Below are 43,605 nucleotides of genomic sequence, written 5' to 3'. Positions count from 1 at the left end.
GCGATCCACCCCGCCGTCCCTCCGCCCACGATGACGAAATGTGCCGGTTTCCCCATGACTTGTCCTCTTCCCCGTAGGTGAGGCTATGGCGTCGGAAAGGGGCCGGCAAGGGCAGAATTCCTGCCCCACCACCGGCTGTCATCCCGGCGAAAAGCCGGGATCCAGTACACGCCGGAAAAGCGGCTCTCGCACTGTCATTCCACCCCCCACGATGTCACCCTGGCGAAGGCCGGGGCCCATCCTGAGATGCCATCACCGCCGCAAGATGTGTGAACGGGCCAGCACAGGCCTGACCGTCCCTCCAGCGCGATTGATGTGTTCCCCGGCCTTCGCCGGAATGACGTTTAGGCTGCGTGAGGTCGCACTGTTTCGGCGATCTGCGCACCCACCGCGTCGCGGGCGGTCTCAAGATCATAAGTCGCCTGCATGCCCATCCAGAACTCGGCGCTTGTGCCGAAATACTGCGCAAGCCGGAGCGCGGTATCGGGCGAGATCGCACGCTTGCCGTTGACGATTTCGCTGATGCGGATTTGTGGCACCTGTAGGGCCTTGGCCAAAGCGTACTGGCTCAATCCCATCGGCTTGAGGAAATCCTCCAGCAGAACTTCGCCGGGATGTGTCGGAGCAAAATCAGCCATGGATCGCATCTCAATGATAATCCACGATCTCGACGTCGTGGGCATCGCCATTTTGCCATCGGAAGCAGATCCGCCATTGATCGTTGATGCGGATGCTGTGCTGCCCCTTCCTGCTTCCTGCCAGCGCCTCCAGCCGATTGCCAGGCGGCGCCCGCAGGTCGTTGAGGTCGCGAGCATTGTGAAGCTGCGTGAGCTTCCGGTGGGCAACCTTCATGATGTCGTCCGGGACGCCCTTGATGAAGCGGCGTTGCCATGCGGCTTCAGCCGCCGCGTTCCGGAACGACTTGATCATAACGCAATGCTAACGCATCGCGTATGCTGATGCAACGCGATAGTATATCGATACCTCCCCGCAGAGCGGTTATTGCGCCCACCCCACGCCGGCCTCCTCCCCTTGATGGGGAGACCAGGAAGGAGTGACACGATACCCGCGGCTGACCTACGAAGCCTTGCGCGCCGCCGCCACCTCGCGGAGCTCCTCGACGCTCCTCACGCGCTTCCTCGCCGCGCCTTCCCACTCCCGGGTCTTGACCGTCGATTTGGCGATCCGTTCCTTGGCCGCAGGGAGCGCGTCGGCGTACTGCGGCAGCCACTTGGCCTGCGCCACCACCATCTCGTCGACCATCGCCCACACCTCCTCGGGCGTGCAGATGGCGCCGACCAGCGGGTCGTGCAGCACGGCGAGCTTGAGCATGTCGAGGTCTCCGCTGACCGCCGCCTCGACGCTCATGCGCTGCACCGAGACCGAGGCCGAGCAGGTCGCCGCACACGCGATTGGCAGCTCGATGCCTTCCACCATGTTGATGCCGAAGCGGTCGACGAATCCGGGGCTCTCGATGATCGCATCGTCCGGCAGGTTGCGGATGATGCCGTTGTTGGGCACGTTGAAGTGCCCGCGATAGACCCGGCCCGTCTCGATCGCCTCGATGATCCACGAAGCGTGCTCGCTGGTGCGCTTGTGCTCGGAAAGTGGCTTGCCCGCGTCGTTGAGGAACTTCGGGAAGTCCGTCTCGAACCAGTTGCGCTGCTCCGTGGTGTGGCGCAGGTACCCGCCCGTTTCGCCATGGATCCAGTCGGAAAGGTCGATCCAGCGGTCGAGTTCCTCCGGCCGCTTGCGGTACCACGGCAGGTACTCGGAAAGGTGCCCGTTGGACTCGGTCGAATAATAGCCGAAGCGCTTCAGCACATCGATGCGCACCTTCTCCTGGCGCGAATAGACCGGATGCGCCTCGAACCCGGCGATGAGCTCGTCCTTGCCGACCGGCCGGCCCTTGGCCTTGATGTCGATGTACCAGGTCTGGTGGTTGATGCCGGAGCAGATGTAGTCGAGCTCGGAGAGCTCGATGCCCAGCACCTTCGCGATCTGCTCGGCCCCGTGCTGCACGCCGTGGCAGAGGCCGATCGTCTCGACACCGCCGTACTTGTTGGCCGCCCAGGTGTTCATCGCCATGGGGTTGGCGTAGTTGAGGAAGCGCGCACCGGGCTCGGCGACCTCGCGGATGTCCTTGCAGAAGTCGAGGATCACCGGGATGTTCCGCTGGCCGTAGAGGATGCCGCCTGCGCAAATGGTATCGCCCACGCACTGGTCGACGCCGTATTTCAGCGGGATGTTGATGTCGGTGGCGAACGCTTCGACCCCGCCGACCCGCACGCAGCTCATGATGTAGCGCGCGCCCGCCAACGCCGCCCGCCGGTCGGTGGTGGCGGTCACTCTGGCCGGCAGGTTGTTGACCGAGACGATCTTCTCGATGATCTGGCGGATCATGTCGAGGTTGTGCTCGTTGATGTCGGTCAGCGCGATCTCGATGTCGGCGAATTCCGGCACCTTCAACAGATCCGACACCAGCCTTTTGGTGAAGCCGACCGAGCCGGCCCCGATGATGGCGATCTTGAACGACATGGGGTGATTCCTCCTCGAATGAGCCTGACAGGCACTCCCGCCTTCATCTCCGCAGGGTCATCTCCGCGAAAGCGGGACCTCCGGCCATCCGGATGAGCTAGACAGAGGTTCCCGCCCTTGCGGGAATGACCCTGTGGCGGTGGCGCCATGGAGCGGTCACGTTGCATTTCTCTACCCCGCCACCCCCTTCCGGTGTAGAGAAACCTTATGCCAACGCGGGTAGTTTTGTGCTCAAAGACCTGATCGCCTACGGCCATCGCGTGCGCGTGCTGGATCTGCCGCGCGCGCCCGTGCCGCTTCATGCCATGGCCATCAGCGCCGGCTACGAGCAGCGCGCCAACGAAGTCTATTCCTGGGATGGGCTGCAGCGCGGCAACGCGCCGTTCCTCGTCGTCCAGCATACGCTCGCCGGCCGTGGCCGGCTCGACTTCGCCGGCACCGCGCATGTCCTCACCCCCGGCAAGACCATGCTCCTGAGCCTGCCCCACGCCCACCGCTATTGGCTGGAGCGCGGGCAGAGCTGGGAGTATTTCTGGATGGTCCTCAACGGACGCGAGGCCCTGCGCCTCGCCCGCGAAGCGATCGACGCCGCCGGTCCCGTGTTGACGCCCTCGCAGGCCGTCGTCGACCGTCTCGCGGCCGCCTGCCTCACGCTCATCGAGCGTCCCGACATCCAGCCGGGCGAAGCCTCGGCCGCCACCTATGCCGCGCTCGCCGCCCTCTATGACGCTGCGTTCTCGGGTCCCCGCGCCCCGCGTCCGGAGCTGCCGGTCGCCATCGGCCGCGCCATCGCCTATGTCGAGGAAAACCTCGCCCGTCCGGTCAACGTCGAGCGAATGGCCTCGGTGGCGCAGATGAGCCGCGCCCATTTCGTGCGCCAGTTCACCGCCGCCGCCGGCATCGCGCCCTCGGCTTTCCTCTTCGAACGCCGCATCGAACGCGTCGAACGCCTGCTGCTCGCCACCGACATGAGCGTCTCCGCCATCGCCGCCGCCACCGGCTTCGCCAACGCCAACTACCTCGCCAAGGCCTTCCGCCGCGTCCACGGCCTCGCCCCGCTGGAGTACCGCACCCAGGCAAGGAACGCGGTGGGCGCGTAGGGGAGGAAGAAGAGCGTGAGGGAAGGGAGCGTGAGGGGAGGGCAGGGCACCATGTCGCCCCACCCACCACCTGTCATCCGCCGGGGTGACATCGCGGAAAGGGAAGAGCTCGGTGCACCACACCACCCGCCCCACCTTGCCCGCCACCCCCATCCGTGCTTGTATGGTAGCGCGCATTTCAGCGCCCCATTTCCATCAGCGCAATCCCGCTCGCCAACACATCCAAGCTGTGCCGAACTCTCGGCAACGGGCCTTCGGGGATATGCGCCGTTCGCATCGTGAGGGAGAAGACCCATGGAATACCGCAGACTCGGCAACAGCGGCGCGGTGGTCACCGCCTATTGCCTCGGCACCATGACCTTCGGCAACGAGGCCGACGAGGCGACCTCTTTCCAGATCATGGACGACTACGCGGCCGCCGGCGGCAACTTCCTCGATACGGCCAACGTCTATTCGGCCGGCGTCTCCGAGGAGATCGTCGGGCGCTGGCTGAAGGCCCGTCCGACCGAGGCGACGCAGATGATCGTCGCGACCAAGGGGCGCTTTCCCATGGGCAAGGGTCCTAACGACCTCGGCCTTTCCCGCCGCAACCTCACCCATGCGCTGGACGCCTCGCTCAAGCGTCTCGGCGTCGAGCAGATCGACCTCTACCAGATGCACGGCTACGACGCGCTGACGCCGCTCGAGGAAACCATGCGCTTCCTCGACGACAGCGTCAGCAACGGCAAGATCGCCTATTTCGGCTTCTCCAACTTCCTCGGCTGGCACATCGCCAAGGCCGCCGGAATTGCAAGGCTCGAGGGCTACGCCATGCCCGTCACCCTGCAGCCGCAGTACAACCTGCTCGTGCGCGACATCGAGCATGAGATCGTGCTTGCCTGCCAGGATGTCGGCATGGGCCTCTTGCCCTGGTCGCCGCTTGCCGGCGGGTGGCTGTCGGGCAAGTACCAGCGCGACCAGCTGCCGACCGGCGCAACCCGCCTCGGCGAGAACCCCAAGCGCGGCATGGAAGCATGGGAAGCGCGCAACGCCCGCGAGCGTACCTGGGCCGTCATCGACACCGTGCGCGAGATCGCCACGGCCCGCGGCGCCTCGATGGCGCAGGTCGCGCTCGCCTGGGTCGCCGCCCAGCCGGCCGTCACCTCCGTTATCCTGGGCGCGCGCACCCGCGAGCAGCTCGCCGACAACATGGCCGCCGACGGCCTGAAGCTCACCCCCGAGGAAATCGCGCGCCTCGGCGACGTCAGCAAGCCGCAGATGGACGACTACCCCTACGGCGCCGGCGGCATCAACCAGCGCCACAGGAAGATCGAAGGGGGCCGCTAGGCCCCCTCGTAGACCCGCACCAGCCGCCCGTCCGGCCTTTCGGCGAGGCGGCTGCGTTCGGCGCCGGCCAGCGCCGAGGCCGTGCGCACCATCTCCGCGTCGGTCGCGAGCTTGCCCGCCCCCGCGTCCTCGGTCGACAGCACTGAGGCCTTCAGCAGCCGGGAGTAGGGGTGCTCCGGGTTCTCCAGAACCGTGCGCGCATCGCCCATCTCCACGATCCGCCCCTTCTGCATGATGATGATGCGGTTGGAGATGTAGTAGGCCGTCGCCAGGTCGTGGGTGATGTAGATCACGCTGACCCCGAAATCGTCGCGCAGCGCCTTGAGGAGGTTGACGATCGCCATGCGTAGCGACGCATCGACCATCGACACCGGCTCGTCGGCGATCAAGAGCGGCGGGTTGGGGATCAGCGCCCGCGCGATGGCGCAGCGCTGCAATTGCCCGCCCGAGAGCTCGTGTGGAAACCGCCCGCGCACCTCGGCAAGGGAGAGCCCCACCTTCACCAGCGCCTCGTCCATCGCCCTGTCGATGGCTTTCAGATCGCTGAGCTTGAGGAAGCGCCGCGCCGTCGAGGCGAGGTATCGGTCGATGCGCTTTAACGGATTGAACGCCTCGAACGGGTTCTGGAACACCGGCTGCACGTTGCCCATGAACGCCAGCCGCTCCCGCCGGCCGACCCGGTGGCTCACCGTCTTGTCGCGGAACCTGATCTCCCCGCTCGTCGGCAATTCCAGCCCGAGGATCATGCGCGCGAGCGTCGTCTTGCCCGATCCGCTCTCGCCGATGATGGTGAAGATCTCGGGCCTGTCGGCCTCGAGCGTAAAGCTCGCGTCCTCGACCGCGCGCACCTGGTGGCGCGACAGCAGTCCGCCCATCGAGAAGACCTTGGAAACGTTGCTGACCTCGAGCAGCGCGCTCATGCGATGGCCTCCTGCCCGTTGGCCCTGTGCACGTGGTCGAGGGGCTTGACGTCCTGCCAGCGCCAGCAGGCGGTGCGGTGGTCCTTGCCGATGGTCTCGAGCGGGGGCACCTCGCGCCGGCACTTGTCGACGGCCAGCGGGCAGCGCGGATGGAACCGGCACCCCTGCGGCGGGTCGGCAAGGCTTGGCGGGCGTCCTTCGAGAGCCGGGCGCTGGCTGGTGTCGCCGATGCGCGGCAGGCTGGCGACCAGGTGCGCGGTGTAGGGGTGCTTGGGCGCAAAGAACATCTCGCGCGTCGGCCCTTCCTCCACCAGCCGGCCGGCATAGATGATGCCGACCCGGTCGGCGACGTTGGCGTGCACGCTCATGTCGTGGGTGACGAAGATCACCGCTGCGCCCATCTCCTTCTGGATGTCGCGGATCAGCTGCAGCACCTCCTTCTGCACCACCACGTCGAGAGCCGTCGTCGGCTCGTCGGCGATGATGAACTCGGGGTGGCAGACGGTGGCCAGCCCGATGGTCACGCGCTGGCGCATGCCGCCGGAAAGCTCGTGCGGATAGGCGTTGAGCACGTTCGGCGAGAGCTTCAGCTTGGCAAGGTGCGTGACCACCCGCTCGCGGAAGGCCCTGCCCGAGAGCCCGAGCGGGCGCGCGGCGAAATCCTCGAAGGTCCGCCCGATCCTCCGCACGGGATTGAGCACGCTCATCGAGCCCTGCATGATGTAGGACAGGTGCTTCCAGCGGATGGCTTCGATCTCGGCCTCGCTTGCGGTGGTGATATCGATGGGCTTGCCGTTGAAGTCGTATTTCACCGAGCCGTTGATCACCCGGAAGGGCGGCCGGATGGCGGCGGCGAGCACCTTGATGAAGCTCGTCTTGCCCGACGAGCTCTCCCCGGCGATGCCGTAGACCTCGTTCTTGCGCACCGTCATGGTGATGTCGTCGACGGCCCGAACCTCGCGCTCGATGCCGAAGTAGTTCATCTGGTAGTAGGCCTTGAGGTCCTCGACCTTGAGGATGTCCTGGGTCATGCGGCGGCCTCTTTAGTCATACCATGTTCCCCACCCCTCGATGTCATCCCGGCGAAAGCCGGGATCCAGTACACGCCGGCTCGGTGGTTCCTGCCGCAGTGATGCGACTGGCAGCTCCAGCGCCAGGTCGAGCCGGTGCCGTTTACTGGGTCCCGGCTTTCGCCGGGGTGACAGCCATGAGCCCGTGCGGACATCACGCCCCCATCCTGCGCAGGCGGCTGCGCGGATCGATGTATTCGTTCATGCTGATCGCCAGCAGGAAGAGGCCGAGGAACGTCATGACGATGAGGATCACCGGGATGACGATCCACCACCACGTGCCCACCACCATTGCCGAGTGGCTGTTGGCCCAGTAGAGCACCGTGCCGATGGTCGGATTGTTGATGTTGGTGAAACCCAGCACCGCCAGCGTCACCTCGAGTCCGATCGACCAGAGCATGTTGTTCATGAAGGTCGAGAAGATGATCGGCATGACATAGGGCAGGTGCTCCTCGAGCAGTACCTTGCGCGTCGACATGCCGGCGAACACCGCATGGCGCGTGAACTCGCGGTGCTTTAGACCCAGCGCCACCGAGCGGATGAGCCGCGCGTCGAACGGCCAGCCGAAGCACGCCATGATGAGCGCCAGCGTGAAGCTGTCGAGATTGTTGCGTAAGACGAAATAGAACAGCACCAGCACCGGAAAGATCGGCACGGCAACGAAGATGTCGTTGATGAACATCAGCACGCGGTCGACCCAGCCGCCGATATAGCCGGAGGCGAGTCCCACGGCGATCGAGATGATGCGGGAAAGGATGGCCACGGTCAGACCGAACATGAGGCTGTTCCGAAACGCCGCCGAGAGCTGCCAGAAAAGGTCCTGCCCTCGCGAGTTGGTGCCGAACCAGTACTGCGCCGAAGGCGGCTGGTCGGGAATGGTCATGTAGATGAGCGACGGGTCGACCGGCGAGAAGAAGGAGAGACAGGCGAAGATCACCACCAGCCCCACCAGCACGATGCCGATGGCGAATTCGATGTTGTAGCGCAGAAGGTCGCGGAAAACGGCAAGCATGTCGGTTACTCCGCCCGCACGCGCGGATCGAGCAGGGGGTGCAAGAGGTCGACGATGAAGATCGCCAGCGCCACCGCGCTCACCGATACGGTCGAGACGGCAAGCACCAGCGAGTAATCGCCGGCATTGACCGCATCGATCAGCAGCGAGCCCATGCCCGGATAGTTAAACACCTGCTCGGTGATGACCGTGCCCGAGAATACGCCGCCGAGCGTCATGGCGAGCGCGGTGAACTGCGGCACCAGGGCATTACGCATCACATATCCGCCGACGATCGTCTTGCGTTCGACGCCCGCCAGCTCGGCATAGGTCACATAGTCTTCGGTAACGACGTTGGAAACGAGCGCCCGCATGCCGATGAACCAGCCGCCGAACCCGACCAGCACCAGCGATAGGGCCGGCAGGATCGAGTGGGTCAGCACGGAACCGACGAAGGTCCAGTTCCACCCCGGCGTCACGTTCATGGCAAAGCCGCCCGAGATCGGCAGCACCGGCCAGAGGAAGCCGAAGATGATGAGCAGGATGAAGGCGACGATGTAGTAGGGGATGGGCTGCAGGCCCATGGCGACGATGCCGAAGGCCTTGAAGAACTTGTTGTCCTGCGCGTAGCCGGCAAGCCCGCCGAAAAGGTTGCCGATGACGAAGGTGATGATGGTGGAGGTGATGAGCAGGCCCAGCGTCCACGGCAGCGCACGCATCACCAGGGCCATCGCCGGCGTGGGGAAGGCCAGGAGCGAGGGGCCAAGGTCGCCGCGCATCAGCCGCAGCCAGAAGTTGATGTATTGGCTGAGCAGCGGCTCGTTGGTCCCATACATTTCGGTGAGCGCCTGGCGCATCGCAACGATGGCCTCCGGCGCGAAATTTGCGCGGGCCGTCATACGGCCCAGCACCTGCTCGACAGGGTCGATCGGCGAAAGGTGCGTGACGAAGAACGTCGCCGAGATACCGAAGAACACCACGGCCAGAAGCTGAAGCGCCCGTTTGCCGACGAACCAGAAATAACCTTGCATTCGGACTCCTCAACCGATCCAGCATCGTGGCTGGAGTTTCTTTTCCAGGCCGTCAGTTCGTGGCCGGCGAAACGGACAAAGGGGGCGGGTTACCGGAACCCTCCCGGCCGATCCCCTCTCAGCAAGAGGGGCGAACCGACGTTCCATTCCCGTGCGGCCCGGCCCGTAGGCCGGACCACCGGGGAGGGATGCTTAGGCGGTGACGGGCGTGATCTGCGTGAAGATGTAACGCCCGTTCGACCAGTTGGTCACCGGATTGGCGTAGGGCCTTTCCGCGTTCGGCCAGCCCGTCCAGAACCGGTTCGACTGGATCGAGAACACGTTGTACGCCATGATCGGAATGTTCGGCATCTCTTCCAAGTGCAGCTTGACGAACTCGTGGCCGTACTCGATGCCCAGGGGATCGTTGAAGTCGATGCCGCGGATCTTCTCGATGATCTCGTCGAGCCGCGGATCCCTCCAGCGCATCCAGTTACGGTCGGGCTGGGACTGGCCCGGTTCGACCACGTAGGACGAGTGATAGCTGTCGAGGAAGAAGCTGAGGTCCGGATGGCCGCCCCAGGTTTCCACCGCCCAGGCGATGTTGCACTCATAATTGCCGACGCGCTGACGGTCCCAGCTGTCCGTGGCCACTTCCGCGGTCGCCTGCACGCCGTTCTGCGTCCAGGTCTGCGCGATGATGGTGCCCAGGCGATTGACCACGCCTTCCTGCGGAACCATGACGCTGAAGGAGAAGGGCTGCCCGTCGGGCATCATCCACTGGTTGCCGTTCTTGGTGAAGCCGGCGGCGGTGAGCAGTTCCTCGGCCGCCGCGATGTCCTGCTTCCACCAGCCATAGCCGAAGGCGTTGCGGATGGCCGCCTCATCGGTTGGCACGGACTCTCCGAACTGCGGCCGCACCATGTCGGCGATCTGGATGCCGATGGTCGGATCGTACGGCTTCACCTTGCGGGTGCCGGTATCGACTTCGTAGTTGATGAGGAAGTCCTGGAGCGGACCATGATAGTCGCGCGGATGTGTGCCGGTCGGGGGCACGGAGATGGCCGAAAGGGTCGCCGCGCCACGGTAGGACGCCATCGACATGGCCCGGGCGTCGAGCATCAGCGCCAGGGCCCATCGGACGCGCTTATCCTGGAACTTTGGGTTCTGATGGTTGAAGATCGCCATCACCAGCGTGGGGTCCGGGTGCGCGTAGGGGAAGCCCGGGAACCAGCCCTGCACCTGGCTGTCCTGCTGGACGATCGAGAACGTGCCTTCCGGCGTCAGGTCGTGCACCATGTCGAGATTGCCGTTGCGCATCTCGATGAGGCGGTTGTCGGTGGTGATGTTGTTCCGGTAGATGATGAAGCGAGGCTTGGGCTCACCCACCATGCCCAGTGCCGTCTTCTCCCAGTCCGGGCGCTTTTCCCAGATGTACCAGGTGCCGTTCGGATCGAACGAATGGAGCGTATAGGGTCCCAGGCTGACCGGGGGGTTGTTGGGGAAGCTGGTGATGTCCTCGACGTTCTCGAAGACGTGTTTGGGCATGATCCAGGCGCCGGTCCAGCGCACCGAGAAAAGCGTATGGAAGCGCGAATTCGGCGCGTTGAGCGTGAAGTGGACGGTATAGGGGTCGGTCGCCTCGACCGACGCCACCTGCGTCGAGAAGGCGCCGTTGAAGGGCATGCCCGGCGTCGCCTTCTGCTTCTCGACGGTGTAGACCACGTCGTCCGCCGTGAAGTCGACGCCGTCGCTCCAGGCGATGCCCTGCTTGAGCTTCACCGTCATCTCGGTGAAGTCGTCGTTGTATTGCCAGGGGCCGTCCGCCAGCGAGTTGTAGACGGCGTTCTCGCTCGCGCCCTCGACGCCCGCGTCCGGGTCGATGAGCCAGAGCGTATCGGTCGTCAGCTGGTGCAGGCCGTTGCTGGTGCCGCCGCCGCCGCCCACGACCCACAGGTTGAACCAGGCCGGATTGCGGATGATTCCTTCGGGGTTGTGCACGATCACGGTTTCGTTGCGCGGGAACTGCGCCAGGTCCGGCGCGGAGCCCTCGGCGGCGTCCTGGGCGAACGCCAGGCCGTTGCCGGCGGCCATCAGCGCGCCGATAGCCGTGGTGCCGATCAGAAAACTGCGTCTATCCATCAATGTCCTCCCTTGTCGGGACTTGGTTGCCCCGTCTGCGAAGTGCCCTCCAGCACCTCGCCGGACATGCTATCCAAGGACGCAAACTTGTCAACGCACATTATGATGCGAACCCGAAAACATGATATAGAAAGCAAACGGGCGCACTCCGGATTTGGAGTGCGCCCGCGCGCAGAACTTCAAATTCTATTGAATCTGGAGGGGTATTTTACACCCCCGTGGATCAAAGTTTGATGCGCACCATCTGATAGGAATAAGGGGGCAGGGAGACGGTCAGCTTGCCGTCCGCAAGCTTGGCCCCGTCGCCCTTGCGCGGCGCCACTTCCTGCTGGTTCTTGGCCGTGTTGACGGCCTTGAGATCCGGGTGCGTCATCACCTGGTGGTCGAGGACCGTGCCGTTGCTGAATCCTTCGAGGCTCACTTCCGTCTCGATGCTTTCGCTCGCATGCCGGTTGACGAGGAAGAACGTCAGCGTCCCTTCGTCTTCGTTGTGAACGCCCGAAACGTCGACATAGGGGGTCTCGGCCTCGTGCGTCGTCTCGTAGCCCGGCGAGCTGGTGAGGAGCTGCAACGCCGTGCCGCGGCCGTAGACCGACGCGAAGTAGTACGGATAGTAGATCGTCTGCGCCCAGGCGGGGCCGCCCTTTTCCGTCATGATCGGGGCGATGACGTTCACCAGCTGCGCGATGCAGGCGATCTTCACAACGTCCGAGCGGCGGATGAAGGTGTTGAGGATCAGCCCCACCATCAGCACGTCTTCGAAGTTGTAGATGTCCTCCAGCAATCCGGGCGCATGTGGCCAGCCGTCATTGCCGTCGAGGATCTTCCGGTCCTGCTTGTTCGAGTGATACCAGACGTTCCACTCGTCGAACGAGATATAGACGTCGCGCTTCGACTTCTTCTTGGCCTTCACCTGCTTGATGGTGGCGGCCACCGTCTCGATATAGCGGTCGAGCTTGTGGCTGAGGCCGAGATAGTTCGGCGTGTTGTCGTCGCGGTTGCCGAAATACATGTGCAGGCTGATGTGATCGACGTGATCATAGGTGTGCTCGAGCACGATGCGTTCCCAGTCGGGATAGCTGGCCATGTCCGAGTTGGACGAGCCGCACACGATCAGCTCGAGCGACTTGTCGAACATGCGCATGGCGCGGGCCGTGTTGGCTGCCAGCTTGCCGTATTCCGTTGCGTCCTTGTGGCCGACCTGCCAGGGGCCGTCCATTTCGTTGCCGAGGCACCACATCTTGACGTTCCACGGCTCTTTGCGCCCGTTCTTGATGCGCAGGTCGCTCCAATAGGAGCCGCCGGGATGGTTGACGTATTCGAGGAAGTTGCGGGCCTCGTCGACGCCGCGCGAGCCGAGGTTCACCGCCAGCATCATCTCGGTTCCAACCGTCGCGCACCAGTCGGCGAATTCGTGGATACCGACCGCGTTGCTTTCCGAGGTGTGCCAGGCGAGGTCCAGCCGCACCGGCCGCTCTTCCTTGGGTCCGATGCCGTCCTCCCAGTTGTAGGCGGAAACAAAGTTACCCCCAGGGTAGCGAACCACTGGTACATTGAGGTCCTTAACCAGCTTGGCGACGTCCCCGCGCATGCCGTTCTCGTCGGCGGTCGGGTGATCGGGCTCATAGATGCCCTCGTAGATGGCGCGGCCGAGGTGCTCCAGGAACGCCCCGTAGACGCGGTCGTCGATCTTTGAGATCGTGTAGTCCTTATGGGCCGTTACGGTCGCTTTCATCCGTCTCCTCCAATCAACCCGATATTCTGATTTGTATCAGTGTTCGCGGTTGTACATGACATGCGCAGGCGCGCGCAAGAGGGGATGCGGGATAAAAAGCAGGCAGAGGCGCGGCGGACTTCCTAGCGCGCCGTCGTCAGGCGTAGCACGATATCCTGGTCGTAGTTTCCGAAGCCGCGCCCGAAAATATTGAGGCCGCCCGGATGCTTGGCGTCTTCCTTGACCGCAATGCGCAGGCGGATCGAGTGATGGTTCTCGAGGTCGAGATCCTTGAGGGAGACCGGCGAAATCTTGAGCCCGTCGACGTAGGTGCCGTTCTCGGTCACCCGCCAGCCCTTGAGCTTGCCGTACTGGCTGCCCTTGAGCTTCCACCAGGAGGGCGTGTAGACGCCGCGCTTGTCGCCGAAATCGCCCGGCGACGTCCACGTGCCGATCTCGGTGCCGTTCACCGAGAGCGTGATGTCGGACGGCCAGTCGGCCGAGGTGCCCGGCACTTCCGAGGAGAGCTCGAGCGAGACCTCGATGGAGTCGATCTTGTTCTGCGAAAGCTTGGCGTTGTTGGGAAATTGGTATTCCACGTATCCGCGCGTGAACCAGATGAGCCCGGCCTTCATCCGCTCCGGATCGAGGAAGGTATCCGGCACGTCGAGGAGTCCGATGATGCCCTCGCTCGAACAGAGCCCGCAGGGCGCCGAGACCTGGCAACTGGTATAGAGACCCAGCGGCATCGCCACCTCGACGGTATTGGCGTGCAGAGGGGTGATGTCCTCCTTGAACATCACCAGTACCTCGTCGAACGTCGAGTGGCAGATCTTCTGGTTGCCCTTGCGCGCCTTCTGCGTCTCGGTGCGGATGAGCCCGGCGCCCTCGAGGATCTGGATGTTGGTCGAGACCGTCGATTGCGGCAGCTCCAGCCGCTCGGCGATCTCGTTGCCGTTCATCGGCCCTTCGACATGCAAAAGCTTGAGAATCTTCACGCGGATCGTCGAGGCGAGCCCCTTGAGGACCTCGATGCCCTCCTCGGGGTCGACAACCAGAAAATTGCGGCTCATGGCAAATGGTTTCGGCTGAAAGCAAAGACGCCATCATCTGTATCAGATTTGTTGATTGAATCAACGGCGACCATCCAGCACTCGCCGCCCCCTATCCCAGAACTCGGGTTTTTCACAATCAGACGTCCTGCGGTTGACATCCCCGCAAACCCGTGAGACGAATTTAAAGCGTTTGCAAAATGAAAATCAGCGATTGCAAACGTTCAAATCGCGGGGAGGCGATTCTGGTTTCTCAACGGGCAAAGACGCTCAAGGAGCTTGCCGAGCGGCTGGACGTGTCGATCACGACCGTTTCGCGCGCGCTTGCCGGGCACGAGCAGATCGCTCTCAAAACCCGTCAGCGCGTGGCCGAGGCGGCGCGCGAACTCGGCTACGTGCCCAACCAGGCCGCCCGCCATCTCGTGCTGGGACGCAGCGGCTTTGCCGGCTTCGTCATGCCCATCCGCGGGCTCAATTTCGCGGACTCCTATCTCGGCGAGTTCATCACCGGCCTCGGCGAGGGATTGGTTTCGCATGGGATGGACCTGTTCCTCGCCACCGTCCCGCAGGGGCGCGACGAGCTTACGGTGCTGCGGCACGTGGTCGAGAGTGGGCGCGCCGACGGGGTCGTGGTGCCCCGCATCGCGGAAGTCGACACGCGGATCGATTATCTCACAGCCCGCAATTTCCCGTTCGTTGCCCATGGACGCCTGCTCGATCCGCGCGCTCGCCACCACTGGCTCGACAGCGACGGCGAGACGGCATTCGCCGAGGCGTTCGAGATGCTCTACGGGCTCGGCCACCGGCATATCGGGCTCATCACGATCTCTGACGCCATGACCTTCCGCCACCACCGCGAGACGGGTCTGCACCGGGCCATTGCTGCGCGCGGCGACCCGGCGGTGCGGCTCGACGTCGAGTCCTTCCCCCGCTTCGATCGCGGGGCGAGCGTTGCTGCCATAAACCGCATGCTGCATGCCGAGACGCGTCCGACTGCGATCATCGGCCTTTTCGACGAGATCGCGCTGACGGTGATGGAGGAGGCGGCGAGGGCAGGGCTCTCCATCCCGCGCGATCTCTCCGTCGTCGGCTTCGACAACATCACCGCCAGTGCCTATGCGCCCCCCGGGCTCACCACTTTCGACTCCGGCAATCGGGCCTGCGCGAGCGAGATCGCGCACATGCTCGTTGAAGTCATCGAAACTCGACCGGACCAGCCCATGACACGGCTGATCCGGCCCAACCTGATCCTGCGCGCAAGCCACGGGCCCGCGCCGGACCGAGCGCAGTGAACGCAAAACACCAAGGGAGGAATAGATGAAGAACCAATCACGGCTGCTGCTGGCGGGAGCGCTGGCAGCCGCCATGACCGCGACAGCCACCGTCGCCGCTTCTGCGCAGGTGCTGTTCTGGTCGACCCAGGCCTCGCCCATCGAGGAAACGCAGGCCATGCGCGAGAACGTGCTGGCCGGGTTCGAGGGTGGAGTGGACTTCCAGCCCCAGGAGGTCGGCCCGTTCGTCACCCGCCTCGAGGCGGAGCTCGAGGCCGGCTCGGGCAGTATAGGCATCGTAGGTGCGTTGCACGGCGAGCTTTCGACCTATGCCGACAGCTGGGCCGATCTTTCGGACGTCGACCTCGGCGGGGTGGAGGTCAACGAGACCTTCCTCGAGCTCGGCAAGCTCGGCACCGACCAACAGCTCTACATTCCCTGGATGCAGGCCAATTACGTGATGGCGGCCAATCGGCAGGCGCTCGAATACCTGCCCGAAGGTGCCGACATCAACGCTCTGACCTATGAGCAGCTCGTCGACTGGATGGAAGTGCTGGCCACCGAAACCGGCTCGCCCAAGTTCGGCTTCCCCGCCGGTCCGCAGGGTCTGAAGCACCGCTTCTTCCAGGGCTTCCTGCTGCCGTCCTATACCGGCTCGACGGTCACGAAGTTCCGCTCGGCCGAGGCCGAGACGGCGTGGAACACCTTCAAGGAGCTTTGGCAGTACACCAATCCCGCCTCGACCAACTATGCCTTCATGCAGGAACAGCTGCTGAACGGCGACGTCTGGGTGGCCTTCGACCACGTGGCCCGGCTCGCCGACGCCTTCAACCAGCGTCCGGACGACTTCGTCGCCTTCCCGGCGCCTTCGGGCCCGGCCGGCCGCGGCTTCATGCCGGTGCTCGCGGGGATCGCCGTGCCGCAGGGTGCGCCGGACATCGAGCAGTCGAAGGCCCTCGTTGCCTATATGATGCAGCCGGAAACGCAGGTCGCGACGCTCCTCGCCACCAATTTCTATCCCGTCACCGACGCTCCGCTGCCCGACGACCTGCCGCCCTCGGCCCAGGCGCTGGGCGAAGCGATCTCCACCATGACGGGCGGCGAAGACGCGCTGCCGGCACTGCTGCCGGTAGGACTCGGCGATCTCGGTGGCCAGTTCAACCAGGTCTATACCGACACCTTCGAGCGTATCGTCCTCGCCAATCAGGACGTGCGCGCCGTGCTCGACGAGCAGGGGAACGCGCTGGCCAGCCTGATGGAACAGGCCAACGCGCCGTGCTGGATTCCCGACGAGCCGTCCGAAGGGCCGTGCCCGGTCGAATAGGTTCCTCCCCGCCGCCCGACGCTCCGGCGCCGGGCGGCGTCCGACTACTGGCTGATGGAGGCCGCGATGGTTCGGCAGACCCCCCTCCCGTCCTCCCCCGCAAGGGGGGAGGTGTGGCATAGTGCTCATGGCACTATCCCGTCCCGAACACCGGAGTGCACCTCCCCCCTTGCGGGGGAGGACGGGAGGGGGGTGTCGCCCCGCGCGCCATGGGGAGCGGTGCCATGACACCCAGATTCCTGCCATATGCGCTGCTTTTGCCGGCAACACTCTTTCTGCTGGTCTTCTTCCTTTATCCGTTCGTCCAGATCGCCGTGCTGGCGTTCTCGGGGCCCGAGGGCTTCACCCTCCAGCATGTGCAGACCATGACGTCGCACTGGAAGTTCGGCACCGCGCTCACCAACACCATCGTGCTGGCCGCCATTGTCGTGCCGATCCAGCTCGTCATGGCGCTGTCCATGGCCTCGATCGTCACCAAGCTGAAGACCGGCCGCAGCGCGATCCTCTACATCTTCACCATTCCGCTCGGGCTCTCGGACCTTGCCGCCGGCATCATCTGGCTGGCGATCTTCGAGCAGTCGGGCTTCCTCAATTCCGTCCTGTATGGCCTCGGCATCATCGAACAGCCGATCCTCTTCCTCGGCTACCAGAACATCTGGGTGATTTTCCTCGCCGTCATCCTCGCCGAGGTCTGGCGGGCAACTGCCATCGTCATGGTGATCCTCGTCTCCGGCATGGGCCTCATCCCGCGCGAATACTATGAGGCGGCCGAAGTCTTCGGCGCGAGTCCCTGGAAGCGGTTCGTCAAGATCACCCTGCCGATGCTGCGGCCGAGCCTGCAGTCGGCGCTGATCCTGCGGACCCTTGCCGCCTTCGAGGTCTTCGCCGTGGTCGTCGCCCTCGGCGGCACCACGCTGCCCGTGCTGATGGGCGAGACCTTCCAGTGGCAGTTTGCCCTTCAGGACCGCAATGTCGCCTCGGCCTATGCGCTGGTGATCCTCGCCATCTCCATCGCTTCGACGCTCTTCTTCCTGCGCGTCCTGCGCGTTCCCAAGGAGGCCCGGATATGACCGACGCCGTCATCACCGATGTGCCGCGCTCGGTAAGCGATGCCCGCGCTGCCGGCCGGTTCCTGCTCATCGCCTCGACCGTGCTGCTCTGCGTCTGGGTGCTGGTGCCGATCTACCTGTTGATCGTCAACACGCTCTCCTCGCCAGCCGAGGTGACGGGCTTCCCCAAGACCGGCATCCCGTCCTTCGATTTCGGCTCGGTGCAGTTCTTCCTCTCCTTTGCCGGGGTGGCGCGGGCGTTGTGGAACTCGGTGCTGGTGGCGGTGCTGACGATGGTTCTCTCCATTGGCCTGGGAGCTCCTGCCGGCTACGCGCTCTCCCGCTTCGATTTCCCAGGCAAGGAGGCCTTCCGCCTACTGGTGGTGATGACTCGCGCCTTCCCGCTGCCGCTCCTCGCGCTGCCGCTGGCGGTGATGTTCATCCGCGTCGGCCTCGACGATACGGCGTTGGGTCTGGCCATCGTGCACACCGTGCTCGCCATTCCCTTTGCCGTCCTCATCACCTTCTCGCTGTTCTCGGGGATCCCCATCGAGCTCGAGGAGGCCGCCTGGACGCTCGGCTGCAACCGCTGGCAGGCCTTCCGCAAGGTCGTGCTGCCGCTGGTGCTGCCCGGCATCGCGGCTTCGGCAGTCTTTGCCTTCACCATCTCCTGGAACGAGGTGTTCGCCGCCGCGGTCATGACCATCGAGAACCGCACGCTGACGGCCTTCCTCATCCAGAGCCTCAACGTTTCGCCGCTGCACCTGAAGTTTGCCGGCGGCGCGGCGCTGGTCATTCCGGCGCTCATCTTCATCTTCGCGGTGCGCAAGTACCTCTTTGCGATGTGGGGCATCGCAAACCGCTAGGAGTTATTCCAATGGCTGAGATTGTCATCAAGAACGTCGCCAAGAGCTTCGGCAGCTTCAAGGCCCTGCACTCGATCGACCTGACCATTTCCGATCAGGAGTTCATGGTGCTCTTGGGCGCGTCGGGTTGCGGCAAGACCACGCTCCTGCGCATCGTCGCCGGCCTCGAGACGCCGACCCAGGGCGAGGTATGGATCGGCGGGCGCCGTGTCGACCACCTGCCGCCGCGCGAACGCGGCATCGCCATGGTCTTCCAGAACTATGCGGTCTTCCCGCACCTCACCGTCTTCGAGAACATCGCCTTCGGTTTGCGGATGAAGAAGCTGCCGCAGGCCGAGATCGACGGGCGCGTCACCCGCACCGCCGAGCTCATGCATATCGAGCAGCTCCTCAAGCGCTATTCCGGCCAGCTCTCGGGCGGCCAGCGCCAGCGCGTCGCCGTTGCCCGTGCTCTTGCCATGGAGCCGGACGTGATCCTGATGGATGAGCCGCTCTCCAACCTCGATGCGCTGCTGCGCCTCGAGATGCGCGCGGAGCTCAAGGGCGTGCTCGCTGCGAGCAAGACCACCACCATCTACGTCACCCACGACCAGGTGGAGGCGATGAGCCTTGCCGACCGCATCTCGGTGATGAACCAGGGGCGCATCGTGCAGGCGGCGACCCCGGTCGAGGTCTATCGCAACCCGGCCGCCCGGTTCGTCGGCAGCTTCATTGGCAACCCGCCGATGAACTTCATCCCGGCGACCAGGGAAGGCGAGGGCAGGTGGAATGTCGCCGGCATCACCGTCGAGGGGCCGGACGCCGGCCGCGAGCGGCTTGACTTCGCCATCCGGCCGGAAGACGTAGATATTGCGCCCGGCGGGCTCAAGGCTACCGCGCGAGTCGTCGAGCCCTTGGGTGCGCACACGCTGGTGACGACCGAAGTCAACGGCGCCATGTTCCGCGCCGTCCTCGATTCCGACATCCGCGTCTCGCCCGGCGATGAGCTGAGCCTCGTGCCCAAGCCCGACCGGGTGCGCTGGTTCGATCCTGAAACAACGGCGGCGGTGTGAGGCCGCAAAGGATGAACGCCCACGATCATGACGCGAGGCTCCGGGCGATCGAAGTGCTGCGCGAGAACGACCGCGGCAGCTACACCGTGCCGACCAAGGGTCTCTATCCCTTCCAGTGGAACTGGGACTCGTGCTTCACCGCCCTCGGCCAGTCCCACTACGATCTCGACCGCGCCTGGACGGAGATCGAGACGCTCTTCGCGCATCAATGGCCGGACGGCATGGTGCCGCACATGGTGTTCCACGAGCCGGCGCCGGCCTATTTTCCCGGCCCCGAGGTCTGGAGCACCGGCCGGCCGATCCCGACCTCCGGCATCACGCAGCTCCCCATCGCGGGCTTTGCCGTCAATCAGCTGTGGCGGCGAAGCGGCGACGAGGCGCACGCACGGGTGCTTCTTGCCAGAGCGGATGCCTGGCACGACTGGTTCTACCGTACCCGCGATCCGCAGGGCGAAGGTCTCGTCGCCATCATCCACCCATGGGAATCCCGCGACAATTCAATCGATTGGGATGAAGCCTTCGAGCGCGTGCCGACCGAGGGTGTGATGCCCTATGAGCGCAACGACCTGAAGCACGCCGATCCCTCGACGCGCCCAACCAAGGCGCAGTACGACCGCTACCTCTGGCTGGTGCAGCACTTCCGCGGTCTAGGATGGGACACCAGCCGCCTGCATGACGCCTCGCCATTCCAGATCGTCGATCCCGGCTTCAATGCCATCCTCATCCGCTCCTGCCTTGAAGTAGCGGACCTTGCCGAGGCGCTGGGAGAGGCCGAGATCGCCGGCAGGAACCGCAACCGAGCCGAACGGGGCCTCGCCGCCCTTGATGGACTTTGGAGCGCCGAGCACGGCCAATATCTCTGCCGCGACCGCGTGAGCGGCAGGCTGGTTGACAGTCCTTCGATCAGCGGCCTGATTCCGGTGTTCGCCCCGATCCCGGCGGGTCGCGCGCGGGCCATTGCGGCAACGCTCGAGGCGATGGCTGAGCATGTGCGCTACCTCGTCCCCAGCCACAGCCCGACCGATCCGCGCTTCGACCTCAAGCGCTACTGGCGCGGTCCCGTATGGCTCGTCTGCAACTACATGATCGCCGATGGGCTGAAGCGCGCAGGGCAGGTGAATCTCTCCGACAGGATCGTCGCCGACAGCCTTGAATTGATTCAGCAAAGCGGCTTTGCCGAATACTACGATCCGCGCGACGGCGCTCCGCTCGGCGGCGCGCGCTTCAGCTGGACCGCTGCAATGGTTCTCGAATTCCTGGAGCCGCAGTCATGAGCGATTTCGTCGCCACTATCCGTGAAAGGGGCGGCGCCCGCACGCTCGCCACGTTCGGCGACAGCATCACCTTCGGCATGTCGGCGACGACGCCGGAACGGAGCTGGGCAAGCCTCCTCGCGTCGCGGTTGGGTTGCGCCCTCATCAACAAAGGCATTCCGGGCACCGTGATGCAGAACTCGCCGGCAATGGGCGGCGCGCCCCGTTCCAACAACGGCTGGTCGCGCCACAAGTCGGACCTGCTTGGCGCCGATCGGGCAGATTGCATCGCCGTCCTCTACGGCTTCAACGATGCCCGCTATATCGGTGCGCCGGAGACCTTCAACATCGAAGGCTTCATCCGCGACTACCGCGATGTCGTCGGCAATCTCGTCACGGCCGGCTTTCGGCCCGAGATGATCTGCCTCGGCAGCCCGCCGCACATCCCCGATGCCGGCTTCACCGTCGGCTCGGAGGGCTTCACCGGCCAGACGCGCGAGCGGTTTGAGGCGCATGTCGAGGCTGTCGAGGCGATCGCCCGCCAGTACGGCACATTCTATGCGCCGGTCAACGAACGCATGGGGGCGGAGGGCGGCGACGCGCTCGTCTGCGAGGACATGGTCCATCCCAACGATACCGGCCACGCGAAGATCGCGGAAATCTTCGCAGCGGCGGAAAGGCTTGCCGATGAGTTCTGAGAGCGCCGCCATTCTCGTCACCGGTGCCGCCATGGGCATCGGCCGCGCCGTTGTCGAAGCCTTCGCCGGTCTCGGTCGCTCGATGGTGCTCTTCGACCGCAACGGCGAAGCACTCGGCGAGGCGGCACGGTCCCTCGGCAGCGATATCCTCGCCGTCACTGGCTCCGTTGCCTCCCTTGAGGATTGCGAGCGGGCCGTGCGCGAAGGCGTCGAGCGCTTCGGCGGTATCTCGGCCGTCTCCCACAATGCCGGCATCCAGCGCTACGGCGATGTGGTGACCACGACCCTGGCCACATGGGATGAAGTGATTTCGGTCAACCTCACCGGCGGCTTCAACATCGCCAAGGCCGCAATGCTGGAATTGCGCCGCCACCACGGCGCCATCTGCCTCACCGCCTCGGTGCAAGGCATGGCCGCCCAGAAGGGCGCATTGGCCTATGTTGTCGCCAAGCACGGGCTCGTCGGCCTCGTCACCGCCATGGCGATGGACGAGGCTGAGCATGGCGTGCGCGTGCTGGGGGTCGCGCCGGGCTCCGTCGATACGCCGATGCTGCGCTGGGCCATCGAGCAGGATCCAGATCCCGAAATGCTTTCGGCCGAGATCGACGCCATGCACCCGCTCGGCCGCCGCGCCAGGCCGGAGGAGGTGGCGGCGGTGATCGCTTTCCTTCTTTCCGATGCCAACAGTTTTATGACCGGGGAGACGGTGCGGGTCGATGGCGGCCTGCTCGCGCGCATCCCCGGAGCCCCTAGGAAGTAGAGTGCCTTGCCATGACCACCCTCGATAAGTCCCGCGTCTTCGACCATGCCGTCGAGGTGCTCAAGGAGAACGACCGCGGCAGCTATACCGTGCCGACCAAAGGGCTCTATCCCTTCCAGTGGAACTGGGACTCCTGCTTCACCGCGCTCGGGCAGAACTATTACGACGAGGACCGCGCCTGGACCGAGATCGAGACGCTGTTCGAGCACCAGTGGCCCGACGGGATGGTGCCGCACATCGTCTTCCACGTGCACGACGACGGCTATTTCCCGGGCCCGGACGTCTGGGCGACCGGCCGACCGACGGCGACCTCCGGCATCACCCAGCCGCCCATCGCGGGCTTTGCGCTCCGCCAGCTCTTCGAGCGCGCCAAGGACCGCACAGCGGCCGAGCGGAGGGCGCGCGAGCTTTTGCGCAAGATCGACAAATGGTCCGCCTGGTTCTACGCCAACCGCGATCCGCACGGCGAAGGCCTGGTGGCTATCCTCCATCCCTGGGAGGCCGGCCGCGACAACTCCATCGACTGGGACGAGGCGTTCGAGCGCGTGCCCACCGAAGGCATCGCGCCCTATACCCGCCGCGACACCCAGCATGCCGATCCCGCCCACCGCCCGACAAAGGCCCAGTACGATCGGTATCTCTGGCTGGTCGAGCATTTCCGCAAGCTCGGCTGGGACAACAGCAAGCTCCACGACGCCTCGCCGTTCCAGATCGTCGATCCCGGCTTCAACGCCATCCTCATCCGCGGCTGCGCTGATCTTGCCATGGTCGCCGAAGCGCTAGGGGAGAGCGAAATCGCCACTGCCAACCGCGCCCGGGCCGAAAAGGGCCTCGCCGCGCTCGATCGCCTGTGGAGTGAGAGTCACGGACAGTATCTCTGCCTCGATCGCACGACGGGCAACCTCGTCGACAGCGCTTCCATCGGCGGCCTGCTGCCGGTCTTCGCCACCATTCCCGCTGAGCGCGCCCGCGCCATCGCCCGCACCATCGAGCGGATGGGCGAGAGGGCGAAATACCTCGTGCCGAGCCACGACCCAGCAGATGCGCGGTTCGACTCCAAGCGTTACTGGCGCGGCCCCGTCTGGCTGGTGTGCAATTATCTCATCGTCGACGGCCTTGCCGCTGCCGGCAAGACGGCCGTCGCCGACCGCATCATCGCCTCGAGCCTCGAACTCATCCAGCAAAGCGGCTTTGCCGAATATTATGATCCGATGACCGGCGAACCCTTAGGCGGCGGCCGCTTCACCTGGACGGCGGCGATGGTACTGGAGTTCCTGGACTGGGCGTGAAAGGGATTCTGCCGTAAAGGGTTAGGGCAGTGGGCGGAATCTCTCCGGGAGCGTGAGGGCGTTGAATCAGTATGTGAGGAAGGCCCCCTCACCCGGCGCTGCGCACCGACCTCTCCCCCGAAGGGAGAGGTGAAGGAGGCATCGCGCCTGGGGAGCCCGCACCTCTCCCTTTGGGGGAGAGGTCGACGGCGAAGCCGTCGGGTGAGGGGGCCTTCCCGCGTCCTCGAACCACGAGGGCGTGGGCACGAAGCCTAAACCACCACCTCGCGCCCTTCCTCCGCCGATCGCCGCGCCGCCAGCGCGATGCGCAGCGAGTCCGCACCTTCCGAGAGCGGTACCTTGGCCTTGCGCCCGTCCCGGATCGCGCCGACCACGTCGGCAAGCTGCGCGACGAACACGTCCCGCTCGCTCATCACCGTCTCGCTGCCGCCTTCGCTCGCCGAGCGCGTCAGCTCGCCCGCGTTGAAATCGGTGAAGCTCCCCGTCATCCGTTCGGAAATGATCTTCCAGCCCTTTTCCCACCTGCCTGGCGCGGCCGCATTGGAAGCATTGAGCAGTCCGATCCGCCCATCCTCATAGCCGAGGATCATGGCGCTGACGTCCTCGGTGTCGTAGCGCGGAACGTCGCGGTGGAAGAGGTTGGCGGCCTTGGCGTAGACGGTCTCCGGCATGCCGAGCGTATGGCGGGCAAGGTCGACGATGTGGATCAGCTGCTCCACCGTCTGCCCGCCCGACAACGCCCGCTCGCGCCACCAGGGCGAATGCAGCGAATTGCAGTGGAAGAAGCCGGTGAACATGCCCGGCCGGCCGGTGTCGGCCGTCTCCCACCGTTCCACCGCCTCGCCGAATCGGTACATGAAGGCGCAGGCGGCAACGATGCCGGCGGCGTCGGCGGCTTCGACCATGGTGTCGGCGCGCACCATATCGAGCGCGATGGGCTTTTCGACCAGCAGATGCACGCCCTTGCGCGCCGCCGCCTCGACCTGGCCGGTATGCGCGAAGGGCGGCAGGGCGACGATGAGGAGGTCCAGCGCCTCGCGCGTCAACATTGCATCGAAGTCGGTGTAGACCGCGCCGCCATGCTCCGTCGTGAACGCCTGCGTGCGTTCGGCATCCCGCCCGCAGCAGGCAACGAGCTCGCCTTCCTCCGGCAGCTGCGCCAGCGCTTTGATGTGGCGCGCGCCGATTCCACCGGGGCCGAGCAGGCCGACACGAAGAGGACTCATGAAATATCTCCGAAATTGAGGACGGATTGCATGATCGCCGGATCGCCTTTGTCCAGCCGGGCGAAAAGCGCCGGTGCTTCCGCAAAGGGCACCGTATCGGTGATGAGCGGCATGAGGCTCAGCCGCCCTTCGTGTTGCAAGCGCACCGCCGACTGCCAGAGCCGCAGCTTGCTCCAGCGGTGGCTCACGGCCGGCGCGACACCGGAAATCTGGCTCGAGATCACTTCGATGCGGTTGTGGTGGAATTCCTCGCCCAGCATCAGCCCCCGGGCCTCGCCCTGGAAGAACCCGAGCGCCACCACACGCGACGCATAGGCGACGGTTCGCATCGCCTCGGCGAGCGCCGTCGCGGCCCCGGAAACCTCGATGCACACATCCGCACCCCGCCCGCCTGTCTCCGACTTGATCGTGTCGGAAACTGAAACCGCCGTCGGGTCAAGCACCCGGTCGGCACCGAGCTTCAGCGCGAGCTCGCGCCGCGAGGCCACGGGATCGACCCCGACCACCGTCGCCCCAGAGGCGCGCGCCGCCTGCGCGGCGATCTGGCCGGGCACGCCGAGCCCAAAGACCACGACGAGGTCGCCTATGCGGATCTGCGCATCGTGCACGCCGTTTAGCGCCACCGCGCCGATATGAGAGAAGATGCCGATGCGCGGGTCCGCGCCCTCCGGCATCAGTCGGTCGAGCGCGTCGGCCTCGCTCATCACGTGGCCGGTGCGATGGCCCCACGTGCCGAAGACGCGCTGTCCGACTCGCAAGCGGTTGACCGCGCTACCGGTCTCGACGATCTCCCCGACCTCCTCGTAGCCGAGGTTGCGCACCGGATAGCTCCAGCTTGGCTCCCCATCACGGAACACCCGGTTCGCCACGTCCCACTGACGGTGCATGAAGGGGCTGGTGCCGCGATACTGCGAGAGCTCCGTGCCGGCGCTGATGCCGGAGTAGAGCGTGCGCACCCGCACCGCACCAACCGGCAGTTCGCCCGTCGCGATATCTTCGAAGGCGAGTTCGCGCGGCCCGGCGACCACCAGTGCACGTTCGGCCACATCATCCTCCCTCGGGGATCCAAGCGGCTGGAATCCTAGCCGAATTCGCAGGCAGACTAAACGGTTTGGCGGCTGATCTTCGGATTCCGGACGAGAAATTTACAAATTCGGGGACTTGAACTGAAAACCGGAAACGGTGAAGCCTTGCGCGCCGCAACCCTCGGATCGTACACGCCATGGCTTCCTCCCTCGTCCACGTTTTCGTCGGCTCGATCAACCGCACGGGCGAAGCCATCACGCCGGGGCAGGGGATCGCCGTGCTGACCTTCGATGAGGAGACGCGGGTGTTCACCCCGGTCACAGTCGCCGACGACATCGACAACCCGACTTTCCTCGAAGTCGATACAGCGAGCGCGCGCGTCTACGCCGTATCGGAGGTCGTGCCCTGGTACGAATGCACGGTCAGCGCCTACGCCTTCGACAGGGCCGCCGGCACGCTCACCTACCTCAACAAGCAGCCGACCCTCGGGCGCACCACCTGCCACGTCACGGTCACCCGCGATGGGCATCTGGCGGTCGCCAACTATAGTGAAGGCACCGGCGGGCCGGACCAGGCCGTGGCGGTCTATCCGCTCGGAGAAAACGGCCGCATCGGCACGCCGCTGGCGAGCGCTGCCCACTTCAGCACGCTCGGCCCCCGCGCCGACCGGCAGGAGCGCAGCCATGCGCACAGCGTGCAGCAGACGCCGGATGGGCGCTACTATCTCGTCGCCGATCTCGGCACCGACGAGCTGGTCGCCTATCGCCTGGAAGGCGGCGAGCTCGTCCGCTCCTTCGTCTACGATGCGACGCCCGGAGCAGGCCCGCGCCACTTCGTTTTCCACTCCGACGGCAAGTTCGTCTATGTCGCCAACGAGATCGCGGCGACCGTCACGGTGCTCGCCTATGACGGCGAGAGCCTGACGCGCCTGCAAGAGCTTTCGATGCTGCCGGAAGGCTTTACCGAGCAGACCTGGGCGGCCGATATCCACCTCTCCCCGGACGGGCGCTTCCTCTACGCCTCCAACCGCGTGCATGATTCCATTGCGACCTATTCGGTCGCCGCCGATGGCACGCTCGCCTTCCTCGGCACCACGCCGAGCGGCGGGCGCTGGCCGCGCAGCTTTTCCATCACGCCTTCGGGCCGGCACCTGCTTGTCGCCAACCAGCACTCGGATTCGATCGTCGTCTTCTCCCGCGATGCCGAAACCGGGTCGTTGACGCAGGTTGGCGATACCCTGACCATCGGCAAGCCGCTGCGCGTGCAGGCGGTGGTGTTCTGAGCCATTACCGCCCCGCCCTTCGGCCGGCGCGCTTGGTCGTCAGGTAAAGGTTCGTCTCGCTCGAAAGCACCCCGTCGATGAGGCGGATGCGGCGCAGAACATCATCGAGGCCGGAAAGCGTCTCGGTGCCGAGCTCGACGATGATGTCCCACGCGCCGTTCGTGGTGTGGATGGCCGACACTTCCGGCATGCCGTTGATCAGGCCGATGATGCGCTCGCTGCCGCTGCCGGCGATCTTGATGAGCATGATGCCGCGCACCGGCAGCGCCTGCTCGTCGTTGCGCAGCACCACCGTGTAGCCGAGGATTTCACCGCTCGCCTCAAGCCGTTCCATGCGGGTGCGCACCGTGGTGCGGGTGACGCCGAACCGGGCAGCTAGATCGGAGACCGAGGCGCGCCCGTCTCGGCGCAAGGCATCGATGATCTGCTGGTCGAGAGTGTCCATAACGGCGCAAGCATAGCGCAAAACGGATAATCCGTAATCGGTATTGCGCAGGATAGCGCGTTCCGGCTGTCCGAAACCTGTGGCCTACTTCGGCTAGGATGTCAGGGAGGGAGTGCCACGCTTTCCTGCAGCGCGGCTCGATGAACGAGCCCATGGAGGGCGTGGCGCCCGACCGATACATCCAGCGAGGCAGGACATGAGCGAGGGCAGGCGCGTCATTCTCATCGGGGTGCCGACCCAGGCCGGCACCCACCAGAAAGGGTGCCTGATGGGGCCGGACGCATTGCGCACGGCCGGGATCGGCGATGCGATCCGCGAGCTCGGCCATACGGTTGAGGATTGGGGCAACCTTGCCCCGAGGATCCTAGGCGACATGACGCACGCCAACGGCGCGATCCACGACCTCGGCGAAACCATCGGCTGGATCGAGGCGGCGACAGAAGCGGGCGCGCGAGCAGTCGGGCAGGGGCTCTTTCCCGTATTTCTCGGCGGCGACCATTCCATGTCGGCCGGCACCGTCGCAGGCGTGACGCGAGCGGCGCGGGCGAGTGGCCGCCCGCAGTTCGTCCTCTGGCTCGACGCGCATTCGGATTTCCACACGCCCGACACCACTACGAGCGGCAATCTCCACGGCACGCCGCTCGCCTATGTCACGGGCCTGTCGGGTTTTGCCGGCGTCTTCCCCGATCTCGAGGCGACGGTCGATCCGGCCAACATCGCCATGATCGGCATCCGTTCGGTCGATCCCGCCGAGCGCGCGGCGCTGCGCCAGCACAAGGTCGAGGTGCACGACATGCGCCGCGTCGACCAGCTCGGCATGTCCAGCCTCCTGATGGGGTTCATCGAGCGCGTGCGGGCCGCCAACGGCCTCCTCCACGTCAGCCTCGACGTCGATTTCCTCGATCCCGAGATCGCGCCCGCCGTCGGCACCACCGTGCCGGGCGGCGCGACCTTTCGCGAGGCGCACCTCGTCATGGAGCTGATCTGCGACAGCGGCCTAATGACCTCGCTCGATGTCGCCGAGCTCAACCCGTTCCTCGACGAACGCGGCAAGACCGCCCGTCTGATGGTCGATCTCGTCGCCTCGCTGTTCGGGCGCAGCGTGATGGATAGGCCGACGATTTCCTACTGAAGCGGAGCCCCGAAATGGTTCAATTCGTCAGCGTCTCGAACATGTTGAAGTTTCTTGCGCGCTCGGGAGTTGAACCGGTCCTCTCCGGGCTCGCGCGCTACCTCGAGGAGGATTTCGCCCGCTGGGAGGCCTTCGAGAAGGTGCCGCGCATCGCCAGCCACTCGCGCGACGGCGTCATCGAGCTGATGCCGACGAGCGACGGCAGTCTCTATAGCTTCAAATATGTCAACGGCCACCCCGCCAACATGCGCAAGGGCCTGCAGACCGTCACCGCTTTCGGCGTCCTGGCGGACGTGGCGACCGGCTATCCGCTCTTCGTGTCGGAGATGACCATCCTCACGGCCCTGCGCACCGCCGCGGTCTCGGCGGTTGCGGCGAGACACCTTGCCCGGCCCGGCAGCCGGGTGATGGCGCTCATCGGCAACGGCGCCCAATCCGAATTCCAGGCGCTGGCCTTCAAGGTGGTGTTGGGCATCGAGGAGGTGCGGCTCTTCGACATTGATCCGGCGGCCATGGAAAAATGCGCCCGCAATCTTGCTGGTTCAGGCCTCTCCATCGTCAGATGCACCTCGGTGCAGGAGGCGGTCGCCGGCGCCGATATCATCACCACCGTCACCGCCGACAAGCGCCGGGCAACGATCCTCTCGGACAACATGGTCGGCGCCGGCGTGCACATCAACGCCATCGGCGGCGATTGCCCGGGCAAGACGGAGCTGCATCCGGATATCCTAGAGCGCGCCCGCATCTTCGTAGAGCTCGCCGCGCAATCGCGTATCGAAGGCGAGATCCAGCAATTGCCGCAGGACTATCCCATCACCGAACTCTGGGAGGTGATCGCCGGCAGAAAGCCCGGCCGCCGCAGTGCCGGTGAGATCACCATCTTCGACTCGGTCGGCTTTGCCATCGAGGACTTCTCGGCACTGCGATACCTGCGCGACCGGATACAGGACAGTGGGCTGGTGGAGGATCTCGATATCCTTGCCGAGCCGGAAGACCCACGAGACCTCTTCGGCATGATTGCGCGGGAGGGGCATACCCCGGCGTCGCGCATCAAAGGCCGCTCGGGCGGCGTGCCGGCACTCGCCTAATCACGTCGCAGAAACTTAGCCATTGCGCTAAGTATTGCATCATGATACTTAGCCTTATGGATCAGTATTCGCACCTCGACGGCATCTTCCAGGCTCTGGCCGACCCGACCCGGCGGGCGGTGCTGCGCCGTCTGGGGGACGGGCCGGCGAGTGTCGGCGAGTTGGCAAAGCCCTTCGACATGGCCTTGCCTTCCTTCATGAAGCATATCCACCTGCTCGAAGGCAGCGGGCTGATCCGCACGCAAAAACAGGGGCGCGTGCGCACCTGCGCCATCAACAGGACGACGTTCGCGGCGGCCGAAGCGTGGCTCTCCGAGCAGCGCGCCGTCTGGGAAACCCGCACCGATCGACTGGAGCGGTTCGTCACACAGAACAGGGACACGGATAAATGACGCCAACGTTCGACCCCTCGCTCGACCTCAAGATCGAGCGGATCATCAAGGGACCGCGCTCCGCCGTCTGGAGCGCATGGACGGACCCCAAGAGCTTCGAGCAGTGGTGGGTGCCCGCACCCACGCGCTGCCAGGTGGTCGAGATGGACGTGCGCCCGGGCGGTGGGCTGGTGACGCGTATGAGCGAGGATGGCGGCGCGTTCGTGCCGCACCTGACCGCCTGCTACCTCGATGTCCAGGACGGACACCGCATCGTCTTCACCAACACCATGGCCGGCGGCTGGCGCCCGGTTGACGAGCCGTTCGTCGCCATCACCGCCGTCATCAGCCTCAACGACCATCCGCAAGGCACCGAGTATGTCGCCCATGTCATGCATCGCAACGCCGCCGACAGCGGCCGGCATAAGGAGATGGGCTTCCATGAGGGTTGGGGCACGGTGGCCACACAACTGGCTGCCCTCGTGGAGCGACAGACATAGAAACGCGCCGCCCACTCAGCAGATCCTCTGCCCCTCGCGCCACACACCCAGCACCACCGGCATGCCCTCGACCAGCCGCACGCGGCTGAAGTCGGCGCGCTTGCCGGCTTCGATGACGCCGCGGTCGGTGAGCCCGACCATCTCGGCGGGATTGGCGGAAACCATAGCCACGGCCTTCGGCAACGCGATGCCGTCGTTGCCGGCGAGTAGAAATACCGCCTGCATCAGGCTTGCCGGCACGTAGTCGGACGAGAGCCCGTCGAGGAACCCGCGCTGGGCGAGCTCGATGGCCGAGACGTTGCCCGAATGCGAACCGCCGCGCACGACGTTCGGGGCACCCATCACGACTTTCATGCCGCGCTTGGCCGCATGGCCGGCAGCGCCCAGCGTCGTCGGAAACTCGGAGATGGCGATGCCTTCGGCTACCGCCTCTTCCACGTGCTCGCGCGTGGTGTCGTCGTGGCTCGCCATTACGGTGCCGTAGTGGCGGGCGAGCGCGATGACCGAGCGGCGATGGATTTCGGCGTGCTTGGCCTGATCGGCCTTGCGCTTGGCCACCATCGCCTCGAACTCCATGTCGGTCCACTTCTTGTCGCGGTTGAACTGCCGCCACTTCTCTAGGTCCGCCCATTGCCGCTGGCCTGGCGTATGGTCCATCAGCGAGACGAGCTTGACGAAGGGGTTGCCGGCGATCGGCTGGTAGATGTCCATCACCGCCGGATCGGCGAGCTCGCAGCGCAGGTGCAGCAGGTGCTCTGCCTTCAGGACCTCGCGGATGCGCGGGTTGGAGACGGTCTCGACCGTGGTCACGATCATCTGCCGCCTCGCGCTCGCGGCCGAGTATTCGCCAACCGAGACGGCGTCGAAGACGGTTGTGATGCCGGCCCCGGCGATCTGCACGTCGTGCGAGAGGACGGCGGCGTTGGCCGAGGGCCACATCACGCCCGGGCGCGGCTGCAGGTGCTTTTCCAGATTGTCGGTATGCACCTCGACGAAGCCGGGGATGAGGTAGTCGCCCTCGAAATCGAGGGCCTCCCGCAGCTGGCTGGCTCCTTCGCCGATTTCGGCGATCAGGCCGCCGCTCACCGCGATGCTGCCGTTGATGACGCTGTCGCGCGTGACGACGACGGCATTGCTTACAAGCAGTTCGGTCATGTCTTACTCGAGAACACTCAATTGACGATTCGGCCACTTCGCCAGACGGAACGTATCACTGGAAAATCGTCAACCAGATGAACGCGGATGATGTCGGCACGAAGGCCGGGCAGGATCTCCCCGCGATCCTCGAGCCCGCAGGCGCGCGCCGGGGCGCTGGTCACCATGCGCACCGCTTCCGGCAGCTCGATGCCGAGCTCGCGCTCGCGCGCCACCATGAACGCGCAGTCGAGCATCGAGCGCGGCACGTAGTCGGAGGCGAGGATGTCGACGAGACCCTCGGCGAGGAGATCGTAGACGGCGACGTTGCCCGATTGCGAGCCGCCGCGCAGCATGTTGGGCGCGCCGGCAACGTTCAGCATCGAGTGCTGGCGTGCCGCGCGGGCGGCGACGAGGCTCACCGGGAATTCGGCGACGCGGATGCCCTCGGCGAGCGCCATCTCGACATGCTCGACGGTCAGGTCGTCGTGGCTGAACATGGGCAGGCCGTGCCGCTTGCCGAGCGCGATGACGTCCTTGCGCACGTCGACCGCATTGGCTTCCAGCCGGTCGAGGAGCTCGCGCACCTCGCGCTCGACCACCGCGCGCTCCTTGCCGCTCTCCTTCATCCGCCGCTCGATGTACTGGCCGACATCGTTGCTCTGTCGCTTGCCGGGCACATGCTCCATCACCGAGAGCACCCGCACGATGTCGCGCCCGATATTGGCTTCGGTGAGCTCCGGCGTCACGTCGTCGGTGATCTCGCAGCGCAGGTGCACAAGGTGCTCGGCGCGCAGCATGTTGTTGGCGCCGGCAAACTCGAGCGCATCGATCATCGGCGCGAGGATTTCGCGGCGCTCCGGGTTCTTCTCGGTTGCCCCGACGCAGAGCGAGTCGAAGACGGTGGTGACCCCTCCGCCGATGATCTGCGCATCGTGGGCCATCACGGCGCGCATCATGTCCCAGCGCACATGGGCGCGCGGGAACACGTGTTTTTCGAGGTGGTCGGTGTGGCAGTCGACGAGGCCGGGCAGGATATAGTCGCCCTCGACATCGATAGCGCCGGGCACCGTGGTGCCGCCCATGTCGACGCTGGCGATCTGCCTGTCGAGGATCTTCAACGATCCGGCGATGACCGCATCGTCGAGGACGATGCGCGCGCCGGTGATGACCGTCTCACCCATCATGCCGCACTCTTCTGGAACGCCGTGACCTCGAACAGCCGGTCGGCGACCGCCTCGCGCACCTCGGCATCGTGGAAGATGCCGACGATGGCGACGCCGCGCGCCTTGGCTTCGAGGATCAGGTCGACGACCACCTGCCGGTTGGCCGCGTCGAGCGAGGCCGTCGGTTCGTCGAGCAGCAGGATCGGGTAGTCGCGCACGAACCCGCGCGCGATGTTGACGCGCTGCTGCTCTCCGCCCGAGAAGGTCGCCGGCGCGATGGACCACAGCCGCTCGGGGATGTTGAGGCGCGTCAGCAGCGTCCTCGCCCGTGCCTCGGCTTCGTCCGCCGGCATGCCGACGAGCTTGGCCGGCTCGGCGACGACTTCCAGCGCCGGCACGCGCGGGATGACCCGCAGGAACTGGCTGACATAGCCGACCGAGTGGCGGCGCACCTCGACAACCTGCCAGGGCTCGGCCTGCGTGAGGTCGACCCACTCGCCGCGATGGGCGACCCGGATGTGCCCGGAGCCGGGTTTATAGTTGGCATAGAGCGAGCGCAGCAGCGTCGACTTGCCCGAACCCGATGGGCCGTGGAGGCACACGCACTCGCCCTCGGCGACTTCGAGGCTGAGGTCGGCGAACACCGGAATTACCGTGCCGCCCTGCGTGTGCAGCACGAAATCCTTGGTGAGGCCGGAAACGGAGATCATGGTGGTCATCTGTTGTCTCCAAGGTTCGTGTTCGCCAGCTGTATGGGGCGTGCGCGCCGTCCCTTCTCCCCTTGTGGGAGAAGGTGCCCGAAGGGCGGATGAGGGGTTTTCGCAACTCTCATCGCACTATGTGCCTGCGATGACATCGCAGACCCCTCACCCTGATTTTCCGCTGGACGCGGAAAATCTGTCCCTCTCCCACAAGGGGAGAGGGGAGAGTGGGCGGGCGCGAGTTCTGTGTGCTTTGACATCGCTACACCTGCAGCACGGACGAGACGAGCAGTTGCGTATAGGGGTGGTGCGGATCGTCGAGCACCTGGTCGGTAAGCCCAGCTTCCACCACGTGCCCGCGCCGCATCACCATCAGCCGGTCGGCCAGCAGCCGCACCACGGCGAGATCGTGGGTGACGATGATGGCGGCGATGCCGAGCTCGCGCACCAGCCCGCGCAGGAGGTCTAGGAGGCGCGCCTGCACCGAGACGTCGAGGCCGCCGGTCGGCTCGTCCATGAAGACGAGGCGCGGGCGGGTGACGAGGTTGCGGGCGATCTGCAGGCGCTGCTGCATGCCGCCCGAGAAGGTCTTGGGCTTGTCGTCGATGCGCGAGGTGTCGAGTTCGACCTTGGCCATCCAGTCGAGGCCCTCGCGACGCAGCTCCCCGTAATGCCGCGCGCCGATCGCCATCAGCCGCTCGCCGACATTGCCGCCCGCCGAGACGTTCATTCGCAGCCCATCGCGCGGGTTCTGGTGGACGACGCCCCAGTCGGTGCGCATGAGCTTGCGCCGCTCCGGCTCGGAGAGCGTGAAGATGTCGCGCAGGCCCTTGGCCGAAAGATCGTACTCGACCGCGCCCGAAGTTGGCGGCATCTGCGCCGAGAGCACGTTGAGGAGCGTCGACTTGCCCGAGCCGGACTCCCCGACGATGCCGATGACCTCGCCGGGATAGACGGTGAAGGAGACGTCTTCGCAGCCGATGTGATCGCCATAGTGCTTGGTGAGCTTATTGACCTTGAGCAGGGGCCGGCGCTCGGCGACAGGGTTCATTGCCATCACGGCGCTCATTGCGCTTCTCCTTCATCGGCGGTGCGGGCGAAGGCGAGGGCGGCGGGATCCGCTCCGAGTTCGCCGCGGTGGCCCTTGGCGCGCCGATCCTCGCAGAAATGCGTGTCCGAGCAGACGAACATCTTGCCGCCGTGATCGTCGAGAACGACCTCGTCGAGATAGCTGTTGTCCGCCCCGCAGAGCGCGCAGGATTCGTCCCAGGTCTGGGGCTCGAACGGATGGTCGTCGAAGTCGAGGCTCTTGACGCTGGTATAGGGCGGGATGGCGTAGATGCGCTTCTCGCGGCCGGCGCCGAAGAGCTGGATGGCCGGATTGCCCTGCATCTTGGGGTTGTCGAACTTGGGGATGGGCGAGGGCGACATCAGGTAGCGCCCGTTGACCATCACCGGGTAGGAATAGGTCGTCGCGATATGCCCGTAACGCGCGATGTCCTCGTAGAGGCGCACATGCATGAGGCCGTATTCGGCATAGCCGTGCATCTTGCGCGTCTCGGTCTCTCGCGGCTCCAGGCTGCGCAGGGGCTCGGGCTGCGGCACCTGGTAGACCAGCACCTGGCCTTCCCTGAGCGGGGCTTCAGGAATGCGGTGGCGGGTCTGGATGATGTCGGCCTCCTCGGTCGCCTCGGTGGTCTCGACCCCGGCGACGCGCGAGAAGAAGCGGCGGATGGAGACGGCGTTGGTGGTGTCGTCGGCGCCCTGGTCGATGACCTTCAAGGTATCGTCAGGTCCGATGACGCTCGCCGTCACTTGGATGCCGCCGGTGCCCCAGCCATAGGCCAGGGGCATCTCGCGCCCGCCGAACGGCACCTGATAGCCGGGCACCGCGATGGCCTTGAGGATCGAGCGGCGGATCATCCGCTTGGTCTGCTCGTCGAGATAGGCGAAGTTGTAGGCCTCGTCCCAGCGGGCCTCTTGCACGGCGCTCATTCTGCGGCGTCCTTCTGCTGGCGTTCCTCGAATTCGCGCCGCAGCTTTCGGATCAGCCCGAGCTCGGCCTGGAAGTCGACATAGTGCGGAAGCTTCAAGTGCGAGACGAACCCGGCCGCCTCGACATTGTCGGCGTGATAGAGGACGAATTCCTCGTCCTGGGCCGGATAGACCGCTGCCTCGCCGAATTCGCGGGCCCGCAGCGCCCGGTCGACGAGGGCCATGGCCATGACCTTGCGCTCGTTGTGGCCGAAGGAGAGCCCGTAGCCGCGGGTGAACTGCGGCGGGCGCTCGGCCGAGCCCTCAAACTGGTTGATCATGTGGCACTCGGAGACGACGACGTCGCCGATGTCGATGGCAAAGCCCAGTTCCTCGGGCACGATCTCGACGCTGACCTCGCCCATGCGGATCTCGCCGGCGAACGGGTGCGTGCCGCCGAAGCCGCGCTGGGTGGAATAGCCGAGGGCGAGAACGAAGCCTTCGTCGCCGCGCGCCAGGTTCTGCAGGCGCTGGTCGCGATCGGCAGGGAAGGACATGGGCTCGCGGGTGAGGTCGAACGGCTCGCTCGCATCCTCATCCGGGATTTCCGGCTCGATGAGCCCTTCGTAGTCGAGGATGTCGGCGACATGCGGCATGCCCGCGTCGAGCGGGGCTTCGCCGACCGGCGCCTCGGGCTCGCCGACGCCTTCCTCCGCCGCCAGCGCGAAGTCGAGGAGACGATGGGTGTAATCGTAGGTGGGCCCAAGCACCTGCCCGCCCGGAATGTCCTTGTAGGCGGCCGACACGCGCCGGCGCACCAGCATTTGCGCCGTATCGACCGGTTCGGAAACGGCAAGGCGGGGCAGGGTGGTGCGGTAGGCGCGCAGGAGGAAGATCGCCTCGACGAGGTCGCCCTGCGCCTGCTTGACGGCGAGCGCCGCAAGGTCGCGGTCGTAGATCGAGCCTTCCGCCATCACCCGGTCGACGGCAAGACCGAGCTGCTCGGAAATCTGGCGGGTCGAGACTTCCGGCACCGACGTGTCGCCGCGCCGGGTCTCGGCGATGAGCTCATGGGAATTAAGTATGGCCCGCTCGCCGCCCTTGACTGCAACGTACATGGCTAAACCTCCACCTTGATGCCGCGCGGCAGGCCGATGACCTCACGCCCGCAGGCGAAGATCACGTCGATCCCGAGGGGATAGAGCGCGTGGTTGTCGTCCCACTGCGCCCAGAAATCGTCCGGCAACCCGGCGATGGCGACCTCGATCGACCCGTCGATGCCGGGGCCGGTCCAACGCGTCACCGGACCGTCGGTCAGCGACGGCACCTGGATTACGAGGGTCGCCGAGCGGTCCGGATAGCGGTCCTCGCCGACGGAAAAGCCGGTGAGCGCGGGCATGGCGGCGGCATCGCAGACGACCGCGAACTGCGCCTCGCCGGCCGCCGCGACGATGGCCGAGCCGCTATGGAAGCGTATCCACCCGGCGACCGAGCCGGCTGCGACTGCCGGCTCCAACCACACGGGTGTGTCGAAATCGAAGAGCGTCAGCGCGACCGCCGCCATCGCCACGTCGAGCGGGGCAGGAGGATCAAGGTTGAGGTCGACCGTCGTGATGCGGCCTGCATAGGCAAAAGCATCGAGCAGGGCGCGGAAGCCGGCTTGCGCCTCGAACACTGCATCGGCAAAGCCGGGTTTCAGGTCAGCGAGCGTCATTTCGGGTTGTCTCCGCGCACCATGGTGAAGAACTCGACCTTCGTGGCCGCGGCCTTGCGGCTCTTGAGGTCGCGGTCGGTCTGCTGCCGCCGGGCGATGGGGGTGATGACGCCGCTTTCGATACGCATGCGCTCGCCGGTCTGCATCAGCGCGTCGAACACGGCCGCGAGCTCTGCCTTGCGCTGGTCGCGCCCGGCCGCATAGCTCGTGCCGGTGGTGCCGTCGGGCAGCCGCACGGCGCAGCGCGTCACGGTCATCTCGCCGAGGTTGAAGGGGTTGCCGGTGCCGCCGGCGCGGCCGCGCACCATGACGAGCCCCGTCTCGGGCCGGCGCAGCATGTCGTAGCTCGGGCGTTCGGCGAGCGTGCTCCAGGCCGATTCCAGCTCGTCGCGGGTGGCGCGGGCGAGAACGCCCATCCAGCGCGCCCGAGCGGCATTGGCCTCGGCCGTTTCGGTTGACCTCATCATTTCGAGAACCTATTCATCTAAACGTCTAGACCTTTTTCGGCACAGGTGATATCTAAAGGAACTGTTCTTGACCTGTATGCCCAAATTCCATGACGCGGGCATGACAATACCATAGTTCTCGACCAGGGGGATAAATGCAATGACCATGCGCCGCGCCGGCTTTCCCCTCTGGCAGCAGATCGCCGATACCATCGCCCAGGAGATCCGCGACCGCATCTATGGGCCCGGCGACAGGCTGCCGACGGAGCTGGAGCTGGCGGAGCGCTTCGGCGTCAACCGCCACACCGTGCGCCGCGCCGTAGCGTCGCTCCAGGACTTCGGGCTGCTGCGCATCGAGCAGGGCAGGGGCACGTTCGTGCAGGAGGATATCGTCGATTATCCCCTGAGCCGCCGCACCCGCTTTTCCGAGATCATCCGCCGGCAAGCCAAGACTCCCTCGGGCGAGCTGCTGCGCTCCGCCACCATCCCGGCCGACGCCGCCATTGCCGAAGCGCTCGCCATCCGCGTCGGCGCGCCGGTGGCGTTGATCGAGACCGTGGGCAAGGCGGACGGCCAGCCGATCAGCCTTGCCGCCCATCACTTCCCGCTCGAACGCTTTCCGGATCTTTTCGCCGCCTACGAGGAGGCGCGCAAGATCACGCCGATGTTCGAGCGGCTGGGCGTTGCCGACTATGTGAGGAAGACCACGCGCGTGACGGCGCGCATGCCCGATACCCACGAGATGCGCCATCTGCACCTGGCGCGCATGACGCCGGTGCTCTTCGTCGAGGCGATCAACGTCGACGGCGAGGGCCGGCCCATCGAATACGGCGTGACCCGCTTCTCCTCCAGCCGCGTGCAGATCGTGGTCGATACGCTGCCGGAGTAGGCTTTTGGTCGTGAAACTGCCGGGAACACGGACCCGTCTCCCTCCCCCTTGTGGGGAGGGATTAAGGATGGGGGGTATATCGCGGCAGGACCTGCAGCATCGAGTTTGCCGCGGCATACCCCCACCCGACCCGCTATGCGGGCCATCCTCCCCACAAGGGGGAGGGTGGGTGCCCGCCTTGAGGGCGGGGAGAATTACTTCTCATACTTCTCGACGAACGCCTCGGCGCTGAGCGCGCGCATGTCGGGCAGGGTCTCGCCGAGCTTCTTATGGTCCCAGTCCCACCAGGCGAGCGCCTGCATCCGTTGGGCAAGCTCCTCGGGGAAGCGCCGCTTGATCGGTTTGGCCGGCACGCCGACGACGATGGTGTAGGGCTCGACGTCCTTGGTGACGACCGCCGATGAGCCGACGACGGCGCCGTCGCCGATCGTGATGCCGGGCATGATGACGGCGCCGTGCCCGATCCACACGTCGTTGCCGATGGTCACGTGATGGTCGCGCCGCCACTGGAAGAACTCGGCGTCGTCACCGAGGTCGAACCCGTACTGACGCGAGCGGTAGGTGAAATGGTGCTGGCTTGCCCGCCAGGTGGCGTGGTTGCCCGGATTGATGCGGGCGAAGGCCGCAATGGAGCAGAACTTGCCGACCGTTGTATAGACGATCGAGCCGTCGTGGACGATGTAGCTGTAGTCGCCGAAATCGGTCTCAAGGATCGCGGTGCGCGCGCCGACTTCGGTGTAGCGCCCGAGCCGCGAGTCGCGGATGGCGGCGGTGGGGTGGACGGTCGGTTCCTCGCCGAGGTTCTTTTCGCTCATTTATGGCCCGTGTCGGTGGTGATGATCCGCATGCGGATGCGGCGTGAGACGTTGTCGATGACGGCGACGGTCACGAGGATCATCAGGATGATGAACGCCGCCTCGTCCCAGTTGTTGATGCGGATGCGGTCGGAAAGCGCAAGGCCGATGCCGCCCGCCCCGACGATGCCGAGAATGCTGGCCGAACGCACGTTCGACTCGAAGAAGTAGAGCACGTGGCTCATCATCACCGGGAAGACCTGCGGGAAGACGCCGAGGCGCATGGTCTGCGCGCCGCTGCCGCCGGCCGCCCGCACGCCCTCGATCTGCTTCCTGTCGACGTTCTCGATGGCTTCGGCGAAGAGCTTGGAGAAGACCATCACGTCGCCGACGGCAATGGCGAGGACGCCGGCGAACGGGCCGAGGCCGACGGCCGAGACGAAGATCAGCGCCCATACCAGCCCGTCGATGCCGCGGAAGGTGTCGAACACGCGCCGCAGCCCGAAGTGGAAGAGCCAGTTCGGCACCATGTTCTTGGCGCCGAGGAACCCGAGCGGCACCGCGAGAACGGCGGCGATGACCGTGCCGAGGAACGCCATCGCCAGCGTTTCGGCCATGGCCCGGCAATAGTCGAGGAATGCGCCGCCGTCGACCGGCGGGATCATCAGCACGACGAGCGTGCCGAGCTTGCCGAGCCCGTTCCAGATGCGCAGCGGCGAGGCCTCGATCCACCAGAGCCCGAAGCCGAGGATGGCGGCGAAGCAGAGCCACAGGGCCCACTCGCGCCAGCGCTGCGCGAGCGGGCGGGCGAAGAGCTGCGGATGCGTGCGCTTGAGGCGGGCGATCTCGCCGTGGGTGATGGTGTGGCTCATCCTACTGTCCCGTGCTCAGGTCATGGCCGATAAGGCGATGGCGGATCGTCTCGCAGACCATGTCGATGATCGAGGTGGTGACGATCAGCAGCAGCATGATGGCGCTGATGTCGGTGTATTCGAATTGCCGGATGGCGACGTAGAGGTCTTGTCCGATGCCCCCCGCGCCGACAATGCCGAGCGCCGAGGCGCCGCGCACGTTGATCTCGAAGCGCAGGAGCGCATAGCTCGCATAGTTGGGCAGCGCCTGCGGCACGACGGCCAGGCGCATGATCATCGCCCATGTGCCGCCGGCCGCCTTGACGCCTTCGATGGGGCGCGGGTCGACGTTCTCGTTGACTTCGGCAAAGAGCTTGCCGAGCGCCCCGGCGGTGTGGACCGCGATGGCGAGGACGCCCGCGAACGGCCCCAGCCCGAAGGCGTAGACGAAGATCAGCGCGAAGACGAGCTCAGGCACCGTGCGGAAGAATTCCAGCAGCCGCCGGCTGACGAAGTAGACGACGCTGTTCTCGACGAGGTTGCGCGAGGCGGAAAAGCAGAGGAGGAGCGCGACGATGCCGCCGAGCGCGGTACCGACGAACCCCATGAGGATCGTCTCGACGAGCAGGCGCAGCCAATAGTTGATGCCCCAGTACCAGTCGGAGACGTCGCCCCAGAAGTTGAAGAGCGTGAGGGTCGGGAACGTGCCGGAAATGTAGTTCCAGGCCTTGGGCAGGCCGACCATCAGGTCGGCGAGGTTGAAGTCGCTGACGATCACCGAGCCGGTGAGGGCCGCCAGGAACAGGGCGCCGTAGAGCGCCGTCCAGACCCGCTTGGCGCTACGGGCCTGGCGGTAGCGATCCTCGAATGCGGAAAGCCGTTCGGCCGGGCTCGTGGCGGGCAGGTCGCCCGCGCCCTCTGCACGCATCGTCATCTCATCAAGTCCTTGTGGGATATGGCAAACCGGCACGGAAACGGGTTCCGTGCCGGCGAAGGAGCGATCAGTTCGACGCGTTGCGGCGGCGTTCTTCGGCGTTGTATTCGGTGATGGCGATCACATCGAGGTAATCCTCGTGCTTGGCCTCGACATAGCCGGTCGAGTCGCCGCGGGTGTATTCGGCAAAGCCTTCGGGATCCGCCTCGGGGAAGGCCATCAGCGCCGTGCGGAACTCGTCCTGCAGGGACTGCGGCAGGCTGGTCAGCATCATCACCGGGGTGTTGGGGATGACGGGCGACTTCCAGATGATCCGGGTCGAGCCCTTCTCGATCATGCCCTTGTCTTCCATGTTCTGGATGTTGCCGGCGGTTTCGTTGCGCCAGTGCGTGGCGACCACCTCGAAGGTGCCGTTGACGAGGCCGATGACGCTCTGCTCGTGGCCGCCCGAGAACGCGACTTCGCCGAAATAGTCGTCGGCCGTGGTCTTGAGCTCGGTCGAGAGGTAGTAGGAGGGCACCGCGTAGCCCGAGGTCGAGTTCGGGTCGGCGAAGGCGAAGGACTGGCCCTTGACGTCCTCGATCGTCTGGTAGGGGCTGTCGGCGCGTACGGCGAGGATCGAATAGTAGCCGCGCTCGCCATCCGCATCGAGGGTGATGGCGACCGGCGCGACGCCCTCGCCCATGATCTTGCGGGCGAGCGCATAGGCGGCCGGGCCGACCGAGGCGAACTGCACGTGGCCCTGGCGCATGGCCTCGATCACCGCAGCATAGTCGGTGCCGCGCACGATGTTGACCGGCACGCCGAGGGTGCGGCTGAGGTAGTCCGCATAGGGCTGCGTACGAGCGATGGCGTCGGATTCGTTCTCGCCCGAGGAGATGCCGATGGTCAGCTCCGGATACTGCGTGCGCCAATCCTCCTGGGCGAGGGCCGGGGCGGAAATGGACAAGGCGAGGGCGAGCGCCGTGAAGACACGGCGGGTGAAGCGAGCGGTCATGGGACCTATCTCCTGTTGGGACGGAATATTGGGGTGCTGTCGCGTCTAGTGCGCGGCTTGGGCAGCCCTGGAGTCGCCCGCGCTGGCAACCCGATGCCGCGGGGCAATGGTCGAGGTGAGGCTTTCGTCGACGACTGCGTCCTCGTCGGCCCCACCATAGATCTGCTGGATGACCTCGCCGGTGAGCTCGCCGGGCGCGCCGTCGAACACCACGCGGCCGCGCGCCATGCCGACGATCCTGTCGCAATAGGCGCGGGCGGCATCGAGCGTATGGAGGTTGCAGATCACGGTCATGCGGTCCTCCTTGTTGATCGAGCGCAGCGCTTCCATCACGAGGCGCGCATTGCGCGGGTCGAGCGAGGCGATGGGCTCGTCGGCGAGGATGAGCTTGGGGTTCTGTATGAGGGCGCGGGCGATCGCCACGCGCTGCTGCTGGCCGCCCGAGAGCGTGTCGGCGCGCTGCAGCGCCTGCGGCAACAGGTCCAGCCGGTCGAGGGCGGCGGCGGCAAGGCCCCGCTCATGGGTGGAAAAGTGCTTGAACATCACCGGCAGGGCGCCGGTGGTGCCGATCCGCCCGATCAGCACGTTGGTGATGACGTCGAGCCGGTTCACCAGGTTGAACTGCTGGAAGATCATGGCGCAGCGCGCCCGCCAGGCCCGCAGGTCCTGGCCGGTCAGGGAGCTGACATTGCGCCCCTCGAAGCGGATATCGCCCGACGTGGCGGGCACGAGGCGATTGATGAGCCGCAGGAGCGTCGATTTGCCTGCGCCCGACCGGCCGATGATCCCGACCATCTGCCCCGGTTCTACACGGAGCGATACCTCGCTGACGGCGACGACGTCACCGAATGACTTGGTGACGTCCCTGATTTCGAGCATAGATGGCCTCGTTTCGCGCCTATATGAGAAAATACGGCATGAATACTTGGAGACGTGCTTGCCGCCCCTAAGTCTATTCGTGATTGTCCGACGCTAGCGAGAGTTTATGACATTCGTATTTCAACTAAGTCATTGTAATCGAATAAGTAATTCTTAGACGAATACGAGATTTGTATAGGGGCTGAACCTGCGAGCAATATCAAACCTTTAGGGCAGGTTGTCGGCGCGCACGCCGAAACCCCCGCCCGGCCTTGCGGCCTGCGGTTGATGAGGTGGGCGGCAACGGGCGGGCTTATACCCGGGGACCGAAGCTTCAAAAGGAAAGGTGGGCTTTCACCCGCCCGTTGCACGGGGATTTCTCGACCGGGGCGACAAGAGACGGCCCAGCGATGTCTTTGCGCTGTTTGGCATGACCGCCCGTCCTCACCACTTCGGCCTCTGCCGGGGCGACCCCCGGCAGACACCCGCTCCCAGAACCCGGTGGCAGGCGAGACGGTCCCCGTGCACGAGTGAACCGTCCGACCTGCCACCGGCCGCCGGCAACTCGTACTTGCCGCGCCCGGCGAAGGGATGGGGCAGAGTATGGGGCAGGTGGAAGCTGCGGGGATAAGTTTTTAATTCCACACCAGAT

At 65.4% G+C, this 43,605-nt stretch carries 43 protein-coding genes; 17 read left to right on the top strand and 26 right to left on the bottom strand.

Annotation, left to right across the window (positions count from 1 at the left end):
- Positions 1 to 344: 344 nt before the first annotated feature.
- The 3 genes from VE25_RS12015 to VE25_RS12005 form a co-directional block, all read right to left on the bottom strand.
- The gene (locus tag VE25_RS12015) at positions 345 to 638 is read right to left on the bottom strand and encodes a HigA family addiction module antitoxin (protein ID WP_046108876.1); all 294 of its coding nucleotides are present in this window, start codon (positions 636 to 638) and stop codon (positions 345 to 347) included.
- Between the two features lie 10 nt (positions 639 to 648).
- On the bottom strand, positions 649 to 930 hold the full coding sequence (locus VE25_RS12010) for a type II toxin-antitoxin system RelE/ParE family toxin (protein ID WP_046108871.1): 282 nt from the start codon (positions 928 to 930) through the stop codon (positions 649 to 651).
- Positions 931 to 1,077: 147 nt separating this feature from the next.
- Positions 1,078 to 2,538, bottom strand: coding sequence for an alpha-glucosidase/alpha-galactosidase (locus VE25_RS12005; RefSeq protein ID WP_046108870.1), 1,461 nt, complete (start codon positions 2,536 to 2,538; stop codon positions 1,078 to 1,080).
- Between the two features lie 227 nt (positions 2,539 to 2,765).
- Here VE25_RS12005 and VE25_RS12000 point away from each other — a divergent pair, with 227 nt between their 5' ends.
- Together VE25_RS12000 and VE25_RS11995 are read left to right on the top strand one after the other, a co-directional pair.
- Positions 2,766 to 3,638, top strand: coding sequence for a helix-turn-helix domain-containing protein (locus VE25_RS12000; RefSeq protein WP_046108869.1), 873 nt, complete (start codon positions 2,766 to 2,768; stop codon positions 3,636 to 3,638).
- Positions 3,639 to 3,932: 294 nt separating this feature from the next.
- Positions 3,933 to 4,964: an aldo/keto reductase gene (locus VE25_RS11995; protein ID WP_046108868.1), complete on the top strand. Its 1,032-nt coding sequence runs from the start codon at positions 3,933 to 3,935 to the stop codon at positions 4,962 to 4,964.
- Here VE25_RS11995 and VE25_RS11990 read toward each other — a convergent pair.
- The 7 genes from VE25_RS11990 to VE25_RS11960 all read right to left on the bottom strand — a co-directional run bounded on the left by VE25_RS11990 (position 4,961) and on the right by VE25_RS11960 (position 13,884).
- On the bottom strand, positions 4,961 to 5,884 hold the full coding sequence (locus VE25_RS11990; protein ID WP_046108867.1) for an ABC transporter ATP-binding protein: 924 nt from the start codon (positions 5,882 to 5,884) through the stop codon (positions 4,961 to 4,963). The two genes, VE25_RS11995 and VE25_RS11990, sit on opposite strands and share 4 nt — an antisense overlap.
- Positions 5,881 to 6,915 (bottom strand): ABC transporter ATP-binding protein, encoded by a 1,035-nt coding sequence (locus VE25_RS11985; RefSeq protein ID WP_046108866.1) that lies wholly within the window; start codon positions 6,913 to 6,915, stop codon positions 5,881 to 5,883. Before VE25_RS11985 ends, VE25_RS11990 begins: the two co-directional genes overlap by 4 nt.
- Positions 6,916 to 7,108: 193 nt before the next feature.
- Positions 7,109 to 7,966, bottom strand: a complete 858-nt coding sequence (locus VE25_RS11980; protein ID WP_046108865.1) for an ABC transporter permease — start codon at positions 7,964 to 7,966, stop codon at positions 7,109 to 7,111.
- A gap of 5 nt (positions 7,967 to 7,971) precedes the next feature.
- Complete coding sequence (locus VE25_RS11975) at positions 7,972 to 8,976, bottom strand: ABC transporter permease (protein ID WP_046108864.1); 1,005 nt, start codon at positions 8,974 to 8,976, stop codon at positions 7,972 to 7,974.
- Positions 8,977 to 9,168: 192 nt separating this feature from the next.
- Positions 9,169 to 11,097 (bottom strand): ABC transporter substrate-binding protein, encoded by a 1,929-nt coding sequence (locus VE25_RS11970; protein WP_201776079.1) that lies wholly within the window; start codon positions 11,095 to 11,097, stop codon positions 9,169 to 9,171.
- A 223-nt stretch (positions 11,098 to 11,320) separates the two neighbouring features.
- Positions 11,321 to 12,832 carry an arabinosylfuranosidase ArfA gene (gene arfA, locus VE25_RS11965; RefSeq protein WP_046108863.1) on the bottom strand — a complete coding sequence of 504 codons (1,512 nt, stop codon included), beginning with the start codon at positions 12,830 to 12,832 and terminating at the stop codon, positions 11,321 to 11,323.
- Positions 12,833 to 12,954: 122 nt separating this feature from the next.
- The gene (locus VE25_RS11960) at positions 12,955 to 13,884 is read right to left on the bottom strand and encodes an ArsR/SmtB family transcription factor (protein WP_046108862.1); all 930 of its coding nucleotides are present in this window, start codon (positions 13,882 to 13,884) and stop codon (positions 12,955 to 12,957) included.
- Between the two features lie 179 nt (positions 13,885 to 14,063).
- Here VE25_RS11960 and VE25_RS11955 point away from each other — a divergent pair, with 179 nt between their 5' ends.
- The 9 genes from VE25_RS11955 (at position 14,064) to VE25_RS11915 (ending at position 23,425) form a co-directional block, all read left to right on the top strand.
- Positions 14,064 to 15,155, top strand: coding sequence for a LacI family DNA-binding transcriptional regulator (locus VE25_RS11955; RefSeq protein WP_046108861.1), 1,092 nt, complete (start codon positions 14,064 to 14,066; stop codon positions 15,153 to 15,155).
- 25 nt (positions 15,156 to 15,180) lie between these two features.
- A complete protein-coding gene (locus VE25_RS11950) occupies positions 15,181 to 16,458 on the top strand; it encodes an ABC transporter substrate-binding protein (protein WP_046108860.1) in 1,278 nt (425 codons plus the stop codon).
- A gap of 224 nt (positions 16,459 to 16,682) precedes the next feature.
- Complete coding sequence (locus tag VE25_RS11945) at positions 16,683 to 17,528, top strand: carbohydrate ABC transporter permease (protein WP_046108859.1); 846 nt, start codon at positions 16,683 to 16,685, stop codon at positions 17,526 to 17,528.
- Complete coding sequence (locus tag VE25_RS11940; protein WP_046108858.1) at positions 17,525 to 18,373, top strand: carbohydrate ABC transporter permease; 849 nt, start codon at positions 17,525 to 17,527, stop codon at positions 18,371 to 18,373. The genes VE25_RS11945 and VE25_RS11940 overlap by 4 nt, the downstream gene beginning before the upstream one ends.
- Positions 18,374 to 18,384: 11 nt before the next feature.
- Positions 18,385 to 19,425, top strand: a complete 1,041-nt coding sequence (locus tag VE25_RS11935) for an ABC transporter ATP-binding protein (protein WP_046108857.1) — start codon at positions 18,385 to 18,387, stop codon at positions 19,423 to 19,425.
- Positions 19,426 to 19,436: 11 nt separating this feature from the next.
- The gene (locus tag VE25_RS11930) at positions 19,437 to 20,699 is read left to right on the top strand and encodes an amylo-alpha-1,6-glucosidase (RefSeq protein WP_046108856.1); all 1,263 of its coding nucleotides are present in this window, start codon (positions 19,437 to 19,439) and stop codon (positions 20,697 to 20,699) included.
- Positions 20,696 to 21,376, top strand: coding sequence for an SGNH/GDSL hydrolase family protein (locus VE25_RS11925; RefSeq protein ID WP_046108855.1), 681 nt, complete (start codon positions 20,696 to 20,698; stop codon positions 21,374 to 21,376). The genes VE25_RS11930 and VE25_RS11925 overlap by 4 nt, the downstream gene beginning before the upstream one ends.
- On the top strand, positions 21,366 to 22,136 hold the full coding sequence (locus tag VE25_RS11920; protein ID WP_046108854.1) for an SDR family NAD(P)-dependent oxidoreductase: 771 nt from the start codon (positions 21,366 to 21,368) through the stop codon (positions 22,134 to 22,136). Before VE25_RS11925 ends, VE25_RS11920 begins: the two co-directional genes overlap by 11 nt.
- An 11-nt stretch (positions 22,137 to 22,147) precedes the next feature.
- Positions 22,148 to 23,425 carry an amylo-alpha-1,6-glucosidase gene (locus VE25_RS11915; RefSeq protein WP_046108853.1) on the top strand — a complete coding sequence of 426 codons (1,278 nt, stop codon included), beginning with the start codon at positions 22,148 to 22,150 and terminating at the stop codon, positions 23,423 to 23,425.
- A gap of 251 nt (positions 23,426 to 23,676) precedes the next feature.
- On the opposite strand, the gene VE25_RS11910 is transcribed toward VE25_RS11915, so the two are convergent.
- Together VE25_RS11910 and VE25_RS11905 are read right to left on the bottom strand one after the other, a co-directional pair.
- Positions 23,677 to 24,651, bottom strand: a complete 975-nt coding sequence (locus VE25_RS11910) for a Gfo/Idh/MocA family protein (RefSeq protein ID WP_046108852.1) — start codon at positions 24,649 to 24,651, stop codon at positions 23,677 to 23,679.
- A complete protein-coding gene (locus tag VE25_RS11905) occupies positions 24,648 to 25,697 on the bottom strand; it encodes a zinc-binding dehydrogenase (RefSeq protein WP_052731922.1) in 1,050 nt (349 codons plus the stop codon). Before VE25_RS11905 ends, VE25_RS11910 begins: the two co-directional genes overlap by 4 nt.
- Positions 25,698 to 25,873: 176 nt before the next feature.
- Between VE25_RS11905 and VE25_RS11900 the strand changes: the two genes are divergently transcribed.
- Positions 25,874 to 26,959 (top strand): lactonase family protein, encoded by a 1,086-nt coding sequence (locus VE25_RS11900; RefSeq protein ID WP_046108851.1) that lies wholly within the window; start codon positions 25,874 to 25,876, stop codon positions 26,957 to 26,959.
- 4 nt (positions 26,960 to 26,963) lie between these two features.
- On the opposite strand, the gene VE25_RS11895 is transcribed toward VE25_RS11900, so the two are convergent.
- The gene (locus VE25_RS11895; protein WP_046108850.1) at positions 26,964 to 27,404 is read right to left on the bottom strand and encodes an Lrp/AsnC family transcriptional regulator; all 441 of its coding nucleotides are present in this window, start codon (positions 27,402 to 27,404) and stop codon (positions 26,964 to 26,966) included.
- A 196-nt stretch (positions 27,405 to 27,600) separates the two neighbouring features.
- On the opposite strand from VE25_RS11895, the gene rocF reads away from it, so the two are divergent.
- The 4 genes from rocF to VE25_RS11875 are packed head-to-tail and all read left to right on the top strand — an operon-like array spanning position 27,601 to position 30,495.
- Positions 27,601 to 28,536, top strand: a complete 936-nt coding sequence (gene rocF / locus VE25_RS11890; protein ID WP_046108849.1) for an arginase — start codon at positions 27,601 to 27,603, stop codon at positions 28,534 to 28,536.
- 14 nt (positions 28,537 to 28,550) lie between these two features.
- Entirely contained in the window at positions 28,551 to 29,624 is a 1,074-nt protein-coding gene (gene ocd, locus VE25_RS11885; protein ID WP_046108848.1) for an ornithine cyclodeaminase, read from the top strand.
- A gap of 56 nt (positions 29,625 to 29,680) precedes the next feature.
- Positions 29,681 to 30,016, top strand: coding sequence for an ArsR/SmtB family transcription factor (locus tag VE25_RS11880; protein WP_046108847.1), 336 nt, complete (start codon positions 29,681 to 29,683; stop codon positions 30,014 to 30,016).
- Positions 30,013 to 30,495, top strand: a complete 483-nt coding sequence (locus VE25_RS11875; RefSeq protein ID WP_046108846.1) for an SRPBCC family protein — start codon at positions 30,013 to 30,015, stop codon at positions 30,493 to 30,495. The genes VE25_RS11880 and VE25_RS11875 overlap by 4 nt, the downstream gene beginning before the upstream one ends.
- Positions 30,496 to 30,510: 15 nt before the next feature.
- Here VE25_RS11875 and VE25_RS11870 read toward each other — a convergent pair whose 3' ends face one another.
- From VE25_RS11870 to phnG, 8 genes are all read right to left on the bottom strand, one after another.
- Complete coding sequence (locus VE25_RS11870; RefSeq protein ID WP_046108845.1) at positions 30,511 to 31,650, bottom strand: alpha-D-ribose 1-methylphosphonate 5-triphosphate diphosphatase; 1,140 nt, start codon at positions 31,648 to 31,650, stop codon at positions 30,511 to 30,513.
- Between the two features lie 17 nt (positions 31,651 to 31,667).
- Positions 31,668 to 32,816, bottom strand: coding sequence for an alpha-D-ribose 1-methylphosphonate 5-triphosphate diphosphatase (locus tag VE25_RS11865; protein WP_046108844.1), 1,149 nt, complete (start codon positions 32,814 to 32,816; stop codon positions 31,668 to 31,670).
- Positions 32,813 to 33,514, bottom strand: coding sequence for a phosphonate C-P lyase system protein PhnL (phnL, locus tag VE25_RS11860; RefSeq protein ID WP_046108843.1), 702 nt, complete (start codon positions 33,512 to 33,514; stop codon positions 32,813 to 32,815). The genes VE25_RS11865 and phnL overlap by 4 nt, the downstream gene beginning before the upstream one ends.
- Before the next feature lie 244 nt (positions 33,515 to 33,758).
- Complete coding sequence (gene phnK / locus VE25_RS11855) at positions 33,759 to 34,565, bottom strand: phosphonate C-P lyase system protein PhnK (RefSeq protein WP_083988891.1); 807 nt, start codon at positions 34,563 to 34,565, stop codon at positions 33,759 to 33,761.
- Complete coding sequence (locus VE25_RS11850) at positions 34,562 to 35,491, bottom strand: alpha-D-ribose 1-methylphosphonate 5-phosphate C-P-lyase PhnJ (protein ID WP_046108842.1); 930 nt, start codon at positions 35,489 to 35,491, stop codon at positions 34,562 to 34,564. The genes phnK and VE25_RS11850 overlap by 4 nt, the downstream gene beginning before the upstream one ends.
- Positions 35,488 to 36,588 carry a carbon-phosphorus lyase complex subunit gene (locus VE25_RS11845; RefSeq protein ID WP_046108841.1) on the bottom strand — a complete coding sequence of 367 codons (1,101 nt, stop codon included), beginning with the start codon at positions 36,586 to 36,588 and terminating at the stop codon, positions 35,488 to 35,490. Before VE25_RS11845 ends, VE25_RS11850 begins: the two co-directional genes overlap by 4 nt.
- A 2-nt stretch (positions 36,589 to 36,590) precedes the next feature.
- Positions 36,591 to 37,184 carry a phosphonate C-P lyase system protein PhnH gene (gene phnH, locus VE25_RS11840; protein WP_046108840.1) on the bottom strand — a complete coding sequence of 198 codons (594 nt, stop codon included), beginning with the start codon at positions 37,182 to 37,184 and terminating at the stop codon, positions 36,591 to 36,593.
- On the bottom strand, positions 37,181 to 37,651 hold the full coding sequence (phnG, locus tag VE25_RS11835; RefSeq protein WP_342019000.1) for a phosphonate C-P lyase system protein PhnG: 471 nt from the start codon (positions 37,649 to 37,651) through the stop codon (positions 37,181 to 37,183). The genes phnH and phnG overlap by 4 nt, the downstream gene beginning before the upstream one ends.
- A gap of 139 nt (positions 37,652 to 37,790) precedes the next feature.
- Here phnG and phnF point away from each other — a divergent pair, with 139 nt between their 5' ends.
- The gene (gene phnF, locus VE25_RS11830) at positions 37,791 to 38,519 is read left to right on the top strand and encodes a phosphonate metabolism transcriptional regulator PhnF (RefSeq protein ID WP_046108839.1); all 729 of its coding nucleotides are present in this window, start codon (positions 37,791 to 37,793) and stop codon (positions 38,517 to 38,519) included.
- A gap of 194 nt (positions 38,520 to 38,713) precedes the next feature.
- On the opposite strand, the gene VE25_RS11825 is transcribed toward phnF, so the two are convergent.
- From VE25_RS11825 to phnC, 5 genes are all read right to left on the bottom strand, one after another.
- Positions 38,714 to 39,334 (bottom strand): DapH/DapD/GlmU-related protein, encoded by a 621-nt coding sequence (locus VE25_RS11825; protein WP_046108838.1) that lies wholly within the window; start codon positions 39,332 to 39,334, stop codon positions 38,714 to 38,716.
- Entirely contained in the window at positions 39,331 to 40,185 is an 855-nt protein-coding gene (gene phnE / locus VE25_RS11820; protein WP_046108837.1) for a phosphonate ABC transporter, permease protein PhnE, read from the bottom strand. Before phnE (VE25_RS11820) ends, VE25_RS11825 begins: the two co-directional genes overlap by 4 nt.
- Before the next feature lies 1 nt (position 40,186).
- On the bottom strand, positions 40,187 to 41,098 hold the full coding sequence (phnE, locus tag VE25_RS11815) for a phosphonate ABC transporter, permease protein PhnE (RefSeq protein WP_046108836.1): 912 nt from the start codon (positions 41,096 to 41,098) through the stop codon (positions 40,187 to 40,189).
- A gap of 67 nt (positions 41,099 to 41,165) precedes the next feature.
- Positions 41,166 to 42,095: a phosphonate ABC transporter substrate-binding protein gene (gene phnD / locus VE25_RS11810; protein ID WP_046108835.1), complete on the bottom strand. Its 930-nt coding sequence runs from the start codon at positions 42,093 to 42,095 to the stop codon at positions 41,166 to 41,168.
- 45 nt (positions 42,096 to 42,140) lie between these two features.
- Positions 42,141 to 42,974 carry a phosphonate ABC transporter ATP-binding protein gene (gene phnC, locus VE25_RS11805; RefSeq protein ID WP_046108834.1) on the bottom strand — a complete coding sequence of 278 codons (834 nt, stop codon included), beginning with the start codon at positions 42,972 to 42,974 and terminating at the stop codon, positions 42,141 to 42,143.
- Positions 42,975 to 43,605: the final 631 nt, after the last annotated feature.

Origin of the sequence: Devosia geojensis (assembly GCF_000969415.1) — a bacterium.
Taxonomy (GTDB): domain Bacteria; phylum Pseudomonadota; class Alphaproteobacteria; order Rhizobiales; family Devosiaceae; genus Devosia; species Devosia geojensis.
The sequence above is the reverse complement of the archived record's forward strand: the minus strand, read 5'-3'. Positions and strand labels throughout refer to the sequence as shown.

Bases quoted from the DNA above. Each gene is read 5' to 3' on its own strand.
- VE25_RS11995 (WP_046108868.1), top strand. From the start codon at position 3,933: ATGGAATACCGCAGACTCGGCAACAGCGGCGCGGTGGTCACCGCCTAT.
- phnF (WP_046108839.1), top strand. From the start codon at position 37,791: ATGACCATGCGCCGCGCCGGCTTTCCCCTCTGGCAGCAGATCGCCGAT.
- VE25_RS11940 (WP_046108858.1), top strand. From the start codon at position 17,525: ATGACCGACGCCGTCATCACCGATGTGCCGCGCTCGGTAAGCGATGCC.
- VE25_RS11865 (WP_046108844.1), bottom strand. From the start codon at position 32,816: ATGATGGGTGAGACGGTCATCACCGGCGCGCGCATCGTCCTCGACGAT.
- ocd (WP_046108848.1), top strand. From the start codon at position 28,551: ATGGTTCAATTCGTCAGCGTCTCGAACATGTTGAAGTTTCTTGCGCGC.
- phnH (WP_046108840.1), bottom strand. From the start codon at position 37,184: ATGACGCTCGCTGACCTGAAACCCGGCTTTGCCGATGCAGTGTTCGAG.
- VE25_RS11825 (WP_046108838.1), bottom strand. From the start codon at position 39,334: ATGAGCGAAAAGAACCTCGGCGAGGAACCGACCGTCCACCCCACCGCC.
- VE25_RS11950 (WP_046108860.1), top strand. From the start codon at position 15,181: ATGAAGAACCAATCACGGCTGCTGCTGGCGGGAGCGCTGGCAGCCGCC.
- VE25_RS11915 (WP_046108853.1), top strand. From the start codon at position 22,148: ATGACCACCCTCGATAAGTCCCGCGTCTTCGACCATGCCGTCGAGGTG.
- VE25_RS11990 (WP_046108867.1), bottom strand. From the start codon at position 5,884: ATGAGCGCGCTGCTCGAGGTCAGCAACGTTTCCAAGGTCTTCTCGATG.
- phnL (WP_046108843.1), bottom strand. From the start codon at position 33,514: ATGACCACCATGATCTCCGTTTCCGGCCTCACCAAGGATTTCGTGCTG.
- VE25_RS11935 (WP_046108857.1), top strand. From the start codon at position 18,385: ATGGCTGAGATTGTCATCAAGAACGTCGCCAAGAGCTTCGGCAGCTTC.
- VE25_RS11900 (WP_046108851.1), top strand. From the start codon at position 25,874: ATGGCTTCCTCCCTCGTCCACGTTTTCGTCGGCTCGATCAACCGCACG.
- VE25_RS11945 (WP_046108859.1), top strand. From the start codon at position 16,683: ATGACACCCAGATTCCTGCCATATGCGCTGCTTTTGCCGGCAACACTC.
- VE25_RS11980 (WP_046108865.1), bottom strand. From the start codon at position 7,966: ATGCTTGCCGTTTTCCGCGACCTTCTGCGCTACAACATCGAATTCGCC.
- rocF (WP_046108849.1), top strand. From the start codon at position 27,601: ATGAGCGAGGGCAGGCGCGTCATTCTCATCGGGGTGCCGACCCAGGCC.
- VE25_RS11925 (WP_046108855.1), top strand. From the start codon at position 20,696: ATGAGCGATTTCGTCGCCACTATCCGTGAAAGGGGCGGCGCCCGCACG.
- VE25_RS11985 (WP_046108866.1), bottom strand. From the start codon at position 6,915: ATGACCCAGGACATCCTCAAGGTCGAGGACCTCAAGGCCTACTACCAG.
- VE25_RS11870 (WP_046108845.1), bottom strand. From the start codon at position 31,650: ATGACCGAACTGCTTGTAAGCAATGCCGTCGTCGTCACGCGCGACAGC.
- VE25_RS11845 (WP_046108841.1), bottom strand. From the start codon at position 36,588: ATGTACGTTGCAGTCAAGGGCGGCGAGCGGGCCATACTTAATTCCCAT.
- VE25_RS12005 (WP_046108870.1), bottom strand. From the start codon at position 2,538: ATGTCGTTCAAGATCGCCATCATCGGGGCCGGCTCGGTCGGCTTCACC.
- VE25_RS11850 (WP_046108842.1), bottom strand. From the start codon at position 35,491: ATGAGCGCCGTGCAAGAGGCCCGCTGGGACGAGGCCTACAACTTCGCC.
- phnE (WP_046108837.1), bottom strand. From the start codon at position 40,185: ATGAGCCACACCATCACCCACGGCGAGATCGCCCGCCTCAAGCGCACG.
- phnK (WP_083988891.1), bottom strand. From the start codon at position 34,565: ATGAGCGCCGTGATGGCAATGAACCCTGTCGCCGAGCGCCGGCCCCTG.
- VE25_RS11970 (WP_201776079.1), bottom strand. From the start codon at position 11,097: ATGGATAGACGCAGTTTTCTGATCGGCACCACGGCTATCGGCGCGCTG.
- phnG (WP_342019000.1), bottom strand. From the start codon at position 37,651: ATGATGAGGTCAACCGAAACGGCCGAGGCCAATGCCGCTCGGGCGCGC.
- VE25_RS11920 (WP_046108854.1), top strand. From the start codon at position 21,366: ATGAGTTCTGAGAGCGCCGCCATTCTCGTCACCGGTGCCGCCATGGGC.
- phnC (WP_046108834.1), bottom strand. From the start codon at position 42,974: ATGCTCGAAATCAGGGACGTCACCAAGTCATTCGGTGACGTCGTCGCC.
- VE25_RS11910 (WP_046108852.1), bottom strand. From the start codon at position 24,651: ATGAGTCCTCTTCGTGTCGGCCTGCTCGGCCCCGGTGGAATCGGCGCG.
- VE25_RS11880 (WP_046108847.1), top strand. From the start codon at position 29,681: ATGGATCAGTATTCGCACCTCGACGGCATCTTCCAGGCTCTGGCCGAC.
- VE25_RS11930 (WP_046108856.1), top strand. From the start codon at position 19,437: ATGAACGCCCACGATCATGACGCGAGGCTCCGGGCGATCGAAGTGCTG.
- VE25_RS11975 (WP_046108864.1), bottom strand. From the start codon at position 8,976: ATGCAAGGTTATTTCTGGTTCGTCGGCAAACGGGCGCTTCAGCTTCTG.
- VE25_RS11895 (WP_046108850.1), bottom strand. From the start codon at position 27,404: ATGGACACTCTCGACCAGCAGATCATCGATGCCTTGCGCCGAGACGGG.
- VE25_RS12010 (WP_046108871.1), bottom strand. From the start codon at position 930: ATGATCAAGTCGTTCCGGAACGCGGCGGCTGAAGCCGCATGGCAACGC.
- VE25_RS11960 (WP_046108862.1), bottom strand. From the start codon at position 13,884: ATGAGCCGCAATTTTCTGGTTGTCGACCCCGAGGAGGGCATCGAGGTC.
- VE25_RS12015 (WP_046108876.1), bottom strand. From the start codon at position 638: ATGGCTGATTTTGCTCCGACACATCCCGGCGAAGTTCTGCTGGAGGAT.
- arfA (WP_046108863.1), bottom strand. From the start codon at position 12,832: ATGAAAGCGACCGTAACGGCCCATAAGGACTACACGATCTCAAAGATC.
- VE25_RS11875 (WP_046108846.1), top strand. From the start codon at position 30,013: ATGACGCCAACGTTCGACCCCTCGCTCGACCTCAAGATCGAGCGGATC.
- phnE (WP_046108836.1), bottom strand. From the start codon at position 41,098: ATGACGATGCGTGCAGAGGGCGCGGGCGACCTGCCCGCCACGAGCCCG.
- VE25_RS11955 (WP_046108861.1), top strand. From the start codon at position 14,064: ATGAAAATCAGCGATTGCAAACGTTCAAATCGCGGGGAGGCGATTCTG.
- phnD (WP_046108835.1), bottom strand. From the start codon at position 42,095: ATGACCGCTCGCTTCACCCGCCGTGTCTTCACGGCGCTCGCCCTCGCC.